Raw genomic sequence first — 57,215 nt, 5'->3', positions numbered from 1 at the left:
TTGGGAGAATTTGCGTGGCTACCTTGGCCGCCAGCCTGCGCTGCGTTCGCCGCAACAAGTGGCGCTGGATATCGACCAAGGGCGCCTCACTCAGCAGGCCAAGGTAACCGCCAGCCTGGACAAGCTGAAACGCGCCATCGCCGATCACACGGCCAGCTCGGCGGCGCCCATCACCCAATCCAGGGCAGTCCTCCAAGCCCAGCACGCCTATACGGAGCAGTTGCAAACCTTCGTCATCTTCCACGAGCAAAGCCTGGCGCGCCTGCGCAGCAGCCGGGCCCTGTGGGGCCAGATGCCGAGGCAATTCCGCGACGGCCTGGCGTTCAACCTGGTGCACCAGCACCCCAGCCTGATTCGCCAATACCAGTTCCAGATGCAAGGACATTTCGATGAGGTCAGGCGACTGCAGCATGCGCTGGACAGCAACCCCACCGACCCGCTTGCGCAGTTGAAGGCGCTACGCGCCGAGCAAGGCCGCATGGCGCACTCGCTGGAAAAGCTGGAAACAGAGTTCCGCCGCGCAGCTACCCTCAGGAATACCGTCCAGGGCCCACAGCTCACCACCTACCAGTTGGAACTCGACAAGCTGGGCATGCCGCTGGACCCGAACGGCTACCGGGTCGTGCGCCTTTCGATCCAGGCGGCCAATGTGATCAGGTTGCCAGCAACGGCCGGCTACGACTTCTTGCTCGCGTTGCGCCAGATAAACCGGGAGCTCACCCATCTGCGCAACATGCTGTTCAGCCATCAGGACATGACCTCCGCCGGGCTGAGTCGGGCGCAGGAGCACCGTTTCCTACAACAGGTGAAAGCACGCTATCAGCGCTTCGACAACCAGATGACCAGTTGGCAGGACACCTTCCCCGACTTCGTCACTGCGCAGAGCACCCAAGCGATGCGCGCGGAGTTGACCACGTTGATGGCCGAGGTCGACGCCGCCCTCTCTGCATCGGCACCGGTCAGGACGCCTGCTCGCATCAACCGAGGCGCGAGCAGGCCCCGCCTGTTCGAAACCGTCGACCAGCAACTGCTGATTGGCCGCGAGGTCACCATCGACGGGCAACCGCGGATGCAGATCGGCAACCATCTGGCTCCGGAGTCACAGACCACCTTCTCGCGCACACCCGAAAACCGCTGGCAATCGCCCCGAGCCACACCACCGGTGCCGACGGCGAGCCTGCAGTCCCTGATGGCGACAGCCAGGACACGCCTGGGCAATGTCGCCAACCAGCAGGCCAAGCTGCGCCGATACAAAAACCTGAACATGGCACCGGCCAGCCTGCAGGATCTGGCAGACGGCTATGCCACCACGCTCAAGGACCTGGCCCAGGACATCCTGCGCAAGGGCGGCGACACCCTGAGCGAGGCCCAGCGCGCCGTGGCGCGCAACCTCGAGCAAGCGGCCACGGGCCTACAAACGCTGGGCAAGCAACTGCGTATCGAGCAGACGAAAGCCACGCCGCAGCCGCTAGCCGGCCACTTGGAGTACCTGCACGCGCAAGAGGAGGTGGATATCAAGTGGTCCCGCCAGCTCGAGCCGGCGAAGAACAAACAGGGGCAGGCGATCGAATACCTGGAGGAATACCGCATCGATGACGCACGCACCGGCGAGCCGCTCTGGTACGCCCACTTCCACTTCAAGAAACGGCCCGGCAACGGCTTCGCCCGTCTGGAGGCCGGACACTTGAAGTTGGCCAGCGAGCGCAACCAGCGGGCCAACGCGTGGCGAGGCCCCCTCAACGAAAGCCAGGCCAGCGCGTTATTCGGCGGGTTGAGACCGACCGAGGGTTGAACCGCTACTGCGGGGCAAGCCTGCGATGGGCCGCACGGCGCCCTGCAGCCATCACAGCTTGGCGATGGACACTTCGGTGGATTTCACGAACGCGATCACTTCACTGCCCACCTGCAGCTCCAGCTCCTTCACGGAGCGGGTGGTGATCACCGAAGTGACGATACCGGAGGCGGTCTGCACGTCGATTTCCGACAGTACCGGGCCTTCGAGGATTTCCTTCACGGTGCCTTTGAATTGGTTGCGAACGTTGATGGCTTTGATGGTCATGGCGTCATTCCTTTTGGGGCTTCGAGGATTCAGTGGGCCCAACGCAACTGCGTGGGCAAGGGGGCTACAGGTTCCGGATCGGGCGGGGTGCCCGGGACGGACAGAACACGGTTGAGCACTTCGCTTTCCAGCGCCGCCAGGCGGTGCGAACCCCGCACCCGTGGCCGGGGCAGGTCGACGACCAGGTCCAGGCCGACGGCGCCGTCTTCGATCAGGATCACACGGTCGGCCACGGCGACGGCTTCGCTGACGTCGTGGGTGACCAGCAACACGGTGAAACCGTGCTGGCGCCACAGGCGCTCGATCAATTGCTGCATTTCAATGCGGGTCAGGGCATCCAGCGCACCCAATGGCTCGTCCAGCAGCAGCAGGCGCGGCTGGTGAATGAGCGCCCGGGCCAGGGCCACCCGCTGTTTCTGGCCGCCTGACAACGCCGCCGGCCAGTCGTTGGCGCGATCGACCAGGCCGACCGCCTCCAGTGCCTCCAGGGCACGGGGCCGCCAGTTGCCGGACAAGCCCAGGCCCACGTTGTCGATCACCTTCTTCCAGGGCAGCAGACGCGCGTCCTGGAACATCAGGCGGGTATCCTCGCGGGCCTCGGCCAGCGGTGCGGCCCCCGCCAGCAGTTGGCCGGCGCTGGGTTGGTCGAGCCCGGCCAGCAGGCGCAGCAAGGTGCTCTTGCCGCAGCCACTGCGACCGACGATGGCGAGGAACTGGCCGGCCGGAATGTGCAGGTCGATGCCGCGCAGCACTTCACGCTGGCCAAAGGTGCGACGCAGATCGCGGGCCGCCAGGGGGATGCCACGCAGCAGGCGTGGCGGCTGTTCCTTGAGCACGGTCATCATGCGCCCTCCTTCTTCGCCACCTGGTACGCCGGGTGCCAGCGCAGCCATACCCGCTCCAGGCCCCGGGCAGCCAGGTCGGCCAGCTTGCCGAGCACCGCGTACAGGACGATAGCCAGCACCACCACATCGGTCTGCAGGAACTCGCGGGCGTTCATCGCCAGGTAGCCGATGCCGGCGTTGGCCGAGATGGTCTCGGCGACGATCAGCGTCAGCCACATGAAGCCCAGGGCGAAGCGCACGCCGACCAAGATCGAGGGCAGCGCCCCCGGCAGGATCACCTGGCGGAACAGCGCGAAGCCCGACAGCCCGTAGCTGCGCGCCATCTCCACCAGTGCCGGATCGACGTTGCGGATCCCGTGGTAGGTGTTCAGGTAGATAGGGAACAACGTCCCCAGCGCCACCAGGAAGATCTTTGCCGACTCGTCGATGCCGAACCACAGGATCACCAGCGGGATCAGCGCCAGGTGCGGCACGTTGCGGATCATCTGCACCGAGCTGTCGAGCAGGCGCTCGCCCCAGTTCGACAGGCCAGTGATGAAGCCGAGCAACAGGCCGATGCTGCCGCCGATCACGAAGCCCAGGCCGGCACGCCAGCCGCTGATGGCCAGGTGGGTCCAGATCTGGCCGCTACGCACCAGCTCGACACCGGCACTGACCACCGCGCTCGGCGCCGGCAGGATGCGGGTCGACAGCCAGCCCGCGCTGACCGCCAGTTGCCATATCGCCAGCAGCAGGATCGGCAGGGCCCAGGGCGCCAGGCGCTTGGACCAGGTGGTGGTGGATGCACGACTCATGACCCCGGTCCTCAGCTCTGCGACACGGACTTGGGCAGGATGTCGTTGGCGACCATTTCACCGAACGGGCTCACGTAGCCACCGGTCTTCGGCTGCTCCGGGCGCTGCACGTCAAGGTGCGGGAACAGCAGCTCGGCGACTCGGTACGACTCCTCCAGGTGTGGATAACCGGAGAAGATGAACGTGTCGATGCCAAGATCGGCGTATTCCTTGACCCGCGCCGCAACGGTCGGGCCATCACCCACCAGCGCGGTGCCGGCACCGCCACGCACCAGGCCGACACCGGCCCACAGGTTCGGCGCCACTTCCAGCTTGTCGCGCTTGCCGCCGTGCAGCGCGGCCATGCGCTGCTGACCGACCGAGTCGAAGCGCGCCAGCGATGCCTGGGCGCGGGCGATGGTGTCGTCGTCCAGGTGCGATATCAGCCTGTCGGCGGCGGTCCAGGCCTCTTCATTGGTTTCCCGCACGATCACGTGCAAGCGGATGCCGAAGCGCACTTCACGGCCTTGGGCCGCGGCCTTCTCGCGCACCTGAGCGATTTTCTCGGCGACGGCCGCCGGCGGCTCGCCCCAGGTCAGGTACAGCTCGACCTGCTCGGCGGCCAGGTCCTGGGCGGCCTCGGAGGAACCACCGAAGTACAGCGGCGGACGCGGTTGCTGGATCGGCGGGTAAAGCAGCTTGGCGCCCTTCACCTGGATGTGCTTGCCGTCGTAGTCGACCGTTTCGCCTTCAAGCACCTTGCGCCAGATGCGGGTGAATTCCACCGACGCCTCGTAGCGTTCCTGGTGGTTCAGGTGCAGGCCATCGCCGGCCAGTTCGTCCGGATCACCGCCGGTCACCAGATTGAACAGCGCACGGCCGTTGGACAGACGATCCAGGGTGGCGGCCTGACGCGCGGCCACGGTCGGCGAAATGATCCCCGGGCGCAGGGCCACCAGGAACTTCAGGCGCTCTGTCAGCGGAATCAGAGACGCCGCCACCAGCCAGGAGTCCTCGCAGGAACGTCCGGTGGGGATCAGCACGCCGCCGAAGCCAAGGCGGTCGGCAGCCTGGGCGATCTGGCTCAGGTAGCCGTGATCGACGGCGCGGGCGCCCTCGCTGGTGCCCAGGTACTTGCCGTCACCGTGGGTGGGAAGGAACCAAAAGATGTTAAGGCTCATTGGAGTTGTCTCCTCAAGGGTGGCTCATGCCGGGGCGGCGCCCCGGCGCAGGCGAATCGTTCAAGGCGCGCTGGCGACCTTGGCCGGGGGTGTCCAGATCACGTCCTTGATGCTCAAGGGCTTGGGAATCAGCTTCAGGGCCTGGAAGGTGTCGGCGATCTTCTGCTGCGCGGCGATCACTTCCGGGGTCAGCGGCGCGGCGCCGTAGCCCTGGCGTTTCACCGAGGTCAGGGTGATGTCGGCGGGCAGGCCGAGCAGCGGCGCGACCTGGTCGGTGACCTGCTGCGGGTTGGCCTGGGACCATTCGCCCACGGCACGCACCTCCTCGACCAGGGTGTTGATCACCGCCGGGTGCTGGGTGGCATAGCTGCGGGTGGCCAGGTAGAACTGGTGGTTGTCGACCAGGTCCTTGCCGTCACGCAGGGTGCGTGCCTGCAGTTGCTGCTCGGCGGCGGCCTGGTACGGGTCCCAGATCACCCAGGCGTCGACGCTGCCGCGCTCGAAGGCGGCGCGGGCATCGGCCGGTGGCAGGTAGACGGGCTGGATATCGGTGTACTTGAGGCCGGCGTCTTCCAGGGCGCGCACCAGCAGGTAGTGCACGTTGGAGCCCTTGTTGAGGGCGACTTTCTTGCCCTTGAGTTCCTTCACCGACTGGATCGTCGATCCCTTCGGCACCAGGATCGCCTCGCTGTGCGGGGCTGGCGGCTCATAGGCGACGTACAGCAGGTCGGCACCCGCGGCCTGGGCGAACACTGGCGGTGTTTCGCCGGTCACGCCGAAGTCGATGGAACCGACGTTGAGGCCTTCGAGCAGTTGCGGGCCGCCGGGGAACTCGGTCCACTGCACGTCAATGCCCTGTTCCTTCAGGCGCTTTTCCAGCGAGCCCTTGGCCTTGAGCAGCACCAGGGTGCCGTACTTCTGGTAACCGATGCGCAGGCTTTCGGCCTGGGCTTGAGTGATGGCGCCGAAGGACACAGCCGCCGCAAACAGGGCGACCAGACCGCGACGCAAGAAGATTGTGCGCATGGCGCTCTCCTGTGCGAGTGGGTTCGGGTAGCACCTGCTTGCCTCGTTGACGGGCGAGTAAGGTGGGAACAACGGTCAATCGGTATAGCGAGGAATCAGATGCTCCAACGGGCACTGATCAGGCGTTCGTTGAGCTCGCCCGGCACCACCGGCCGAGGCCGGCGCGCCAGGGCGCTGTGGAACGTTTCCAGCGAATCCTGCAGGCGCTGTTCCAGGGCAGCGGCCAGTTGCGCGGGCCGGGTGCCTTCGCCGTAGGCGACCTGGCTGTCGTCGGCGAAGATCCCCTGCAGGGTCTCCTGCGCCTTGAGCGCCGACAGCACCGGCTTGAGGGCGTAGTCCACGGCCAGCATGTGGGCGATGCTGCCGCCGGTGGCGATCGGCAGGACCACCTTGTGTTCCAGGGCTCGCTCAGGCAGCAGGTCGAGCAAGGTCTTCAGGGCTCCGGCGAACGATGCCTTGTACACCGGCGTGGCGACCACCAGGCCATCGGCCTGTGCCACCAGTTCATTGAAGTGACGCACCTGCGGGCTGTCGAAGCGCGCGTGGAGCAGGTCCTCGGCGGGGAATTCCCGCACCTGGAAGGTCACCACCTCGACGCCGCGCTCCTGCAGCCAGTCGCGCGAGCGTTCTAGCAGCACGCCGGAGCGTGAACGAAGACTGGGGCTACCACCGACAGAAACAACCAGCATTGAAAGCGCTTCCTTCGATTCGATTGCAGGGCCGCGAGGGGTTGTCCCCGCTGGATGGAAGTGACATTAACAGTTCGTCATATATATCTATAAATCATATTTTTGCATTTGTTTATTCCATAAATAGATATTAATTCTTATCTCTGTAAGAGATCACCCAGCCCTTCGGGCTACGCTGTCGCGCAGGCAACTATCCCCCTGTGGGAGCGCGCAAGGCTCAATTTGGCAATACCTGCCTTTCTGCCAGACATAAAAAAGGGCCGTCGAAACGGCCCGAAGATCCCTGCTTGGCTAAGAGCAATGCAACGAGGAATACCTCATCGATTCGGTTGCGGGGTCAGTCGCAGATAGGGTTTCACCGCCCGGTACCCTTTCGGGAAGCGGCGTTTGATTTCGTCCTCGTCCTTGAGCGAAGGCACGATCACTACCTCGTCGCCGTCCTGCCAGTTGCCTGGGGTGGCGACCTTGTAGTTGTCGGTCAGTTGCAACGAGTCGATCACCCGCAGGATCTCGTTGAAGTTGCGCCCGGTACTGGCCGGATAGGTGATGGTCAGGCGCACCTTCTTGTTCGGGTCGATGACGAACAGCGAGCGCACCGTCAGGGTGTCGCTGGCGTTGGGGTGGATCAGGTCGTACAGGTCGGAGACCTTGCGGTCGGCGTCGGCGATGATCGGGAAGTTGACCACGGTGTTCTGGGTCTCGTTGATGTCATCGATCCACTTGTTGTGCGAGTCGACCGGATCCACCGACAGGGCGATGGCTTTCACGCCACGCTTGGCGAAGTCTTCCTTGAGCTTGGCGGTCAGGCCCAGCTCGGTGGTGCACACCGGGGTGAAGTCGGCCGGGTGGGAGAACAGCACGCCCCAGCTGTCGCCCAGCCATTCGTGGAAGCGGATCTTGCCGGCGCTGGAATCCTGTTCGAAATCGGGGGCGATATCGCCGAGTTTGAGGCTCATGGAAGCGGCTCCTGTGCTGTGTCTGGCCTTGTGGGTTCAATGTGCCTGCTTCCGAATAAAAACAAAAAGAATAAATATCGATTTATTTATAACCGTTAAGCATACGGATTCGCAGACACAAAAAAGCCTCGCACTAGACGAGGCTTTCTTGATGCCGCTACGACTTACATGAAGGCGTAAGTGTAGTTGACGATGAAGCGAGTCTGGTCCTGGTCTTTGGTGAACTCGCTGGTCGAACCACCGCTGCCACGGTACACACCCTGGCGCAGGCTGAAGCCCAGGCCTTTGAAGGTACCTTGCTGGATGGTGTAGTCGACGCGAGCGTCACGTTCCCACTCGTTGTAGGTGCCGTGGCCGCTCTTGTAACGAATATCATCACCGCGCAGGTAAGAAACAGACGCTTTCAGGCCCGGCACACCCAGACCGGCGAAGTCATAGGAGTACTGACCGAAGTTGGTGTTCTCGCCAGCACGGGCGAACTGGTTGATCATGCTGTCGGTGAACAGGTAGAAGCTGGAACCACCAGCACCTTCCGAAGTACCGCTGTCATTGACCAGGCTGCCCTGACCCATCCAGACGAAGCCACCGTCGTCACCGACCTGCTGACGGCCGAGCATCAGCGCATGGCCACCCAGGGTGTAGGTGAACATGGCAGACCAGGTCTTGTTGTCGACCTTGCCGGTGTTCTTGGCATAGCCGCCGTTGTTGCTGAAGTTGTAGCTGCTGTCGTGGCCGTTCTTGCCATCGCTGCTGCTGTCGAAATAGCGCAGGTCGGTCTTGAACGATTGATCGTCAGCGATCTTGAAGACGTGGGTCGCGCCCAGGAAGTGCTGCTTGTAGAAATCTTCCAGGTTCGAGTAGTAGTACTGCAGGGTCAGGTCTGGAGTGAGCTTGTAGTCCAGGCCACCGTAGCGGAACTTGTTGCTTTCGGCAGTGGCGCCAGCAACGGACAGACCGGTACGGTTGCTCGAAGCACGGCCCATGGCGTGAGTCAGCTGACCGGCATTGATGGTCAGGTTGTCGATTTCCTTCGACTGGATGGTGCCACCCTCGAAGGTCTGCGGCAGCAGACGACCATCGTTGGAGACCAGAATCGGCAGGTTCGGCGCGAGAGCGCTACCGAAGTGCGCTTCGGTCTTGGAGAAGCGAGCCTTGGCATTGGCGCCGAAACGGGCCCACTGGTCCGCAGCACCTTTGCCGTCATCCGGGAAGAAGCCACCTTTGTGATAACCCTTGCCGCCGTCCAGACGGATGCCCCACAGGGCCTGGGCGTCAACGCCGAAACCGACGGTGCCTTCGGTGAAGCCCGAGATGTAGTCGAGCTTGAAGCCCTGGCCGGACTCACGCTGATCCGGGCGAGGGTTGCCGTGGGCTTCACGGTTGTCGTTGTTGAAGTACATGGTGCGCGAGCTCAGGGACAGCTTGCTGTCCTCGATGAAACCGGCAGCGCCTGCTTGTTGGGCGAGAACCCCCAGTGCCACGGCCAGGGCCAGGCTGGACTTGTACATGTTTTGCTCCTCTACGTTCTAATTTTTGTGCGTCTCAAGCGGCGGGATCTGCTGCCCCACTCGCCCGGATTGGCGATTTAGCACCAATGCGTGACCGCCAAGTCAATCGCTAACGGTCGATCTGCGACTTTGGTCTAACCCGCTGACCTGCGCTACAGGATAATGACAATCCTATAAATCCAAAATGACCGTTTTATGAATCTGTAAGATTTTTACGGAATAACATCGGAACCATTCCTACAAAACGTTGTATCGACGCCGTCAATCATACCTTTAGGTTATGTGCAAACGTTTGCCGAGCTGTCGACCAGCAGTCACCCCGCAGAAATCGATAAAGACTAGCTGTCTTCAGCGATTGCGCCAGCTTCGCACCGTCCTGTCGAAACGAACCAAGCCAGGGATCACGACGAGCCTGCATCCCGCGCAGGTTCAGAGCGTTTGGCTTTTAAGCTAATTCTAAAAAGTTATTTATTTACTATTTCTTAGATCATCTAGTCTTCTCGCCATCCATCCCAGAATGCCTGACGAGAGGTTCAATCATGATCCCGCATGCTCCGCTGCGCCTGTTCGCCGCCCTGACCCTCGCCAGTGCCAGCTGGCTGGCCCAGGCCGCCGACCTGACCGTCGCCTACCAGACCACCGTCGACCCGGCCAAGGTGGCCCAGGTCGATGGCACCTATGAAAAGGACAGCAAGGCCAGCATCGACTGGCGCAAGTTCGACAATGGCGCCGACGTGATCACCGCCGTCGCCTCGGGCGACGTGCAGATCGGCTACCTCGGCTCCAGCCCGCTGGCCGCCGCCGCCACCCGCAAGCTGCCGGTCGAGACCTTCCTGATCGCCACCCAGATCGGTGCCGGCGAGGCCCTGGTCGCCCGCGACAGCATCAAGACCCCGCAGGACCTGGTGGGCAAGAAGGTCGCCGTGCCGTTCGTTTCCACCGGCCACTACAGCCTGCTGGCCGCACTGAAGAGCTGGAACATCGACCCATCGAAAGTAAAGATCCTCAACCTCGCCCCGCCAGCGATCATCGCCGCCTGGAAACGCGGCGACATCGATGCCACCTACGTCTGGGACCCGGCTCTGGGCGTGGCCAAGGAGAACGGCAAGGTGCTGATCACCTCGGGCGAGCTGGCCGAGAAAGGCGCGCCGACCTTCGATGCCTGGATCGTGCGCAAGGACTTCGCCGCCAAGCACCCGGAAATCGTCAAGTCGTTCGCCAAGGTCACCCTCGACGCCTACGCCGACTACCGCAAGGACCCGAAAGCCTGGCTGGCCGACCAGGACAACGTCGCCAAGCTGGTCAAGCTGTCCGGCGCCAAGCCGGCCGATATCCCGGTACTGCTGCAGGGTAACGTCTACCCGCTGGCTGCCGACCAGGCCAGCGCACTGGGCGCGCCGACCACCCAGGCGCTGACCGACACCGCCACCTTCCTCAAGCAACAAGGCAAGGTCGACGCCGTGCTGCCCGACTACTCGCCCTACGTCAGTGCCCAATACCTGCCCAACTGATCCGGAGCCCGTCATGGCCTTGCTCGAACTGGAGCGCATCAGCGCACAGTACCCCGGCGCCGCTACCCCGGTGCTGGCCGACATCAACCTGAGCCTGGGCCCGCGCCAGCTGCTGGTGGCCCTCGGGCCGTCCGGCAGCGGCAAGACCTCGTTGCTCAACCTGATCGCCGGCTTCGTCGCCCCCAGCGGCGGGCGCATCAGCCTCGACGGCGCGCCGGTGCAAGGTCCGGGCGCCGAACGTGGCGTGGTGTTCCAGGACGATGCCCTGCTGCCCTGGCAGGACGTGCTCGGCAACGTCGCCTTCGGCCTCGAGCTGGCCGGCGTGTCCCGTGCCCAGCGTGAAGCCAAGGCCCGCGAGATGCTGGCGCTGGTCGACCTGGCCGGCTTCGGCGAGCGGCGTATCTGGCAGTTGTCCGGCGGGCAGAAGCAGCGCGTGGGTCTGGCCCGGGCGCTGGCCGCCGACCCACGGGTGCTGTTGATGGACGAGCCGTTCGGTGCCCTCGATGCCTTTACCCGCGAACAGATGCAGGAGCTGCTGCTGCAAGTCTGGCAGCGCACCGCCAAGCCGGTGTTCCTGATCACCCACGACATCGAGGAAGCGGTGTTCCTCGCCACCGAACTGGTGCTGCTGGCGCCCAATCCGGGGCGCGTGGTCGAACGTCTGCAGCTGGACTTCGGCCAGCGCTACGCCGCTGGCGAGTCGGCCAGGGCGATCAAGTCCGATCCACGTTTCATCGAAACCCGCGAGCACGTGCTGGCGCGGGTATTCTCGCAACGTCAGGAGTCCGCATGAGCAGCATCGAATTGCCGGCCACCACCACCAAGCAGGCACAACGCACACCTCCTGTGGTGAAGCCCCGCAAGCCCTTGTCGACCCGCTGGATCAGCACCCTCACCCTGGCCACCCTGTTGCTGGCGTGGTGGCTAGTGACCGCGGTCGGCTGGATCGAACCGCTGTTCCTGCCCTCGCCCGCCGACATCCTGGCCAAGGGCTGGACACTGCTCACCCAGGGCTACATGGACGCCAGCCTGTGGCAGCACCTGGGCGCAAGCCTGGGCCGTATCGGCCTGGCGCTGGTGGCGGCGACCCTGACCGCCATCCCCGTCGGCCTGGCCATCGGCTACAACCGCGTGGCCCGCGGCATCCTCGACCCACTGATCGAGTTCTACCGGCCGATCCCGCCACTGGCCTACCTGCCGCTGATCGTCATCTGGTGCGGCATTGGCGAGCTGTCGAAGGTGCTGCTGATCTACCTGGCGATCTTCGCCCCGATCGCCATCGCCACCGCCACCGGCGTGCGCACCGTCGACCCGGCCAAGCTGCGCGCCGCGCAGTCGCTGGGGGCAACCCGGGCGCAACTGATCCGCCATGTGATCCTGCCCAGCGCCCTGCCCGACATCCTCACCGGCATTCGCATCGGCCTCGGCGTGGGCTGGTCGACCCTGGTCGCCGCCGAGCTGATCGCCGCCACCAGCGGCCTGGGCTTCATGGTGCAGTCAGCGGCGCAGTTCCTGGTCACCGACGTGGTGGTGCTGGGGATCCTGCTGATCGCCCTGATCGCCTTCGCCCTGGAGATGGGCCTGCGCGCCCTGCAGCGCAAGCTGGTGCCCTGGCATGGCCAGAGCCATTGACCAACGAATGACCACGCCGGCAACCCGGCACCTGGAACGAGAAAAGACATGAGCCTGACCGTTACCCCCTTGAGCCCGGCACTGGGCGCGCAGATCAGCGGCGTGGACATCAGCCACGACATCACCCTCGAACAGCGTGACGCCATTGAGCAGGCGCTGCTCGAACACCAGGTGCTGTTCTTCCGCGACCAGCCGCTCACCCCCGAACAGCAGGCCCGTTTCGCCGCCCGCTTCGGCGACCTGCACATCCACCCGATCTACCCCAATGTGCCGCAGACGCCGCAGGTGTTGATCCTCGACACCGCGGTCACCGATGTGCGCGACAACGCCGTCTGGCACACCGACGTGACCTTCCTGCCGACCCCGGCGCTGGGCGCGGTGCTCAGCGCCAAGCAACTGCCGGCCTTTGGCGGCGACACCCTGTGGGCCAGCGGCATCGCCGCGTTCGAGGCGCTGTCGGCGCCGCTGCGCACGATGCTCGACGGCCTGACCGCCACCCACGATTTCACCAAGTCGTTCCCGCTGGAGCGCTTCGGCACCACGCCCGAGGACCTGGCACGCTGGGAGGCGACCCGGCGCAACAACCCGCCGCTGTCGCACCCGGTCGTGCGCACCCATCCGGTCAGCGGGCGCAAGGCATTGTTCGTCAATGAAGGGTTCACCACGCGGATCAACGAGCTGAACGAGCAGGAGAGCGAGGCGCTGCTCAAGCTGCTGTTCGCCCATGCGACGCGGCCGGAGTTCAGCATTCGCTGGCGTTGGCAGGAAAACGACGTGGCGTTCTGGGACAACCGCGTCACGCAGCACTTTGCGGTGGATGACTACCGCCCCAGCCGGCGGGTGATGCATCGGGCGACCATCCTGGGGGATGCGCCTTTCTGAAAGATCCGGGGGAGGCCTTTGGCCTCCTTTCGCTGGCAAGCCAGCTCCCACAGGTTTTGCAACAACCCTGTGGAAGCCAGCGATCTACCTGACCAGATGCAGGTACTGCATATGCCGCTCGTACTGGTCGAGGATGTCGTTGATGATCTGCTCCTTGCTGTAGCCCACCAGGTCGTAGTTCTGGCTGCCTTCGCTCAAGTGCACCTCGGCCCTGTAGTAGCGGCGATTCTTCAACTCCTGCGTCCCCAGCCCACCCAACGCGAACGACGGCGTGAAGTACCCGCGCATCTGTACCTGGTAGATGAACGGCTGCTCCTCGCCATGACCGATCTTCAGGCTGACGTTGTCGTGGCTCGGGTCATCCTGGGTGATCAGCACCAATCCCTTCTGCTCGAACACCTCGCGCACCTCGGCGATCGCCGGACGCACCACGTCGTCCATGAAGCGATACACCTCGTCCCGCGACGGGAAGTGCACAGCCTGGCTAAGACGCTGGCGCCAGCCGCCACGCCCGCGCCGGGACTGGGCGAAGGGCGCCAACGAGTGCATCTGCGCGATCTGCCGCTGGCTTTCCAGGTAGAAGGCCTTGTGCAGCCCCCACATCATGCACAGCAGGATCAGCGAGAACGGCAGCGAGGTCAGCACCACCGCCGACTTCAGCGAATCGATGCTGCCGGCGAACAGCAGCCCGCTGGTGATCAGCGCGGTCATCGCGCCCCAGAAGATGCGCAGCCAGTTCGGACCGTCCTCATCGGCGCCGCCGCCCTTGGCCGACAGCGTCGACAGCACCACCGTGCCGGAGTCGGCCGAAGTGACGAAGAACACGAAGCTGATGAACACCGTCACGGCGATCACCGTCTTGCTCCACGGGTAGGTTTCCAGCAGCAGGTACAAGCTCATCGACGGGTTGTCGATGGCCGACTGGCCCAGCGCGGTCATGCCGTGGTTGATCACCTGGTCCAGGGCGCTGTTGCCGAAGATCGACATCCACGCCAGGGTGAAGCCCAGCGGGATCAGCAGCACGCCGAAGACAAACTCGCGAATGGTGCGTCCGCGCGAAATGCGCGCGATGAACAGGCCCACGAACGGCGCCCAGGCAATCCACCAGGCCCAGTAGAACACCGTCCAGCCGCCCAGCCAGTCGCGTTGCTCGCCGTAGGCGTAAACATCGAAGCTCTTGCGCGGCAAGGCGCCCAGGTAGTCGCCCAGGTTCTGGATCAAGGTGTTGAACAAGTGCTGGGTGGGCCCTGCGAACAGCACGAACATCAGCAGCGCGCAGGCCAGGAACAGATTGATGTCACTCATCACCCGCACGCCCTTCTCCACCCCGGCGACCGCCACGGCCACCGCCGCGCCCATCATCAGGGTGATGAGGAACACCTGCACCCACTGGCTGTGGCTGATACCGAACAGGTAGTCGAGGCCGGCGTTCAGGTGCAACACGCCGAAGCCCATGTCGGCGCCCAGGCCGAACACCGTGGCGATGATGCCGAAGCCGTCCACCGCATAGCCGATCGGACCGTTGATGCGCTTGCCGATCAGCGGGTACAGCGCCGAACGCAGGGCCAGCGGCAGGTTGTGCCGGTAGGCGAAGTAGGCCAGCGCCATGCCGACGAAAGCGAACACGCCCCAGCCGTGCAGGCCCCAGTGCAGGAACAGGATCTGCATCGCCTGACGCCCGGCCTCGGCCGTGCCGGCCTCGCCCTGCGGCGGCTGGAGCATGTGGGTCAGCGGCTCGGAAACGCAGAAGAAGAACAGGGTGATGCTGATGCCGGCAGCGAACAGCATGCCGGCCCAGGACAGGTAGCTGAACTCGGGTTCGTCGTGGTCGGCACCGAGCTTGATCTTGCCATAGCCGGACAAGGCGGTGACCACCACGAAGACCAGATACAAGGTCATGGCCAGCATGTAGTACCAGCCGACGGTGTTGGCCGCCCAGTTCTGCGCCGCCAGCAGCCAGTCGCCGGCCGCCTTGGGCTGGGCGATGACGATCAGGCCGAAGACAAGGATGAAGCTTGCCGCGAAGTAGAACACGGGGGGGTTCATGCGGATCTTGCCGTGGGCAAGGTCGGGGGTCGGTGCACTCATTGAACGGGCACCTCGTCGAAGGACGTGAGGTTCGGATTGAACGGGTTCAGCAAAGGCGATTCCTCCTTTTGAACACCGGCAATGGACCAGCGTTTTTCGTTGAACAAGCGTTCAAGTTAAACATGGATCGGATTTCAATGCGACCCGATGCCGCTTCAGGAACGGTCGAAGCAGGAGCGGACTTGCCCGCTCCCACGCGACTTAACCCTTGAGCTAGAGGGCTTTCTTGTCCTCGCAATCCAACTGCAGGTTAGCCTGGGTAATGTTGCTGTCAGCCGGCACGCTGCGGGTCAGCCACACGTTGCCGCCGATGGTCGAGCCCTTGCCGATGGTGATCCTTCCGAGAATGGTCGCACCCGCGTAGATCACCACATCGTCCTCGACGATGGGGTGGCGTGCCAGGCCCTTGTGCAGGGTGCCCGACTCGTCGCTGGGGAAACGCTTGGCGCCCAGGGTCACGGCCTGGTAGATCCGTACCCGCTCACCGATGATCGCGGTCTCGCCGATCACCACGCCGGTGCCGTGGTCGATGAAGAAGCTCGGGCCGATCTGCGCGCCGGGGTGGATGTCGATACCCGTGGCCGAGTGCGCCAGCTCCGAGCTGATCCGCGCCAGCAGCGGCAGGCCGGCCCGGTACAGGTGGTGGGCCAAGCGGTGGTGGATGATCGCCAGGATGCCTGGGTAGCACAGCAGCACCTCGTCGACGCTGCGCGCCGCCGGATCGCCGTGGTAGGCGGCGAGCACGTCGGTGTCCAGCAGCACGCGCAGGGCCGGCAGGGCCGCGGCGAAGTCCTGGATCAGGCGCAGGGCGTGACCATCGACATCGACCACATCGGTCTTGCCATGGCGCGCCGCGTAGCGCAACTCCAGGCGGGCCTGGGCCAGCAGCGCGGTGAGCGCGGCGTCCAGCGTGTGGCCGACATAGAAGTCTTCGCTTTCTTCACGCAGGTCCACCGGGCCAAGGCGCATGGGGAACAGCGCACCACACAGCTGCTCGAGAATCTGGCGTAGCGCCTCGCGCGACGGCAGCTCGCGCCCGCCCTGCTCGCCGCTGCTGCGGCCATTGTTGCTGCGCCACTGCTCACGGGCGCTGCGCAGGCCACTGACGATGGCCTGCAGTTGCCAGTGCCCGGTTGATGGTTGTTCGCTCACGGGTGTTTCTCCTGCCAGGCGGCGTTGTCGATATGCCCACGTCCCCTGGAACGGCCCTTTCGCGGCACAAGGCCGCTCCTACAGGGAGGGTGTAGGCCACGATACGTCAAATCTGCCTCTTGGAAAAAACAACGCTTTATTCCATCCTGAGCTAAGTCGGGCATAAGCGACTGCAAAATGCAGAAACGGGAATAACAACCTGATTTTTTATTATTTCCCGACCTATGAAGCCCACCTCTATAGTCGCCACCTCACTACTTCCACAACAAGCGCGGGGCCTGCCATGACCAAATTCGCCAAACCCCTTCTCAACGCCAGCCTGGCGCTCCTGCTGGGCGCCGGCATGCTCGGCCAAGCCTTCGCTGGCGAGCAGTTGAAGACCATCCAGGAGAAGGGCGTGATCAACGTCGGCCTGGAAGGCACCTACCCACCGTTCAGCTTCCAGGACGAGAACGGCAAGCTGACCGGCTTCGAAGTCGAGCTGTCCGAGCTGCTGGCCAAGGAACTGGGGGTCAAGGCCAAGGTCCAGCCGACCAAGTGGGACGGCATCCTCGCCGCCCTGGAGTCCAAGCGCCTGGACGTGGTGATCAACCAGGTGACCATCTCCGAAGAGCGCAAGAAAAAGTACGACTTCTCCGAGCCCTACACCGTTTCCGGCATCCAGGCCCTGGTGCTCAAGGGCAGCGACAACGAGAAAAACATCAAGACCGCCGCCGACCTCGCTGGCAAGAAGGTCGGTGTCGGCCTGGGCACCAACTACGAGCAGTGGGTGAAACAGGACGTGCCGACAGCCGATGTCCGTACCTATGAAGACGACCCGACCAAGTTCGCCGACCTGCGCAATGGCCGCATCGACGCCATCCTGATCGACCGCCTGGCCGCGCTGGAGTACGTGCAGAAAACCGCCAAGGACAAGAAACCCACCGCACTGGCTGGCGAGAAATTCTCCAAGCTGGAATCGGGCGTGGCCCTGCGCAAGGGCGAGCCTGAACTGCTCGATGCGCTGAACAAAGCCATCGACAAGCTCAAGGCCGACGGCACGCTGGCCAAGCTGTCCGAGAAATACTTCGGTGCCGATGTCACCAAATGATCGCTGAAAGCCTGCAACTCGTTGTCGATTCCGCGCCCTTCCTGCTAAAGGGCGCGGGCTATACCGTGCTGCTCAGTGTCGGCGGCATGTTCTTCGGCCTGGTGCTGGGCTTCGCCCTGGCACTGATGCGCCTGTCGAAGATCCTGCCGCTGGACTGGCTCGCCCGTATCTATGTGTCGTTCTTCCGCGGCACGCCGCTGCTGGTGCAGCTGTTCGTGATCTACTTCGGCCTGCCGCAGATCGGCATCGAGCTCGACCCGATCCCGGCGTCGCTGATCGGCCTGTCGCTGAACATGGCGGCGTACGTCTGCGAAATCCTCCGGGCGGCGATCTCTTCGATCGACCGTGGCCAGTGGGAAGCGGCGGCCAGCATCGGCATGACCCGCACCCAGGCCATGCGCCGGGCGATCCTGCCGCAAGCCTTGCGCACCGCGCTGCCGCCACTGGGCAACAGCTTCATCTCGCTGGTCAAGGACACTGCCCTGGCGGCGACCATCCAGGTGCCCGAGCTGTTCCGCCAGGCGCAGCTGATCACCGCCCGGACCTTCGAGGTCTTCACCATGTACCTGGCTGTCGCGGTGGTCTACTGGATCCTCTGCAGCATCCTGGCGCACTTCCAGAACCGCATGGAAGCGCGGGTCAACCAGCACGACCAGGAGCACTGAGATGATCGTAGTAGAAGGCCTGAGCAAGCAGTTCAAGGGCCAGACCGTGCTCAACGGCATCGACCTGACCGTGCAACCCGGCGAGGTGGTCGCCATTATCGGTCCCAGCGGCTCGGGCAAGACCACTTTCCTGCGTTGCCTGAACCTGCTGGAAACCCCCGATGCCGGGCGTATCCAGATCGGCGACATCAGCATCGACGCCAATCGCCCGCTGGGCGGCCAGCAGGGTGCGATCCGCCGCCTGCGCCAGCAGGCCGGATTCGTGTTCCAGAACTTCAACCTGTTTCCCCACCGCACCGCCCTGGAGAACGTCATCGAAGGGCCGGTGATCGTCAAGAAGACGCCCCGCGACAAGGCCATCGAGCTGGCCAGGCGCCTGCTGGCCAAGGTTGGCCTGGCGGGCAAGGAAGACGCCTACCCGCGCCGCCTGTCCGGCGGCCAGCAACAGCGGGTTGCCATCGCCCGCGCCCTGGCCATGGAGCCCGAAGTGATCCTGTTCGACGAGCCCACCTCGGCACTCGACCCGGAGCTGGTGGGCGAGGTGCTGGAGACCATCCGCGGCCTGGCCGAGGAAAAGCGCACCATGATCATCGTCACCCACGAAATGAGCTTTGCCCGCGATGTCGCCAACCGGGTAATCTTCTTCGACAAGGGCGTGATCGTCGAGCAGGGCGAGGCCAAGGCACTGTTCGCCAATCCCAAGGAAGAGCGCACCCGCCAGTTCCTGCGCAAGTTCCTCGGCACCGCCGCCGGCCAGGAATGAGCCCGATGCGCGGGGCTCACACCTCGCGCAGGTTGTGGCAACGCCTGAAGCGGGCTTCCAGGTTGCGATCGGGCATCTGGTGGCTGCGCAGGGCGTTGAGGGTCTGCTCCACGTAATCGCGCGTCGTGCCGTAACGTCCCTTGGCGCTGGCAAGTATCTGGCTGAGCAGGGTGTCCGGCAGGTTGCCCGCGTAGCACGGCAGGTGTCGTTCCAGCACGAAGCCCAGGGCCTGGACCTTGCTGCCATCGCCCAGGCGGCAGCTGAGCCAGTGCGGGCGATAGGCCGGGAACGGCATTTCCCGTTGCCACAGGGCCATCAGCGAATCATCGAGGTTGCTTTCATCCAGGCGGTAGGCGAAACCGCTGCAGGAACCGCCACGGTCCAGACCGAATACCAGGCCCGGGCGCTCCGGGGTGCCTCGGTGCTCGTGGGACCACAGGTACAAGCCACGATGGTAGCCATGTACCCGCGCCCGCTGGCGCTCGACCGAATTGCATTCAGGGCGCCAGATCAGCGAACCATAGGCGAACAGCCAGACCGGGCCGCCGTCGTGCTGAGACATGGTTTCCTGCATCGAGCGCTGCAGTTGTTCGCGGGTTAACTGTTGTCCGAAGTCGAGCGACGGCGGATAAGCTACTTGCCAGGATGAACTTTCAAGTGTCGACATAAGATGCCGCCATTAATTCCGGTGAACCACCAAAGTGCGGGTGCCGCGGTACCTGAGGGATGCTATCGCGGGCTACAAGCCCCCAAGATCGCGTGGGCGCGGGCTTGCCCTGCAATTTTCCATGCGCCTAACGTAAGGCAAATTGCACTTTGCACTCAACCCCGAAAACAGGATTTCATTTAACCATCCGCTGAACGGAAACTAATAGTCCGAGTATAGCGAAACTTATTACCCGCGCCGGTAACAATCCCCGCCATATAATCAAATGGAAAACACTTGGTTATTAAATCCGGCACGCCCTTGCAGCGTGCCGTTTAGTTTCACCCACGCGGCGCGTAGGCGAACACGTCGGCGCGCATGCGGTGGGCATCCATGCCGGCCTCGACCAACGCATCGAGGGTGGCATAGACCATGTTTGGCGAGCCGCTGGCATAGACATGCACCTGGTTCAGGTCGCCGATGTCCTCGCACACCGCCTCGTGCAGCAGGCCACAGCGCCCTTCCCAGCCGCACAGGTCGCTGACTACCTTGTGCAGGAACAGGTTGGGCAGGCGCTGCCACTCGTCCCAGTGCTCGATCTCGTAGAAGTCTTCAGGCCGACGCACGCCCCAGTACAGGTGCACCGGATGCTTGAAGCCCTGGGCGCGGCAATGCTCGACCAGGCTGTGCATCTGGCCCATGCCGGTACCGGCGGCGATCAGCACCAGCGGACCATCGGGCAACTCCGCCAGGTGGGCGTCGCCGAACGGCAGCTCGATCCGCGCCAGACCAGTGCGCTGCAACTGCTCGATCAACTGCACGGCACTGCTTTCCCGGGCCAGCACGTGCAGCTCCAGCTCACGGCCACCGTGGGGCGCCGAGGCGAGGGAGAATGCCGCCTTGTCCATGCCCTCGCGCTCGATCATCAGGTACTGCCCCGCGTGATAGCGCGGCGGCTTGCCGGCAGGCGCGCGCAGGCGCACGCGCCAGACGTCACCACCGACCTCGACGCATTCGCTCACGGTACAGGCCAGCTTGCGCACTGGCAGCTCGCCCAGGGCCAGTACACCATCCCACAGCAACACGCAGTCCTCCAGCGGCTCGGCGATGCAGGTGAACAGTTCACCGTGATCGCGGACTTGGCCTTCCTGGCGAACACGGCCTTCCACCAGCAGCGCGGCACACACATGGCAATTGCCGTTGCGGCAGCTGCTTGGGCAGTCGTAGCCCAGGCGCCGCGCGGCATCCAGAATCCTTTCACCCGGTTCGACCGCCAGCACCGCCCCGGAAGGCTGCAAGGTTACCTGCATCAATCTATTCCCAACTGGTCCCACAGCTCATCGATACGGCGGGTGACGGCCTCGTCCTTGACGATGACCCGGCCCCATTCGCGTGTAGTCTCGCCCGGCCATTTGTGCGTGGCGTCCAGGCCCATCTTCGACCCCAGGCCCGACACCGGCGACGCGAAGTCGAGGTAGTCGATCGGGGTGTTGTCGATCATCACCGTATCACGCTTGGGGTCCATGCGCGTGGTGATGGCCCAGATCACATCGTTCCAGTCGCGGGCGTTGATATCGTCGTCGGTGACAATAACGAACTTGGTATACATGAACTGTCGCAGGAACGACCAAACACCCAGCATGACGCGCTTGGCGTGGCCTGGATACTGCTTCTTCATGGTCACCACCGCCATGCGGTACGAGCAGCCTTCCGGCGGCAGGTAGAAGTCGGTGATCTCGGGGAACTGCTTCTGCAGGATCGGCACGAACACTTCGTTCAGCGCCACGCCTAGAATCGCCGGCTCATCCGGCGGCCGGCCTGTGTAGGTGCTGTGGTAGATCGGTTTCTGCCGGTGGGTGATGCGCTCGACGGTGAACACCGGGAAGCTGTCCACTTCGTTGTAGTAGCCGGTATGGTCGCCGTACGGGCCCTCCGGGGCCATCTCACCGGGGTGGATCACGCCTTCGAGGATGATCTCGGCGGTGGCCGGCACCTGCAGGTCGTTGCCACGACACTTGACCAGCTCGGTACGGTTGCCGCGTAACAGGCCGGCGAAGGCGTATTCGGAAAGGGTATCCGGAACCGGCGTCACGGCGCCGAGGATGGTCGCCGGGTCCGCGCCCAGGGCCACGGCCACCGGGAACGGCTGGCCGGGATGCTTCTGGCACCATTCGCGGTAGTCCAGCGCGCCGCCGCGGTGGCTCAGCCAGCGCATGATCACCTTGTTGCGGCCGATCACCTGCTGGCGGTAGATCCCGAGGTTCTGGCGGTCCTTGTTCGGCCCGCGGGTGACGGTCAGGCCCCAGGTGATCAACGGCGCCACGTCGCCCGGCCAGCAGTGCTGGATCGGCAACTGGCCCAGGTCGACGTCGTCGCCCTCGACCACGATTTCGTGGCATACCGCGTCCTTGACCACCTTCGGCGCCATGGACACGACCTTCTTGAAGATCGGCAGTTTCGACCAGGCGTCCTTCAGGCCCTTCGGTGGCTCGGGTTCCTTGAGGAACGCCAGCAGCTTGCCGATCTCGCGCAGTTCCTCGGTCGATTCGGCGCCCATGCCCATGGCCACCCGCTCGGGGGTGCCGAACAGGTTGCCCAGCACCGGGATGTCGAAGCCGGTGGGCTTTTCGAACAGCAACGCCGGGCCCTTGGCGCGCAGGGTGCGGTCGCAGACTTCGGTCATTTCCAGTACAGGGGAGATGGGAACCTGGATGCGCTTGAGTTCACCGCGCTGTTCCAGACCACGGATGAAGTCGCGCAGATCGCGATACTGCATGCAAGGGCCTCGTATGGGCATGTCGGTCGGGGTGCAGAGTGTAGCGCCGTTCACGCCTTGTTTGGGGGCAAAAATGAACTGGGGCCGCTTCGCGCCCCATCGCGACACAAGGCCGCTCCTACAGGCGAATGAGTAATCCTGTAGGAGCGGCCTTGTGTCGCGATGGGCTGCGGAGCAGCCCCAATCAGTTCCAGCCTGAAACGCTTACTTGCGCTTCATCGACAGGAAGAACTCATCGTTGGTCTTGGTCTGCTTGAGCTTGTCGACCAGGAACTCGATGGCGGCGATCTCGTCCATCGGGTGCAGCAACTTGCGCAGGATCCACATGCGCTGCAGTTCGTCGTCGGCGGTCAGCAGCTCTTCGCGACGGGTACCGGACTTGTTGATGTTGATGGCCGGGAACACACGCTTCTCGGCAATACGACGGTCCAGGGGCAGCTCCATGTTGCCGGTACCCTTGAACTCTTCGTAGATCACTTCGTCCATCTTCGAGCCGGTCTCGACCAGCGCGGTGGCGATGATGGTCAGCGAACCGCCTTCCTCGATGTTACGCGCGGCACCGAAGAAACGCTTCGGCTTCTCCAGGGCGTGGGCGTCGACACCACCGGTCAGCACCTTGCCGGAGCTCGGGATCACGGTGTTGTAGGCACGGGCCAGACGGGTGATCGAATCGAGCAGGATGACCACGTCCTTCTTGTGCTCGACCAGGCGCTTGGCCTTCTCGATGACCATTTCGGCGACCTGCACGTGGCGGGTCGGCGGCTCGTCGAAGGTCGAGGCGACCACTTCGCCGCGCACGGTGCGCTGCATCTCGGTCACTTCTTCCGGGCGCTCGTCGATCAGCAGGACGATCAGGTGGCACTCGGGGTTGTTACGGGTGATGTTGGCCGCGATGTTCTGCAGCATGATGGTCTTGCCCGCTTTCGGCGGGGCGACGATCAGGCCGCGCTGGCCTTTGCCGATCGGGGCGCACAGGTCGATGACGCGACCGGTGAGGTCTTCGGTGGAACCGTTGCCGGCTTCCATCTTCAGGCGCTTGTTGGGGAACAGCGGCGTCAGGTTTTCGAAAAGAATCTTGTTCTTCGCGTTTTCCGGACGGTCGAAGTTGATGGTATCGACCTTCAGCAGCGCGAAGTAACGCTCGCCTTCCTTCGGTGGACGGATCTTGCCGACGATGGTGTCGCCGGTGCGCAGGTTGAAGCGACGGATCTGGCTGGGCGAAACGTAGATGTCGTCAGGGCCGGCCAGGTAAGAGGCATCCGCCGAACGCAGGAAACCGAAACCATCCTGGAGAATCTCCAGCACGCCGTCACCCGAGATCTCTTCGCCGCTTTTCGCATGCTTTTTCAGCAGGGCGAAAATCACGTCCTGTTTGCGCGAACGGGCCATGTTTTCGATGCCCATCTGTTCGGCCATTTCCAAAAGATCGGTAATCGGCTTTTGCTTGAGTTCTGTCAGGTTCATAAGGGGAGTGACGTAATCATGTAAGGAAGGGAGAAATTAAGCGTTGGCTTAATGAGGCCGCGCCGCTAGATGGCGACAGGATCGCGTACTGATTCGAATTAGGGATGCTTCGGCGACGGCGTGCAGAGGGCACTGGAGAAGCAGTGCGAGGCCGAATGTAACACTTGCTTTTTTCGACGTCTAGTGGTTTTGGCCACCGATTTCCGGGGCTATCCGCCTGGATGGGCGCAATAGCGAGGCTCGCCGGCCCTCACGGAAAATGCCTACAGCAGATAAAGAAAAGCCCCGCATTTGCGGGGCTTCATCACATCACAGGCTGGCGTCGAGGAACGCCTTGAGCTGCGATTTGGACAGCGCGCCGACCTTGGTCGCCTCGACGTTGCCATTCTTGAACAGCATCAGCGTCGGGATGCCACGCACGCCGTGCTTGGCCGGGGTATCGGCGTTTTCGTCGATGTTCAGCTTGGCGATGGTCACCTTGCCCTTGTATTCAGTGGCGATGTCGTCCAGTACCGGAGCGATCATCTTGCATGGGCCGCACCATTCAGCCCAGTAGTCGACCAGCACCGCGCCTTCAGCCTTGAGTACGTCGGCTTCGAAGCTGGCGTCGGTGACATGTTTGATAAGATCGCTGCTCATGGATATCTCCAGGTCGTAAGCACAAAAAACGTTGCCCATCATAGCCGCACCCAGGCGCGACAGGAAGCCACGGACGATTGAGTCTAACTATAGTTGTGCAAGACGCCACGAATCCAAACTGTCATGTCACGGTCATAACATTGCTATGACATTGCCATGCATCAAGCCTTGCCGTGCCGCTCGTTGGCGTATGCCCGCGATCGTGGCACGATTGCCGGGTTAACGACCGAGAACCTCCAGACCATGCCGCAAACCACCGCGAAGAACCTGTCTCTGATTGCCGCCATCGACCTGGGCTCCAACAGCTTCCACATGGTCGTGGCCAAGGCCCATCACACGGAAATCCGCATCCTCGAAAGGCTTGGAGAAAAGGTTCAGCTCGCCGCCGGCATCGACGATGAGCGCAAGCTCAGCGAAGAAGCCATGCAACGCGGCCTGGAATGCCTCAAGCGCTTCGCCCAGCTGATCAACGGCATGCCCCAGGGCTCGGTGCGCATCGTCGGCACCAACGCCCTGCGCGAAGCGCGCAACCGCAACGAATTCATCCTGCGTGCCGAAGCCATCCTCGGCCACCCGGTCGAGGTCATCTCCGGCCGCGAAGAGGCGCGCCTGATCTACCTGGGCGTGTCCCACACCCTGGCCGATACCCCCGGCAAGCGCCTGGTCGCCGACATCGGCGGCGGCAGCACCGAGTTCATCATCGGCCAGCGTTTCGAGCCGCTGCTACGCGAAAGCCTGCAGATGGGCTGCGTGAGCTTCACCCAGCGCTACTTCCGCGACGGCAAGATCACCCCGGCGCGCTACGCCCAGGCCTACACCGCCGCGCGCCTGGAGCTGATGAGCATCGAGAACGCCCTGCACCGCCTGACGTGGGACGAGGCCATCGGCTCGTCCGGGACCATCCGCGCCATCGCCGCGGCGATCAAGGCCATCGGCCAGGGCAGCGGCGAGGTCAACGCCGAGGGGCTGGCGGCGGTCAAACGCAAGTTGTTCAAGCTCGGCGAGACCGACAAGATCGACTTCGAAGGGGTCAAGCCCGATCGGCGGACCATCTTCCCGGCGGGCCTGGCCATCCTCGAGGCGATCTTCGACGCCCTCGAGCTGCAGCGCATGGACCACTGCGACGGCGCCTTGCGCGAAGGCGTGCTGTTCGACCTGCTGGGCCGCCATCACCACGAGGACGTGCGTGAACGCACCCTGAACTCGCTGATGGAGCGCTACCACGTCGACCAGGGCCAGGCCGCGCGCGTGGAGCGCAAGGCGCTGCACGCCTTCGACCAAGTGGCCGCAGCGTGGGGCCTGGAGGAGGGCAACTGGCGCGATCTGCTGGGATGGGCGGCGAAAATCCATGAAATCGGGCTGGATATTGCCCACTATCACTACCACAAGCACGGTGCCTACCTGATCGAGCACTCGGACCTGTCGGGCTTTTCTCGCGAAGACCAGCAGATGATGGCCCTGCTGGTGCGTGGCCACCGTCGCAACATTCCCAAGGACAAGTTTGCCGAGTTCGGCGACGAAGGCGTCAAGCTGATCCGCCTGTGCGTACTGCTGCGCTTCGCCATTCTGTTCCACCATATCCGCGGCACCCAGCAGATGCCCAAAGTGGAGCTGCAAGCCGGCGACAACAGCCTGGAGGTGGTCTTCCCGGGCGGCTGGCTGGAGCAGAACCAGCTGACCCAGGCCGATTTCGCCAACGAGGCGGAGTGGCTGGCGCGGGTCAATTTCGTGCTTAGCGTGCGCTGAACGTCCATGGGGGCGCGTTGCGCCCCTTTCGCGACACAAGGCCGTCCCCACAGGGAAATGCGATCACCTGTGGGAGCGGCCTTGTGTCGCGAAAGGGCCGCAAAGCGGCCCTAGCAATCCAACTAGCGTACGTTGAGCACCGGATTGCTCAGCCGCTCCAGCAGCGTCGACTGGGCACTGCGCGGGTTCTGGTTGCCGGTCGGCGTGCTGCGCACGTAGCGCCCGTCCGGCTGCAGGGTCCAGGCCTGGGTGTTGTCGGTCAGGTACCCCTCCAGCTCCTTCTTCACCCGCAGCAGCAGCTTCTTGCCCTCCACCGGGAAGCAGGTCTCGACGCGCTTGTCGAGGTTGCGCTCCATCCAGTCGGCACTGGACAGGTAGATCTGCTCCTCGCCGCCATTGAGGAAGTAGAACACCCGGGTGTGCTCGAGGAAGCGGCCGATGATCGAGCGCACATGGATGTTATGCGATACCCCCGGAATACCCGGACGCAAGCAGCACATGCCGCGCACCACCAGGTCGATGCGCACGCCCGACTGACTGGCCTTGTACAGCGCCTTGATGATCTTCGCGTCGGTCAACGAGTTGAACTTGGCGATGATGTGCGCCGGCTTGCCTTCCAGGGCGAACTGGGTCTCCCGCGCGATCATGTCGAGCATGCCCTTCTTCAGGGTGAAGGGCGCGTGCAACAGCTTCTTCATGCGCAGGGTCTTGCCCATGCCGATCAGCTGGCTGAACAGCTTGCCGACGTCCTCGGTGAGGGCGTCGTCAGAGGTCAGCAGGCTGTAGTCGGTGTACAGGCGGGCGTTGCCGGCGTGGTAGTTGCCGGTGCCCAGGTGCGCGTAACGAACGATCTCGCCTTGCTCGCGGCGCAGGATCAGCATCATCTTGGCGTGGGTCTTGAAACCGACCACGCCGTAGATCACCACCGCGCCGGCGGCCTGCAGGCGGCTGGCCATCTGCAGGTTGGACTCTTCGTCGAAGCGCGCGCGCAGTTCGATCACCGCGGTGACTTCCTTGCCGTTACGCGCCGCGTCCACCAAGGCGTCGACGATTTCCGAGTTGGCGCCCGAGCGGTACAGGGTCTGGCGCACGGCGAGTACGTGCGGGTCCTTGGCGGCCTGGCGCAGCAGGTCGATCACCGGGGTGAACGACTCGAACGGGTGCATCAGCAGCACGTCCTGCTTGCCGATCACGCTGAAGATGTTGTCGGCGTTCTGCAGCAGCTTGGGGATCGCCGGGGTGAACGGCGTGTACTGCAGCTCCGGGTGGCTGTCGAGGCCAGTGATGCTGAAGAGGCGGGTCAGGTTGACCGGACCGTTGACCTGGTACAGCTCGCTCTCGCTCAGGCTGAACTGCTTGAGCAGGTAGTCGGAAAGGTGTTTCGGGCAGGTGTCGGCCACCTCGAGGCGCACGGCATCGCCGTAGCGGCGCGAGAACAGTTCGCCGCGCAGGGCGCGGGCCAGGTCGTCGACCTCTTCCGAATCCAGCGCCAGGTCGGCGTTACGGGTCAGGCGGAACTGGTAGCAGCCCTTGACCTTCATGCCCTGGAACAGGTCATCGGCGTGGGCGTGAATCATCGACGACAGGAACACATAGTTGTCGCCCGGGCCACCGACCTCTTCCGGCACACGGATGACCCGCGGCAGCAGGCGCGGCGCCGGAATGATCGCCAGGCCCGAGTCGCGACCGAAGGCATCGACCCCCTCGAGCTCGACGATGAAGTTCAGGCTCTTGTTCACCAGCAGCGGGAACGGGTGGGTCGGGTCGAGGCCGATCGGGGTGATGATCGGTGCGATCTCGTCGCGGAAGTAACGGCGCACCCAGGTCTTGAGCTTGGGCGTCCAGTAGCGGCGGCGGATGAAGCGGATGGCGTGCTTCTCCAGCTCCGGCAGCAGCACGTCGTTGAGGATCGCGTACTGGCGATCCACCTCCAGGTGCACCAGCTCGCTGATGCGCGCCAGCGCCTGGTGCGGCTGCAGGCCGTCGGCGCCGGCCTGTTCGCGGGCGAAGTTGATCTGCTTCTTCAGGCCCGCCACGCGGATCTCGAAGAACTCGTCGAGGTTGCTGGAGAAGATCAGCAGGAACTTCAGGCGCTCAAGCAGCGGGTACGATTCGTCCAGCGCCTGCTCCAGCACGCGGATGTTGAACTGCAGTTGCGAGAGCTCGCGATGAATGTACAGGCTGCTGTCGTCCAGGCTCGGCACGGCGATCGCAGGGGCCGGCGCAGGCGCGGGTGCCGGGGCGGCTTCGACAACCGCTTCCGGCTCCGCTACCGCTGGCAAATCGGGCGGGGTCTGCACCATCTCTTCGGGCACGGCCTGGGCATCCTTGATCTCGACAGGGGTTAGCACTTCGTTATTCATCTGACGTTCCTGGAGGGCGTTACTGCCCTCTCATCAATTGAGCGGCACGCACGGCGAAATAGGTCAGGATGCCATCAGCGCCTGCCCGTTTGAAAGCGGTGAGGGATTCGAGGATCACGGCCTCGCTCAGCCAGCCGTTCTGGATGGCGGCCATGTGCATGGCGTACTCGCCGCTGACCTGGTAGGCAAAGGTCGGCACCTTGAACTCGGCTTTCACTCGGTGAACGATATCCAGGTACGGCATGCCCGGCTTGACCATGACCATGTCGGCGCCTTCGGCGAGGTCGGTGGCCACTTCGTGCAGGGCTTCGTCGCTGTTGGCCGGGTCCATCTGGTAGGAAGCCTTGTTGGCCTTGCCCAGGTTCAGCGCCGAGCCGACCGCGTCGCGGAACGGGCCGTAGTAGGCGCTGGCGTACTTGGCCGAGTAGGCCATGATGCGCACGTTTACGTAGCCGGCTTCTTCCAGGGCCTGGCGGATCGCGCCGAGACGACCGTCCATCATGTCCGACGGGGCCACCACCTGGGCGCCGGCCTCGGCGTGAGACAGCGCCTGGCGGACCAGGGCCTCGACGGTGATGTCGTTCTGCACGTAACCCTCTTCATCGAGGATGCCGTCCTGACCGTGGGTGGTGAACGGGTCCAGGGCCACGTCGGTGATCACCCCCAGCTCCGGGAAGCGGGCACGCAGGGCGCGGGTGGCGCGCTGGGCGATGCCGTCCGGGTTCCAGGCTTCGGCGCCGTCGAGGGACTTTTTCTCGGTCGGGGTCACCGGGAACAGCGCCAGCGCCGGAATACCCAGCTCCACCCAGCCCTGTGCGGCTTCCAGCAGCAGGTCGATCGACAGGCGCTCGACGCCCGGCATGGACGGTACTTCTTCCCGACGGCCCTCGCCGTCCAGCACGAATACCGGAAGAATCAGGTCATCGACGGTCAGGGTGTTTTCGCGAACCAGGCGACGGGAGAACGCGTCCCGGCGGTTGCGACGCAGGCGGGTAGCAGGAAACAGACGGTTGGCGGGGGTAAAGCTCACGGCAGACTCCTGAGCCCGCGCGGGCGGGCAGCGCGACAGTTATAAGCGGCCATTATGACGCCTGTGTTACATCCTTGGGCAACCCTGCGACTTGTGGCCGCAGCCATTGTCGTTGCAGGGAATCTTCACGTCGAGACACATTTGGACACTTTCCCCAACGCGCCCGAAGGGGTAGGCTGCGCGTTCATTTCGCCAGCACGCCAGAAAATGCTTCAACAATTCCTGAACGATTTCGGCTACTTTGCCCTTTTTCTCGGCACGTTCTTCGAGGGCGAGACCATACTGGTGCTCGCGGGCTTTCTTGCGTTCCGCGAATACATGGACATCAAGCTGGTGGTCTTGGTGGCCTTCTGCGGCAGCTACGCCGGTGACCAGCTGTGGTACTTCATGGGCCGCCGCCACGGGCGCAAGATCCTCGCCCGCAAGCCGCGCTGGCAGGCCATGGGTGACCGAGCACTGGAGCACATCCGCCGCCATCCGGATATCTGGGTGCTGAGTTTCCGTTTCGTCTACGGCCTGCGCACGGTAATGCCGGTGGCCATCGGCCTGTCCGGCTACCCGCCGCGCCGCTACCTGCTGCTAAACGGTATCGGTGCCGCGGTGTGGGCCCTGGCCCTGGGCCTGGCCGCCTACCACTTCGGCGCCATTCTCGAAGGCATGCTCGGCAGCATCAAGAAATACGAGCTATGGGTGCTCGGCGGCCTGCTGGTGCTGGGCCTGCTGCTCTGGCTGCGCCGGCGTTTTCGCAACCTCCGCGCCGAGCGCCGCGCGGCGGCAGAGGGCCAGGCCGCCGAGGCTGAGCAGGCTGTAAACCAGGAGCAGCAACCAGAACATGGGCGTGACCAGCACTAAGCCAAGCGCGCCGGCCAGATACAGCGCCGGCGCATTCGACAGCAGCCGCACGATCTCCAGGCGCCCCGCCCACGGCCGGTCCTCCAGCGCCACGCCCAACACGAACAGCCCGAACGCCATCACCGTCCAGCCCAGCACCAGGGCCGCGGACGCCACGTGCTCCGCCACCTCCATCAGATAACTGCCCAGCGCCACGTAGACCGCGAACTGCACGGTGACGTAAAGCTGCTGCGCGCCGCCCAGAGGGATCGCGAACTTGCGAAACGCCGCCAGGTCCTGCTTGGGCTGTGGATCAGCGGCGGCCACATCCGCCGGGCGCCAGCCAGTGGGCATGAACCAGATGCGCAACTTGTCCCACCAACTGCCGGCGCGACGAGCGTCGTGCCAGAGCTGGGCGTAGAACTGCACGTTGGCCCACAGCGGGTTCCAGCTGGCCAGCGGCGTGGTTACTCCGAAGATCACAGGCTCGCGTTCGTCCTCCTCCTGGAAGGTGCCGAACAACCGGTCCCAGATTATGAACACGCCGCCGTAGTTGCGATCCAAGTACAAAGGATTCTGCGCATGGTGGACGCGATGGTTGGACGGCGTGATGAAGATCCACTCCAGCCAGCCCAGCTTGGGCACATGGCGGGTGTGCACCCAGAACTGGTACAGCAGGTTCAGCGACGCCACGGTGATGAACACCAGGGGCGGCACGCCCAGCAGCGCCAGCGGCAGGTAGAAGAGCCAGGAGAACAGGAAGCCGCTGCTGGTCTGGCGCAGGGCGGTGGTCAGGTTGTACTCCTCGCTCTGGTGATGCACCGAGTGCGCGGCCCACAAGACGTTGCGCTCATGGCCCATGCGGTGCAGCCAGTAGTAGCAGAGGTCGTAGAGCACGAAGGCGACCACCCACACCCACCAGGCATCGGCCGGCAGCCGCAGCCAAGCCAGGTGTTCCCAGGCAAGGGCATAGGTGACCAGCCCCACCCCTTTGGTCAGCAACCCGGTGCTGGTGGACAGCGCGCCGGTGCTCAGGCTGTTGATCGAGTCGGCGAGCTGGTAGTTGCGCCGGCCGCGCACGCGGTCGGCGATCAGCTCCACCGCGATCAGTACGAAGAAGAACGGCACGGCCAGCAGAATCAGGTCCATGAACGGCCACCTCCAAGGTTGTCCACGAAGATTAGGCCCGCCGAAGGGCAAATCCCATGGCTACATCTGCCAAACTAGAGGACATTTAGCGCCTCGACACTGGAGTATTGAGCATGACAAAAAAAGTTGCGGTGATTCTGTCCGGTTGCGGCGTGTATGACGGCGCCGAGATCCACGAAAGCGTGATCACCCTGCTGCGCCTGGACCAGCGTGGCGCCCAGGTGCAGTGCTTCGCGCCGAACATCGCGCAGATGCATGTGATCGACCACCTGACCGGGGAAGAGATGCCCGAATCGCGCAATGTGCTGGTGGAGTCGGCGCGCATTGCCCGTGGCGAGGTGAAGGACATTCGCGAAGCCAAAGCCGAAGACTTCGACGCCCTGATCGTTCCAGGCGGCTTCGGCGCGGCCAAGAATCTCTCCAACTTTGCCGTCGAAGGCGACAAGTGCAGCGTGCAGCCAGATGTGCTGGCCCTGGCCGAGGCCTTCGCCGAGGCGGGCAAGCCCGTTGGCCTGATCTGCATCTCGCCGGCCCTGGCAGCGAAGATCTACGGGCCGGGCGTGGTCTGCACCATCGGCAACGACGCCGGCACCAGCGCGGCGGTGGTGAAGATGGGCGGCACCCATGAGGAGTGCGATGTGCACGACATTGTCGAGGATACCCAGCGCAAGCTGGTGACCACGCCGGCGTACATGCTGGCCAAGTCGATCAGCGAGGCGGCGGGTGGCATCTACAAGCTGGTGGATCGGGTGCTGGAACTGACCCACGAGAACGACTGACAGACGCTGGTGCAGGGACAACTGTCTTGTGCTACCCGTACCGGCCTCATCGTCGGCTACAGGTAAAGCACAAGCCCATAGCCGCTGCGGTCCCTGTGGGAGCGGCCTTGTGTCGCGATGGGCTGCGTAGCCGCCCCGGCGATTTTGCATGATGCCAAGATCCTGGGGCCGCTACGCGCCCCATCGCGACACAAGGCCGCTCCTACAGGCTTGGCGGATGCTTCCGGGATAACGTCAGGCTTTGGACAGGCGAGTGAGAATGCGGTCCAGCGCATTGGCGAACGCCTGCTTCTCGCGCTCGCCATAGGGCGCCTGGCCACCGCCAACCTGACCTTGCTCGCGCAGCTCGGTGAACAGGTTGCGTACCGCCAGGCGCTCGCCCATGTTGCGCTCGTCGAACTCGCGACCGCGCGGATCCAGCGCCGCCACGCCCTTCTTGATCAGGCGATCGGCCAGCGGCACGTCGCTGCAGATCACCAGCTCGCCGGGCTCGGCGTTCTCCACCAGGTAGTCATCGGCCGCGTCCATGCCGCTGGGCACCACGATCAGCCGCACGCAGGCGAAGGCCGGCTTGATCTGCGGCTGGCCGGCCACCATCACCACTTCGAGCTTGCGCTTGAGGGCGAACTTGACGATCAGGTCCTTGGCCGCCTTGGGGCAGGCGTCGGCATCGATCCATACACGCATTGCTTTCGTTTCCTCGCATAGCTGGGAGGGCCGCGCCCTCCTTTCGCGACACAAGGCCGCTCCCACAGAGCTGCCAGTATGCCTGTGGAGCGGCCTTACGTCGCGAGGGGCCGCATGACGGCCCTGAAGTATCTCAGCTGGCCGCTGTCCGGCGCTTCTCGGCCAGCCGGCTGCGCCCGTAGAGGAACACGATTGCCAGCAACGCCACGACCTGCGCGCCCAGCGAATAGGCATCGGCATGAATCCCCAGCCAGTCGAACTCGAAGAACGCCACCGGCCGCGTTCCCAACACCCCGGCTTCCTGCAGGGCCTTGACGCCATGCCCGGCGAACACCACCGACAGCGCGCACAACAGCGCCGCGTTGATGCTGAAGAACAACGACAGCGGCAGCTTGGCCGAGCCGCGCAGGATCACCCAGGCCAGGCCCACCAGCAGCACCAACGCCGTGGCGCCACCGGCCAGCACCGCCTGATGGCCAGCCGGGCCGGCCTGCAGCCACAGGGTCTCGTAGAACAGGATCACCTCGAACAGCTCGCGGTACACCGAGAAGAACGCCAGCAAGGCAAAGCCGAAGCGCCCGCCGCCAGTGACCAGGCTGCGCTTGATGTAGTCCTGCCAGGCGGCGGCGTGACGTCGATCGTGCATCCACACCCCGAGCCACAGCACCATCACCGCGGCGAACAGCGCCGTACAACCTTCGAGCAGTTCCCGCTGCGCACCGCCGACGTCGATCACATAGGCCGCCAGGGCCCAGGTGGCGAAGCCGGCGACCAGCGCCAGGCCCCAGCCGATATTGACGCTGCGCACCGCCGACTGCTGACCGGTGTTGCGCAGGAAGGCCAGGATCGCCGACAGCACCAGGATCGCCTCCAGGCCCTCGCGCAGCAGGATCAGCAGGCCGGAGACGTAGCTCAACGACCAGCTCAGGCCATCGCTGCCCAGCAGCTTGGAGGCCTGCTCCAGCCTGGCCTTGGCCTCGGCCAGACGCTTTTCGGCCTGGGCCACCGGCAGGCCGTCCTGCAACGACTGACGGTAGGCCATCAGTGACTTTTCCGTGTCCTTGCGGGCCTGGGCGTCGATGTTGTCGAGCGAGCTTTCCACCAGCTCGAAGCCTTCCAGGTAGGCCGCCACCGACAAATCGTAGGCTTGATCGTGGTCGCCGGCGCGGTAGGCCGCCAGGCTCTTGTCCAGGGTACTGGAGGTGTATTCGAGCAACTGCGCCGGGCCGCGCTTGACCTGCGGCGGCTGCGCGCGCTGGGCGCGGAACGCGGCCACGGCATCCGCGCCTTCGCTGGCGGCGACTTCGGCCGGAGTCTGCCGGGCCAGGTCGGCGATGTTCCAGGTCTTGTCGCCCTTGGCCGCCTGCGGGTCGGCGGTGAAGCTGGCGATGTAGGCCGCCACGTCCCAGCGCTGGCGCTCGTCGAGTTGTTCGGCGAACGACGGCATCTCGGTGCCTTCAATGCCCAGCCCGAGTGTGTTGTACAGGTCGAACAGGCTCAACTGGTCAAGGCGCCTGGTATCGCGCAGGTCGGCCGGCGCAGGCTCCAGGCCGATGCCGGCCGGGCCGTCGCCCAGGCCGGTGTCACCGTGGCAGATCGCGCAGTTCTGCGCATACAGCGCCGCGCCGCGGGCTGGGTCCGGGGTGATCACCGGGGCCTGGCTGACCTCGTAAGCCACTGCCAGACGCGCCCCCAGTTGGCGGGCCTGGCGGGCAACAGCGGCGCCGTCCTGACGCTGGTCGATGGCCTCGCGCAGGCTCTGCACACCCTGCTCGAGGGCACCGTGCTCGGCATGCGCGGGCAGGCCCTTGACCAGCTCGGCCAGCACGCCGCTGAACTCCTGCTGCTCGCGGTATTCCCCGTCGTCCACCACCTTGCCGTCGCGTACGGTCGGCGGATAGTCGGCACCGATGTAATCCAGCAGGTGCAGCGCCTTGGTCGCCTCGGCGGTTGCTTCGGCCAGCGTCGGGGTGCTGCACAGGGCCAGCACCGGGCCAAACAGCAGGGCAGGCAGCCAGGCAAGCAGACGGGAACGGGAAGTCATGGCCAATCTCGACGGAAATACGAAAGAGAACATTGTTCACTTCCACTCTCCCCTGCTCAAGGCTCATGGGCAGATTTCATGAAAAATCTTGAGACAAATTGACGGAATGCACCGACCGGGAATGCATTTTTCCAACTGATGGCATCGGCGCCAAAAATGCGAAGCAATTCGCCATCACCGTACTACTACTTTGGGTATAATCCCGCGCCGCCGTAATAGCCATTAGCAATCAAGGCGCCTCCATCAAGAGGTTCTGGCGATAAAACAGAGGGATCTGCCGCCCCCGCCCACGCGGCCAACCGTTTCAGGGAAAGAAGAAGTCCGATGGTATCCCGCGCCCTCACCCTGGCGACCCTGGTCGCCGCCGTGCAGCTCACCGGCTGCTCGGTGTTCCGCAGCTACGACAGCGAACTGCAGGAGACCAACAAGCAGTTGGCCGCCGGCAACGTCGACGCCGCCCTCGCCCTGCTCGAGAGCAACAACAAGGGCGAGCAGAAAGACCTGCTCTACTACTTCGAAAAAGGCGAGCTGCTGCGCTCCAAGGGTGACCTCAAGGGCAGCCAGGACGCCTGGCGCTCGGCCGACAGCGTGGTGTTCCAATGGGAAGAGTCGGTCAAGCTCGACACCGACAAGTACCTGAGCCAGTTCGGCAGCTACCTGGTCAACGACAAGGTTCGCCGCTACGAAGGCTATGACTACGAAAAAGTCATGCTGACCACGCAGATGGCCCTGAACCTGCTGGTACAGAACGATTTCGACGGTGCCCGCACCGAGATCAAGAAGACCCACGAGCGTGAGGCGATCATCGCCGAGCTGCGCGACAAGGAATACCTCAAGCGCGAGGAAGAGGCCGAGAAGGAAGGCATCAAGACCGAGTACAAGGACCTGCAGGGTTACCCGGTCGCCAGCCTCGACGCCCCAGAGGTGGTCGGCCTGAAGAACAGCTACCAGAGCGCCTTCAGCCATTACCTGTCCGGCTATGTCTACGAGGCCCTCGGCGAGAAGGGCCTGGCCGCGCCGGGCTACCGCAAGGCCGCCGAGCTGCGCCCGAACACGCCGCTGCTCGACCAGGCGCTGCTCGACCTGGACAAGAACAGCGCCAAGGCCGGTGAAAGCGATGTGCTGATCGTGGTGCAGACCGGCCTGGCCCCGGCCCGTGACTCGATCCGCATTCCCCTGCCGCTGCCGATCCAGGACAACCTGGTGATCACCCCGCTGTCCTTCCCGATCATCAAGGAAGACACCTCGACCGCGCACCTGGGCGAGATCCAGCTCAACGACAAGGCCCTGGCCCTGACCGCGCTCAACAGCACCACGGCCATGTCGCGCCGCGCCCTGCGCGACGACATGCCGGGCATCATCCTGCGCACCAGCGTGCGCGCCATCAGCCGCGGCGTGGCGCAGAAGAACCTGAACAAGACCAACCCGATGGCCGGGCTGGTGGTGGGCATCGCCTCCACCGTGCTGGAAGGCGCCGATACCCGCACCTGGCGCACCCTGCCCGACGAAACCCAGGTGGCCCGCGTACGCCTCAAGCCAGGCGAACACCACCTGAGCCTGCCGTCGAGCCTAGGCGGCACCCAGGTCACCGTGAAGGTCGATCGCCCCTACCAGGTGGTCACCCTGCGCGTGGTCGGCAATCGCGTATTCGCTGGCGGCCCGGCCGTCGTCGTCGCCCCGCAGGCCGCAGCCACCGCTGTCGCCAGCCTCAAGTAACCCAAGGATCGAACATGCGCAGAACATGCCTCGTACTGGCCGCCGTCGCCCTCCTGGCCGGCTGCGCCACCCCGCCCCCAGCCCCTGGCAGCGCCGCCAGCAAGGTGGTGACCATGGGCCAGCTGGATGACATCGAAGTCGGCCAGATGCGCGTCGCCCGCGAGAACGGCTACCTCACCGTCAACGTGGCGCTGACCAACACCAGCCGCAGCAACCAGACACTCTTCTACCGCTTCGCCTGGCTGGGCAGCGACGGTTTCCCGGTGGCCGACGAGGAGAGCTGGAAAGCCCTGCCGTTGTACGGCAAGCAGGCCAAGTTCCTGCCCGCCATCGCCCCGAGCCCCGCTGCCCGCGACTTCCGCCTCGAAGTCCACACCCGGTAATCCCTTTCAGGAGCACGTTCCATGTTTGCACGCCTTTCCCTCGCCGCCATCGCCATTGCCCTGGTCAGCGGTTGCAGCACCCCGTCGCCGGTACTCGGCGGCAAGAACATCAGCTACGGCGACAGCAAGGCCGTCGAGCTGGTGACCAACGAGTTCGGCTCCACCGACCTGCAGATGATCGCCGAGAGCATGACCCGCTCCCTGGCCCAGTCCGGCGTGCTGCACGGCCGCCCGGTGGTGCAGGTGTACGACGTCAAGAACAAGACCAGCGAGTACATCGATACCCGCGAGATCACCACCTCCATCAAGACCCAGCTGATGAAGTCCGGCGCCGCCCGCTTCGCCAGCGACAACACCGACATGCAGAGCCAGGTCGACCAGCTCAAGCTGCAGAACCAGAGCGGTCTGTACAAGAAGAAGACCGTGGCCAAGACCGGCAACATGATCGCCGCCAAGTACCGTCTGGAAGGCTCGATCAGCTCGATCGTCAAGCGCAGCAGCGACTACAAGGACGTGTTCTACAAGTTCAGCCTGCAGCTGATCGACGTGGAAAGCGGCCTGGCCGAGTGGATGGACGAAAAAGAAATCCGCAAGACCACGGAGCGCTGATCGATGCGTGCATGGATGGCAATCATCGGCCTGGCCTGCGCCTTCGGCGCGCAGGCGGCCCCCAAGGTGGCGGTGACCGACCTGGCCTACCAGGCGCAGGTGGAGGAATACATCCACACCATCAACGCCCAGAGCAGCGGCCAGGCCGGCATGTATCACGCCAGCGGCCAGTCGAGCTACAGCGAGTACGAGAGCCTTAACAGCTACATCGAGCAGACCGAGCTGCGCAAGTTCGGTGGCGACATCAAAGGTGAGATCCTCAAGACCGGCATGTTCCAGCTGGTCCAGGGCCGTCCTTATACCGCCGACTCGAAGGAAGACGTCTACGACGTGATCCGCCGCATCAAGAATGGCGCGTTCAAGGGTGCCGACTACGTGCTGTTCGGCACCCTGTCGGACATCGACTTCCAGCAGGACATCAACTCGCTGGACCACACCGACAGCTACTCGGCGGTGCTGGGCCTGACCGTGGTCGCCGACTTCAGCCTGATCAACACCCGCACCTACGAGATCACCTCGGCGTTCACCGCCATGGGTGAGGGGCAGGACACCAAGCTGGTGAAGGGCCAGGACCGCCGCGTGACGCTGAACCGTCCGCGGGTGGTGCGTGATGTGTCGAAGGCGCTGGGCGAGGATGTGGCGCAGCAGCTGGCCGAGCAGTTGGGCGGTTCGGTGCCTGGGCAGACGAAGCAGCCGCGTGGGCGGGACAACCTGCCGCCGGATGAGCCGGCGCGGGTGCTGAACTAACCCACACAATCCCTGGAGCGGCCTTGTGCCGCTCCTACAGGTGAATCATCAAGGCCTGGCACTGTCCTTCCAGCCGCCACCCAAGGCCAGAAACACCCCTATCTGCCCCATCGCCACCTGGCTGTTGGCCGCCGCCAGCTGCGCCCTTACGTCTGTATAGGTCCGCGTCGCCTGCAGGTCCGCCAGGAACGACTCACGCCCCACCTGGTAACGCAGATGCGTCTGGTCCGCCGACTCCTTGGCCGAACGCTCTGCCTCGGCCAGGGCATCGCGCCGATCCAGCAGCGCGCTGTACTGCGCCAGGCGGGTCTGGGTTTCGCGAATGGCGTTGAGCACCACCCCGTCGAAATGCGCCAATGCCGCCTGGGTCGAGGCTTCGGCCATGCGAATGCGCGCGCGGGTGCCGTTGGTGGGGATGTTCCAGCTTATCTGCGGACCGAAGCCCCAACGGTTGGTGGCCGGCTCGCCGAGGTTCTCGAGGATGCCGATGGTGCCCACCTGGGCGCCGATGCTGATATCCGGGTACAGCGCGCCGGTGGCCACGCCGATGCTGGCGGTGGCCGCCGCCAGCTGGCGCTCGGCCTGACGCACGTCCGGGCGGCGCTTGAGCAGGGCCGCGCCGTCACCGACCGGCACCAGCTGCGACAGGTGGGGCAGTTCGGCGCAATCGGCGGTGCCGGCGGGCAACTGCTCGACCGGCTTGGCCAGTAACGCAGCAAGGGTGTAGAGGCCCGCCTCACGCTCGGCCTTGAAGCGCGGCAGTTCGGCGCGCAGGGACTTGAACTGGGTCTGCGAACGGGTGACCTGGGTCTCGTCGCCACGCCCGGCGTCGCGCAGGCGCTGGGTCAGTTGCACGCTCTGCTGCTGCAGGTCCAGCGACTCTCGGGCGATGTGGTATTCCTCGTTGGCCGAGCACACCTGGGTATAGGCCTTGACCACATCGGCCACCAGGGTGATGCGCGCGGTGTCGGCGGCAGCCTGCACCGCGTCGGCGTTGGCCTTGGCGGCCTCGGTGCCGCGCTTGAAGGTACCCCACAGGTCGAACTGGTAGCTGGCGCTGATGATCGCTTCGCCGATATTGGCCACCGGCACTTTCTCCGGCAGCAGGAACGCTTCGCCGGACTCCTGCAGGCGCTGGGCGCCCAGCTTGACTCCACCGTTGAAGCCCCCCTGGGATTCGGCCACCTCCACCTGGGCGCGGGCCTTGGCGATGTTGGCGGCGGCCACGCGCAGTTCGGTGTTGGCGCTCAGGGCTTGGCGCACCAGCTCGTTGAGCCGTTGATCCTGGTACAACTGCCACCAGTCCTCGGGCACCGGCGCCGAGACCACGCTGTCGGCGTCCTGGCGCAGCGGGCCATTGAGGTCGTCGCGCTGCACGGCGGCGTCCTTGGGCAGCTCGTAGTCAGGGCCGACCATCATGCAGGCCCCCAGGGACAGGCACAGCCCGGCCAGGATCAGCTGTTTCATGGATGCTGGCCCTCGATGATCGACACCGTGGCGGTGCGTCCGGCGATCATGCGGAAGTCTTCCGGCACTTCATCGAAGGCGATGCGCACCGGAATCCGCTGGGCCAGGCGCACCCAGCTGAACGCCGGGTTGACGTTGGGCAGCAGGTTGGCACCGCTGCTGCGGTCGCGGTCTTCGATGCCGGCGGCCAGGCTCTGTACCCGGCCACGCAGTCGGGTGTTGTCGCCCATCACGCGGATCTCCACGGCATCGCCGATATGGATACCGCCCAGCTTGGTCTCTTCGAAGTAACCATCGACATGGTACGAGGCGCTGTCGACCACCGACAGCACCGGACGCCCGGCGCTGACGAACTCGTGGGCACGCGGGGCGCGGTCGTTGAGGTAACCGTCCACCGGGCTGCGCACCACCGAGCGGTCGAGGTTGAGCTGGGCCACATCCACCTGCACCTGGGCCTCGTTCACCGCCGAGCGGGCGCGGGCCTCGCGGGACTGGCTCTCTTCAAGCTGCTCGGCCGCCACCAGGTTGCCCAGCTTGCGGTTGCGCTGCGCCTCGCGGGAGGCCTGGGCCAGGGTTTCCTGGCGCTCGGCCAGGGTCGCCTTGGCCTGGCGCAGGGCCAGGGTGAAGCGGTCCTGGTCGATGGTAAACAGCACGTCACCGCGCTTGATGGTCTGGTTGTCACGCACCTCGACCTTCTGGATCAGCCCGGACACATCCGGGGCGATCTGGATCACGTCGGCACGGATATGCCCATCTCGGGTCCAGGGGGCGAACATGTAGTACACCACCATCTGCCACACGAGCACGGCGGCGAAGGTCACTACCAGCAAGGTCAGGACCACGCGGCCCAGGGTCAGCAAAGGTTTTTTCATGGCAGCATCAGGCTTCGGCAAAAGTGGTCCACCGCGCCAAGCAGCACGGCATAGAGGGCAACGTTGAACAGCGCCCGGTGCCAGACCAGGCGGTAGAAATGCAGGCGCACCAGCACCGCGTGCACCCCGAGGAACAGCAGGTAGGTGCCAAACATCATCACCAGCAGCGTGGGCAGGAACACCCCGCTGATATCCAGTTCACCGATCACAGGGGCGCTCCGTCGAGTCCGGGGGGCAGTTGCGTTTGCTCGGCAGGCTCGAGCATCACTTCCACGCCCGGCAGCAGCGCCAGGCGCAGGCCGCTCAAGGCGTGCAGCAGGTGGGTGCGGGCGTCGCCGCGTTCGTACAATTCGTCCAGGTTCAGCGCCAGGCGCGCACGCTCCATGTTGCGCAGCAGCGCCGCCGGGGCATGCAGGCGCTCGCCGGCACGCAGGCAGGCGGCGTAGTGACTGCCGACCTCCTCGATCACCGTGCGCAGGCGTTCGCGGGCCTCGGCGCCGGCGCGCGGCAGGTAGGCCAGCAGGTCGAGCAGGTTCAGGCCCACGCGCAGGTCGCGCAGGGCCACGCCGCTGTCCTGGCCGGTCTGCGACAGGCGCGGCAGGTGCTGCATCAGGCGGTCGAGCATCTGCACGCCGACCTGGCGGTGCTCGGCCAGGGTGGCCGGCGCGGTCATCTCGACGATGTCGCGCCAGGTGAAGCGGGTCATGCGCTTGGCCGCCAGCTCCACGCCGAACGGGCGCACCACCAGGGTCCAGATGAAGGCGAACAGCAGGCCCACGGGACCGGCCAGGTTGGCGTTGATGAAGGTGAAGAAGTCGGCGTCGTAGGCGCCCTGGATACTGATGAAGGTCGAAGTGTTGACGATGGTCAGCAGGGTACCGAGGTAAAAACGCGGCTGCACGGTCAGGGTGCCGACGCAGATGAACGGCACCGCGAAGGCCAGCACCAGCATCGGAAAGTCGTGCAGGTTGGGCAGTACCAGGAACAGGTACAGGCTGGAGAAGATCACCGACATCAAGGTCCAGAAGAAGAACCGGTAGATCTGCGGCGCCGGGTCGTCCATGGCGGCGAAGAAACTGCACGACACGGCGGCGAGGATCACCGCGCTGGCGCCGTCGTTCCAGCCCAGACCGATCCACAGGCCGCAGGCGACGATGATGGCGGTGACAGTGGAGAACACCGAATAGAGCATCAGGCCACGGTCGAAGAACGGCGTCAGACGGCCCAGGCGCCAGTGACGGTAGACCGCGCGCCAGGGCGTGGCGTCGTCCTTGCGCAGGGCGTGCTGCAAGCTGCAGCAGTCCTGCCAGAGATCGGCCCATTCGGTCAGCCGGTAGAGGGCGTTGGACAACAGCAGTTCGGCGCGCTGGTCGATGGCGGCGGCGCCGGGCTGCAGGCGGTCGATCCGCTCGTGAAGGGCGGTCCAGCGCGCCACCGAGGCGCTGTCGGCAGTGCCCTTGAGCCATTCACGAGCAGCATCGAGTACCGGTTTCAACTGGGCGAACTGGGCCGGGGCGCGGCCCTCGAGGGCGATCAGGGCGTCGTCCAGGGCATCGATCACCGGCAACAGGTGGATCATCCGGCCACGCAGCTCACGGGCATTTTTCAGGGTATGCGGGCCGGCGCCTTCGTGGCCGAGCTGGCCGATCATCAATTCCAGCGAGTTGAAGGTGGCAACCATCGCGCCACGCATGCCGCCGACCTTGTCGGCGCTGGCCTCGCGGGCCAGGTAGGTATCGCTGTAGCGGATCGCCTCGGCGAACCAGTTACCGGTCGCGCCCACCACCACCGGCGCCAGCCGGCGCGGCCAGAAAATCGCGCCGACCACCGCCGCGCAGACGATGCCCAGGCAGATCTCCTGGGCGCGGGACGAGGCAACGTCGAACACCGCCAGCGGGTTGTCGACCACCGCCAGGGCGATCATCGGCAGGGTATAGCCGGCCAGCATCAGCACGTAGTTGTTGGCCGTGCGCAGGTTCAACGAAAGGAACAGCAAGGTGCCGGTCCACAGGGCGATGGCAATGCTCAGCAGCAGCGGAGACTGCACCAGCGGCGGCACCAGTAGGATCGCTCCGCCGGCGCCCAGCAACGTACCCAGGGCCCGGTAAAGCGCCTTGGAGGTGGTGGGGCCGAGGAACGGGCTGGAGACGATGTACACCGTGGCCATGGCCCAGTAGGGACGCGGCAACTGCATGAGCAAGGCGATGTACAGGGCGATCATCGACGCGGCGAAGGTGCGCACGCCGTAGAACCAGTCGCGGGCCGGGGGCACGGAGCTGAAGAAGCCACTCATGGCATCACGCCCGCGGCTTCGAACGCCTGGATCACCCGCAAGGTGGCGTCCAGGTCGGCCTGGTCGATACCGCCGAGCACCTCACGACGCAGGCGCACCAGTTCGCCTTCGATGGACTCCGCCAGGGCGCGCCCCTCGACGGTCAGGCTCAGGGCCTTGGCGCGGCGGTCCAGCGGATCCTCGCTGCGGCAGACCAGCCCGGCCTTGCACAGCTGGTCGAGCAGGCGCACCAGCGACGGGCTTTCCAGCCCGGCCGCCTGCGCCACTGCCACCTGATGCACACCGTCGCCCAGGCGCACGATCATCAGCAGCGGCACGGCGCAGGCTTCGGAAATGCCGTAGCCGGTCAGGGCGCCCTGGCAAAGGCGCCGCCAATGACGGGCAGCGACGACCATGCCGCTGCTGATTTTCAGGTGCAGTGCGTCGAGGGACATATGGGAACCGAGGATATTCATAGTTTGCTAACTATCAATATACGCCCTGCCCTACCCCTGTCGTCAACCGGGGGTGACGGAGGGAAACGATGAAAGGTTGTTCATCTACCCGCGATCTGGCCGGATAACACGATCCCTGGAGCGGCCTTGCCGAGGCGTCCGACCGGTCCGACGCCTCGGCAAGGCCGCTCCAGGGATCGCGCTGAACATTGCCTCACGGCTGGATCTGGTCTTCCAGCTTCATGGTCAGCGCCAGGGTGCTGCCCATCTGGATGGCCTGGTCGCGCCAGCCGAGGTAGCGCGCCGCATCGCGGCTGCTGAAATGCACCGCCAACTCCTCGGCCGCCTGCATCACGCCAGTCGCCGCCGCCAGCTCCAGCCAATACAGCCCGGCCTTGGTGTCCGCCTCGACATACACCCCATGCAACAAGCGGTAGCCCACCTCGAAGCGGCAGCGCGTCTCCCCGCGCTGGGCGCCACGCAGGAACCACTGGTACGCCTCGAGCGGGTCGACCTGCCACACCTGGTCGCCCTCGCACACCTCTTCTTCGTACAAATCTCCCAGCGCCGCAGCGGCATGCACCATGCCCCGCTCGAAGGCATGCCGGTAGTAATCGGCCGCGTTGGCGTAGGAGACATCCACACCCTTGCCGAAATAATGCTGCTGGCCAAGGTTGAACCAGGCCGCGGCATTGCCCTGCAGCGCGGCCATGCGCAGCAGGTGGCCGGCCAGCACGGTGTCGCCGCGCCAGTACTTGCCGTTGAGCCAGATCCAGCCCAGGTCATTGAGCGCCGCGACATTGCCCAGCAAAGCCTGGCGGCACAGGTCGTGGTAGACCGCCTGCAGGTCGACCGCCTCGTCCAGCCGATCGGACAGGCCGAAACGCTCGCCGCTCAAGGCCTGCTGGCTGGGCATGCCGACCCCGGCGAACAGCCTGTGGCGCTGTCCGGGGCGTGCCGGGGCCGGGACGATCCGCTCGGGGAGAAGCCGGGCGAGCAGCGAATGGATATTGCTGGCGGCAGACATGTTCATCCTCATTGAACGACCCACAGCTCCAACCTCCACTGTGGTGAGGCGTGATTCTGCGCGATGCCACGACAAAACCTGTCGCGAACGAATTGATCCCAGGCAACCAATTGCATCTTCCTTGATCTGAGCACGCTGTGGCCAATTGCCATGCCCTACCCGTGCCGCCATCCTATGCCGGCAAGCCTAGACAAGGACGTTTCCTTTTGCCGTTCGCCACCACCCGCGCCACCCTCAGCCGCCAATGGGCCTTGCTCCGTCAATTGCCCAGCCGCTCCCCCGGGATCACCAGTGCCGAACTGGTGTGGCGCCTGCGTGACGTGGGCTTCACCGTCAGCAAGCGCACGGTCGAGCGCGACCTCAACGAGCTGTCGCTGATCTTCCCGCTGGAGCGCAACGACAAGAGCATCCCGTTCGGCTGGCACTGGTCGGCCAATGCCGGTGGCGAGCTGCGTGGGAATTTCGACCTGCAGGGGTACCTGCGCGGCGATACGCTGCAGCCAGGGCAAGGGGAAGGGGTCGAGTTGCAGGCATGGATCAGCGACCTGCTGGCCCGCCGACTGCGCGAAGCGCCGTTGACTGCCGACATGCAACTGACTGCCCTGGAACAGGGGCACCGGCTGCGGGCGACGGTGGCGGACGGCTGGCCCCTGCGCTGGTGGTTGCTGAGCCAGGGGGATGGGCTGGTGGTGGAAGCGCCGCAGGCGCTGCGCGAGGAGATTGCGCGGACGCTGGACAGCGCTGCGGCGCGGTATCGGAATTGAGCTCCGCGAGCCCTAGCGCTGCATCCCCCACCGCCGCACGGTCAGCCGCTCCAGGGTGTTGAACACCAGCCCCTCCACCAGCAGGCCGATAAGAATTACCACCGCCAATCCGGCGAACACCTTGTCGGTATACAGCTCGTTGCGGTTCTGGAAGATGTACCAACCCAGCCCGCCCTTGCCGCTGCTGGCGCCGAACACCAGCTCGGCGGCGATCAGCGTACGCCAGGCGAAGGCCCAGCCGATCTTCAGCCCCGACAGGATCGACGGCAGCGCCGCCGGCACCAGGATATGCAGCACCAGGCGCAGGCCGCGCAGCCCGTAGTTGCGCCCGGCCATGCGCAGGGTCTCGGACACGCCCAGGAAGCCCGCGTAGGTGTTCAGCGCCAGCGCCCACAGCACCGAGTGCACCAGCACGAAGATCAGGCTGTTGTCGCCCAGGCCGAACCAGAGCAAGGCCAACGGCAGCAGGGCGATGGCCGGCAGCGGGTTGAACATCGAGGTCAGCGTGCCCAGCAGATCGCGCCCCACTTGCGTCGAGACGGCGAGGCTGGTCAGGCCGAAGGCCAGGACGATGCCCAGCACATAGCCTTTGAGCAGCACCACCAGCGATACGCCGACCTTGGCCGGCAGCTCGCCGCTGAGCAGCCCGTCCCACAACGCGCTGGCGGTCTGCAGGAAGCTCGGCAGCAGCAGGTCGTTGCCGGTATAGCGGGCAACGGCCTCCCAGACCAACGCAAGCAGTACCAGGATCACGGCCTTGCGCAGCCAGCCCTGTTGCCACAAGCGTTGCACCAGCGGCAGCTCGCGCTCCAGCGGCACACCCGGCAGGGGTTGCAGCTGCACTTCGTATTCCTGGCGTACAGGTGTCGTCGTCATGCCCTGGCTCCCGTCAGTAGGCGATACGGATATCGTTGAAGCCCAGATCGTCCGCTGGCGTCGAGGCATCGGCCTCGTCGAACAACAGCCGGTGGATACGCCGGGCACTGGCCTGGAAATCGCTGGCGCCGAGGCTACCGAGGTCATACTGGTGGCTGTGCACCTCGGCCCGCACCCGCCCGGGATGCGGCGACAGCAGCAGGATGCGATTGCCCACCACCAGCGCCTCTTCGATGGAGTGGGTGACGAACAGCAGGGTGAAGCGCACCTCCTCCCACAGCAGCAGCAGCTCTTCCTGCATCTTGCGCCGGGTCAGGGCGTCGAGGGCGGCGAACGGCTCGTCCATCAGCAGGATCTTCGGCTGCGTGGCCAGTGCCCGGGCGATGGCCACGCGGGCCTTCATGCCACCGGACAGGGTGTGCGGGTAGGCGTCGGCGAAGGCGGCCAGGCCGACTTTCTCGAGGTAATGCAGCGCCCGCTCCTCGGCCTCGGCGCGCTTGAGCTGGCCGGACACCAGCAGCGGGAACATCACGTTCTGCTTCACCGTCTTCCACGGCGGCAACTGGTCGAACTCCTGGAACACCACGATGCGGTCCGGCCCCGGGCCGCGCACCGGCTGGCCCTGGAGCAGGATCTGCCCTTCCCGTGGCGCGATGAAGCCGGCCACAGCCTTGAGCAAGGTGGACTTGCCGCAGCCGGACGGGCCGAGCAAGACGAAACGGTCGGCGCGGTCGACCTCGAAACTGACCTGGTGGGTGGCCCGCACCACGCGCTGGGCGGTGCGGTATTCAAGACTCAGGTTGTCCACCGCCAGCAGCGGTGGGGTGGCGACACGGCTCAGGTTGCTGGCCGTGTGGCCTGGCAATGGGGCGGTCATCGGCGCTCAGCTCCCCTGCAACGGGCGTTCATCCTGGAAGAAGTAGTCCTTCCACGATTCAGGCTTGTTCTTGATCGCGCCGACCCGGTAGAGGAACTCGGCCAACTTGTAGGTGTTCTTCGGCGTGACGGTGAATTCGTACTGCGGGTTGTCGATCAGCTTGATCAGCGCCTCGCGGTCGATCTTGGCCTTGGTCACGCGGATGTAGGTGTCGGCGGCGCCGGCCTTGTCCTTCTGGGCATAGTCGGCGGCCTCGGCCAGGGCGTCGACGAAGGCCTTGTAGGTCTTGGGGTTGTCCTTGCGGAATTTCTCGGTGGCGAACAGTAGGGTCGGTGAGTTGGGGCCGAGCAGGTCGTAGCTGTCGAGCACCACGTGCACGTTCTTGTTGGCCAGCACCTGGTCCTGGAACGGAGGGTTGGAGAAGTGCCCGTTGAGCTCGGTGCCGCCGGCCAGCAAAGCCGCGGTGGCGTCCGGGTGCGGCACGGCCAGGGTGTACTTGTCGAGGCGGTTGTACTCCTTGTCGCCCCACTGCCGGGCGGCGGCATACTGCAGGAAGCGCGACTGCACCGAAACGCCCACCGCCGGGACGGCGATACGGTCCTTGTCGGAGATATCGGCGATGGTCTTCACATTGGGGTTGCTGCTGACCAGGTAGTACGGGAAGTTGCCCAGCGAGGCCACGGCCTTGACGTTCTGCCGGCCGCGGGTTCTATCCCACACCGTGAGCAGCGGCCCGACACCGGCGCCGGCGATGTCCACCGAGCCGGACAGCAAGGCGTCGTTGATCGCCGCGCCACCGGACAGCTGGGCCCAGTCGACCTTGATGTCGAGGCCCTGCTCCTTGCCGTGCTTCTCGATCAGTTGCTGGTCGCGCACCACATTGAGCAGCAGGTAGACGATACCGAACTGTTCGGCGATGCGGATCTGCCCTTCGGCATGGGCCACGGTCGGCGCCGCCAGGCTGCCCAGACCCAAGCTGGCGCCCAGGCCGATACTTGCCGCCAGGCGGCTGATGGATTTGCGCATGATGTGTTTCCTCAGTCGTCAGAACGGGGCATCGCCCTGGATGGTGGTGCGGTACAGCTTGCGGCGCAGGTGCGCGGGGCAACCGGTGGCCAGGTGGATCAGCGAGCGGTTGTCCCAGAACACCAGGTCGTGGGGCTGCCATTGGTGGCGATAGATGTTCTGCTCCAACACGCTCAAGGCGTACAGCTGTTGCAGCACGTCGCGGCTTTCGTCATCCGGCAGGCCGACGATGCGGGTGGTGAAGCCTTCGCTGACGAACAGCGCCTTGCGGCCGTTTTCCGGGTGGGTACGCACCACCGGATGGATAACCTCCTGGACCTGGGCCAGTTGCTCGGCGGTCAGCGTCGGGCGCCAGTTGCCTTCAAACTTGGTCTCGGCGTAACGGGCGGTGTAGGAGTGGGCGGCGCTGCGGCCCTCGACGACCCGACGCAGGGCCTCGGGCAGCGCGTCCCAGGCCTTGTGCATGTCGGCGAACAAGGTGTCACCGCCTTCGCTGGGCAGCTCCTGGGCGTGCAGCATCGAGCCCAGGCTCGGCAGCTCCTTGTACGACAGGTCCGAATGCCAGAACTTGCCGGCATCGCCCAGGCCGACGTTGCGGCCGTCCTCGACGATATTGGAAACGATCAGGATCTCGGGATGGCCGGCGAGCAGGAACTGCTTGAGCACATGGATCTGCAGCTCGCCGAAACGGCGGCTGAAGGCGATCTGCTGTTCGGGGGAAATGCGCTGGTCGCGAAACACCAGGACGTGATGGTCCAGGTGGGCGCGGTGAATACGGGTGAAATCCTCGGCATTGACCGCACGGGCCAGGTCGAGGCCGATGATCTCGGCACCAACGGCGCCGGGGAACGGACGGATGTCGAAGGTTTGCGGCAGGGCGCTGTCGATGGTCGACAAGGCGTTCGAGGCGGCTGGCATTGTTCACTCCCACGCAGTGCGCGACTTCAGGGCGCGCAACGATCGGAAACGCACGGGGATTGCCCGTGTGGGTTCGAGTCGTGCGGCGCGCCGATTGGTCGGCGGGTACGCAGTGGGGTGACTATAAAGTCATAAGAACAGGATTTTAAATACCGTTACGACATATCCATATGAAGGAGCGGCCTTACCGAGGCCGCTCCCACAAGATCGATCAGCGCTCGCGAAGCGCCTCGCTGCGGGCCTTGATGATCGGCTTGAGCAGATAGCTCATGATGGTCTTCTTGCCGGTCATGATATCCACCGTCGCCACCATCCCCGGAATAATCAGCAGCGGCTTCTCGTCCGTGCCCAGGTGGCTCTTGTCGGTACGCAGCTTGATCAGGTAGTAGGTGGTCTTCTTGTCTTCGTCGGTGATGGTGTCGGCGCCGATCTGCTCGAGCTTGGCCTTCATGCCGCCGTAGATGGTGTAGTCATAGGCGGTGAACTTGACCGTGGCTTCCTGGCCCGGGTGCAGGAAGGCGATGTCCTTGGGCAGGATCTTCGCCTCTACCACCAGGGTGTCGTCCAGCGGCACGATCTCGATGATGTCGCTGCCCGGCTGGATCACCCCGCCGATGGTGTTGACCAGCAGTTGCTTGACGATGCCGCGCACCGGCGAGGTGACCATGGTGCGGTGCACGCGGTCGTCCAGCGCCTTGCTGGTGGCGGTGGCCTTGTTCAGCTCGGTGCGGGCCTCGTTGAGCTGGGTCAGCGCCTCGCTGCGGAATTTGCCGCGGGTCTCCTCGATCTTGCTCTCGACTTCCTTGATCGCCGCCTCGGCACGGGGGATGGCCAGGGCGGTGGAGTCCATCTGGCCACGGTTCTCGACCTCGGCGCGACGCAGGCGCAGCACCTCGACCTGGGAGATCGCGCCCTGGGCCACCAGCGGCTCGGACATCGCGATTTCCTGGCGCAGCAACTGCAGGCTGTTGGCGTACTGGGCGCGCTTGGAGTTGAACTCGCGCAGCTCCTGCTGCTTCTGCACCAGTTGCTGCTGCAGGCCGCCAAGCTCGTCCTGCAGTTGCTGGCGACGGCTCTGGTACAGCGACTGTTCGTTGGCGGCCTGGCTTGGCGCGGCCTTGCGCAGTTCTTCGTCGATCTGCAGCGGCTTGTCCTCGACCTCGGCCGTCAGGCGCTGCACGCGCAAGGCCATGGCCAGGCGCGAAGCCTCGGTCTCGTCGACGTTGGAGGCGAAGCGGGTTTCGTCCAGGCGCAGCAGCGGCTGGCCGACCTCGACGATCTCCCCTTCCTTGGCGAAGATTTCGGCGACGATGCCGCCCTCGAGGTTCTGGATTTTCTGCACCTTGGACGACGGGATGGCCTTGCCCTCCCCGCGCGTCACCTCGTCGATGGGCGCGACACTGGCCCAGATGATCAGGAACAGGAAGAACGCGATCACGCCCCAGATGGTCAGGCGCACCACCCGTGGCGCGTCCTCGATCAACGCCTTGTTGACCTCGGGTAGCGGCTGGCCGGCCAGCGACTCGGAGCCCTTGAAGTAGCGGCGCAGGTTGTCCTTGAAACGCCCGATATCCAGCTTATGCAACACTGATCTGCCCCTTCTTCAGCGCATCCATGACGGCGGCTTTCGGGCCATCCGCGACAATCTGTCCACGATCGATGACGATCAACCGGTCCACCAGCGACAGCAACGAAGCCCGGTGGGTGACCAGCAGCACGGTCTTGTTCTCGATCACCGCGGCCAGGCGCTGCTTGAGACGCTCCTCGCCGGTGTTGTCCATGGCGCTGGTGGGCTCGTCGAGCAGCAGGATCTGCGGGTTGAGTAGCAGCGCGCGGCCCAGGGCGACATTCTGCCGCTGACCGCCGGAGAGGTTCTGGCCACGCTCGCCGACCTGCAGCTCGTAGCCGTCGGGGTGCAGCCGGGCGAACTCATGCACGCCGGCCAGTTCCGCAGCCTGGAGAATCAGTTCGTCCTCGATGTAGCGGGCACCGCTCACCAGGTTGTCGCGCAGGGTGCCGGCCAGCAGCTGGATGTCCTGGGGCACGTAGCCGATGTTGTGGCGCAGTTCGCTGACGTCGATCTGGCGGATGTCCACGCCATCGACCAGCAGCGAGCCGTTGTCCGGTTCGTACAGGCCCACGATCAGCTTGGCCAGGGAACTCTTGCCCGACCCGCTGCGGCCGATGATGCCGATCTTCTCGCCCGGGCGAATGTTCAGGTTGATGCCCTTGAGCGCCTGGTTCTGCTGATTCGGGTAGGTGAACTCGACCCCACGGAACTCGATGGCGCCCTGCAGCACCTGGCGGCTCAGTGGGCGCTCTTCGAAGTTGCGCTCCTGGGGCAGTTCCATCATCTGGTCGGTGGCGACCATGGTCACCTTGGCTTGCTGGTAGCGGGCCAGCAGGCCGTTCAGCGAGCCCAGCGGGCCAAGGGCGCGACCGCTGAGCATGTAGCAGGCCACCAGGCCGCCCATGCTGAGGTTGCCGTCGATGATCAGGTACACACCCACGCAGATCATCGCCACGCCGGCCAGTTGCTGGATCAGCGCGGTGATGTTCATGGCCAGGCCCGACAGTACCTTCACCCGCAGCTCCAGGCGGCTCAGGGTGCCGAGGGTCTGCTCCCACATGTACTGGCGCTCGCTCTCGGCGTTGTTGACCTTGACCGCATCCAGCCCGGCGAGGGTCTCGATCAGGCTCGACTGGCGCTCGGAGGCAAGGGCCATGGTGCGCTCCATGGTTGCCATCAACGGCTTCTGCAGGGCATAGCCGATGCCCAGCGCCAACGGGAAGGCCAGGATCGGAATCCACACCAGGTGCCCACCAATGATGGCGATGACCATGAGGATCAGGAAGGTGAACGGCAGGTCGATCAGACTGGTCAGGGTCAGCGAGGCGAGGAAGTCGCGCAGGCCCTGGAACTCGTGGATGTTCTGGGCGAAGCTGCCGACCCGTGCCGGGCGGTACTTCATCGACATCCCGACGATGCGCTCGAACAGCGTCGCCGAGATGATCAGGTCGGTCTTCTTGCCGGCCAGGTCCAGGCACAGGCTGCGCAAGCCTTTGAGAATCAGGTCGAAGACATAGGCACCGGCAATGCCGATGGCCAGCACCCACAAGGTCGAGGTGGCCTGGTTGGGCACCACGCGGTCGTACACGTTCATCACGAACAACGGCGCGGCCAGGGCAATCAGGTTGATCACCAGACTGGCGGCGATGGCATCGATGTACAGCCACTTGCTACGCAGCAGGGTGTCGCGGAACCACGAGCGCGCGCGCGGGATCAGGTTGCCGTGGTTGACGTCGAACTTGTGCTGCGGCTGGGCGAAGAACACCTTGCCGCTGTAGTCGCCCTGCAGCGCCTCACGGGTGACATGCACCTCGCCGCCGTCGCTCTCGCTGAGCAGCAGGCGCGCGGTGTCTTCGTTCTCCCAGCCGAGCAGGACGGCGCAACGGCCTTCCTTGAGCAGCAGCATCGCCGGCATGGCGATGCTGGGTATCTGCTCGAGCTTGCGCTGCAGCAGGCGCCCCTGCAGCCCGGCACGGGCGGCTGCACGGGGCAGCAGCTCGGGGGTCAGGCGCTGCGAGGGCAAGGGCAGCCCGGTGGTCAGCATGGCCCGGCTGGCGGGCTTCTGGTGCAGGACACACAGGGTCAGCAGGCTGTCCAGCAGCGGGTCGTCATGCTGACTGCGTGGATCGTGGCTGAGTTGGACTCGACTGACTTCGGATTCCACGCGGCGCTCTCTTCATCCTTGCGGGTTAGGTTCAAGGCGCCTTTCAGTTCATGCCTGGCAGGTTCACCTTGGGTTTCAGGTCGTTCTGCACAACGGACGCCATCGGTGCTACGACACCCTGGCTCTTGAGCAGCTGACCAATGGTCGCCTTGATTCGATACTGAGTAAACATTTGCGTGTTTTTCACCTCTACCAGACGGCGCTGGGCGGTGAAGGTTTCATTCTCGCTGTCGAGCAGGTCGAGCAGGGTTCGCTCGCCCAGGCCGAACTGCTGCTGGTAAGCGCTGCGCACACGGTTGCTGTGATCGACGTACTGCTGGGCGATCGGCACCTGGGCGTTGGCGTTCTCCAGAGCATTCCATGCCAAGCCTAACTCCTCATTGAGCTGGCGCAAGGCGTTGTTGCGAATGTCCAGTGCCTGGTTGGCCAGGTACGACTTCGATTCCAGGTCGGCCTTGTTGCTGCCACCGGCGTACAAATTGAAGTTCATGCGCAGCATGGCCTGCCATTCGTTGTTGTGGCCGACGGCGCCGTCGAGGTTGTTGTCGGCCGTTCGTCCGAGTTCGGCATCGAAACGAGGATAGAACGTAGACTTTGCCGCTTCGTATTGCTTCTCGGCGGCGGCGATGTCCGACTCGGCCGAGCGCAGGATCGGACTTTGCTCGACCAGCTGGTGGCGGGCCTCGTCGAGGGTGGCCGGCAGCAGGTCGACAAATGGCGCGGGCGTGCTTAACTCGTCGGGCATTTGTCCGACGACGCTCAGGTAGTTGGTGTTGGCATCGGCCAGGTTGGTCTGCTCGGTGATCAGGTTGTTGCGGGCTTGGGCCAGGCGCGCCTCGGCCTGGTCGAGGTCGGCCAGGCGGCCGACGCCGCGGCTGGTGCGCAGCTTGATCTGGTCGAGGATGCGCTCGTGGTTGCGCAGGTTGTCTTCGGCCAGGCGCACCATCTCGCGGCGCGACAGCACGTCCAGGTAGACCTGGGCGACGGTCAGCGCGGTGCGCTCGGAGGTCCCCAGCAGGGAGTAGGCGCGGGCGTTGACGGTGGCCTGTTGACGGCCGACCTCGCTGGAGGTGGCGAAGCCGTCGAAGACCATCTGCCGCAGGCGGATGGCCGACTCGCCACGGTTCAGGGTCTCCCAGCGGTTGCGGGTGCTTGGGCTGTCGGTGCCCTCGCGACCGTAACCGGCGGTCACGTCGACCCGCGGCAAATAGCCGCCCTGGGCAGCACGCAGCTGATAGTCCGCAGCCGTGCGGGCGTTCACGCCGGCCTGGATTTCCGGATGGACCTCAAGGGCCTTCTGCATGGCTTCGGGCAAGGTTTGTGCTTGAACGAATGTGGCGGCGAGAGCGAAAGGAAGAGCGGTGAACAGTGACGCACGCATTTTTACTGGTTCCCGAGAGAGCTGTTGTCCCAAATCACAGCCGAAGCCGTGCCTGCCTTGGAAAATGGCAAACCCTGATCTTGTATGTAGGAAGCTTCCGAATAGGCAGTGCGATTAATACGAAAGAAAGGGCTTTGCTGGCCAAATATCAATGTGACATTACCTTGGCGATTGTTTAGGATGGCAGCCAGAAGGTCAATAGTTTGGCATAAACTTAATAGCCAGAAATTATAGACGTAAAATTGACGCAAATCAGCGTCAAAAACATATTTGAAACATTCCATCAGTCGCCGCCTCGAACGCCGGCCAGGCATGGAAGCCAACTGAACAGGTAGCCCGGAGAGTCCAATGAGCACTGTTGTCGCCATCGTCAAAAGCATTGTTGGCCAAGTCATCGCAGTTTCCCCAGAAGGCATCCGGCGCGTACTGATCGAAGGCGATCGCCTGCTGGCGGGCGAACAGGTAGACACCGGCGCGGGCGGCGCGGTCACCCTGGAACTGGCCGACGGCCGTGTGCTCGACCTGGGCCGCGACACCCAGTGGAGCGCCGATGCGCCCGACAGCAGCATCGACCTGAACCAGGCCACCGCCCAGGCAGCGCCCTCGGTCGAAGAGTTGCAACAGGCCATCGCCGCCGGTGCCGACCCGACCACCGAGCTGGAAGCCACCGCAGCTGGTCCGGCCGCGGCAGGCGGCGGTTCGGTCGGCGGCGGACACAGCTTCGTCCTGCTCGAAGAGACCGCCGGGGTGGTCGACCCGACCATTGGCTTCCCCACCGGCCCTATCGGCTTCGCCACCGGCCTGGCGAACGAGGAACTGGGCGGACTGGACGGCAACGCTGCCGGCACCAACACGACCAACGTCCCGCTCACCACAGGGCTGACCCTGAGCGCCACCCCCACGATCACCGAGGCGGGTGGCGTCATCGTCTATACCGCCACCGTCGGCCAGCCACCGCTGACCAACCTGACCGTGACTCTGTCCAACGGCGCCGTCATCGTGATCCCGGCCGGCCAGACCACCGGCACCGTCAACGTCAACATCCCGGCCAACGACACGCCCTACATCGATGGCGGCCAGATTTCCGCGACCATTACCGGCACGACTGGCGGTAACGGCCTGATCGTCACGCCGAGCACCACCCCGGCGGTTACCCAGGTCACCGACACCATCGACACCACCACCGCCACGCTCACCGCCACCCCGAGCGTCACCGAAGGCGGCGTGATCACCTATACCGTGACCCTGACCAACCCGGCCCAGACCCCGGTCACCGTCACCCTATCCAATGGCCAGACCGTCACCATCGAGGCTGGCAAGTCGTCCGGTAGCGTCGACTTCCAGACTCCGGCCAACGACGTCTACAACAATGGCAGCACCGTCAGCACCACGATCACGGGGGCAACGGGTGGCAACTTCGAGAAACTGGAGCCGAACCCGACGCCAGCTGAAACCAAGATCAACGACTCGATCGACACCACCACCGCCACCCTGACCGCCACCCCGAGCGTCACCGAAGGCGGCGTGATCACCTACACCGTGACCTTGAACAACCCGGCCCAGACCCCGGTCACCGTCACCCTGTCCAATGGCCAGACCATCACTGTCAAAGCCGGCGAAAGCACCGGCAGCGTTGATTTCCAGACTCCGGCCAACGATGTCTACAACAATGGCAGCACCGTCAGCACCACGATCACGGGGGCAACGGGTGGCAACTTCGAGAAACTGGAGCCGAACCCGGCACCTGCTGAAACCAAGATCAACGACTCGATCGACACCACCACCGCCACCCTGACCGCGACCCCGAGCGTGACCGAAGGCGGCGTGATCACCTACACCGTGACCCTGACCAACCCGGCCCAGACCCCGGTCACCGTCACTCTCTCCAATGGCCAGACCGTCACCATCGAGGCCGGCAAGTCGTCCGGCAGTGTCGACTTCCAGACCCCGGCCAATGACGTCTACAACAACGGCAGCACCGTCAGCACCACGATCACGGGGGCAACGGGCGGCAACTTCGAGAAACTGGAGCCGAACCCGACGCCAGCTGAAACGAAGATCAACGACTCGATCGACACCACCACCGCCACCCTGACCGCCACCCCGAGCGTCACCGAAGGCGGCGTGATCACCTATACTGTGACCCTTACCAATCCGGCGCAGACTCCGGTCACCGTCACCCTGTCCAACGGCCAGACCATCACCGTCAAGGCCGGCGAAAGCACCGGCAGCGTTGACTTCCAGACCCCGGCCAACGATGTGTTCGTCAATGGCAGCACGGTCAGCACCAGCATCACCGGTGCCACCGGTGGCAATTTCGAGAAGCTGGAACCCGACACCACGCCGACCCAGACCGTGATCAGCGACAGCATCGACACGGTAACCGTCAGCATCGCCAGCAATGGCAACGTGACCGAGGCCGAGCAGCCGACCTTCACCGTGTCGGTCAGCCAGAAGCTCGACCATGACCTGACCGTGACCCTGTCCAATGGCGCCACCGTGGTCATCAGCGCCGGCCAGACCCAGGCCACCTACAGCCTGCCGGCTCAGGGCGACGACGTGTTCAAGGACGCCAGCTCGGTGACTCTTGGCGTGACTGACGCCAGCGTGGCGGGCAAGACCTTCGAGAACCTGGAACTGGGTGGCGATGCCACCGTGCAGATCACCGACACCGTCAGCGAAGTCGTTGCGACCCTCACTGCCGACAAGACCACTGTGTCCGAAGGTGGCCAGATCACTTACACCGTGACGCTGACCAATGCCCAGGGTCTGTCGGTCACCGGCCACAACGGCCTGACCTTCACCCTGACTGACGGCACCAAGGTCACCATTCCAGCCGGCAGCGCCAGCGGTACCTTCACCATCACTGCACCGGACGACGTGTTCGTCGGTGGCCAGCCGAGCATCGTCAACAAGATCGAATCGGTTGCCGGTGGCGACAACTTCGAGAAGCTGACCCTCGGCGACAACACCGTCACCACGACCGTGACCGATGAACCTGGTACTGGTACTCCTGGTACCGACAACCAGGGCGACAAGGTCACCGTCACCATCGTCGGCAAAGGCGATGTGACCGAAGACCAGCAGCCGGCCTTCACCGTCAAGGTCAGCCAGAAA

Annotated in this window: 50 protein-coding genes and 1 pseudogene (1 of these 51 running past the window's edge); 17 read left to right on the top strand and 34 right to left on the bottom strand. The window is 64.6% G+C overall.

The genetic code is table 11. The features are described 5' to 3' along the window. Positions 1-1,792, top strand: the end of a protein-coding gene (locus tag AC25ND_RS14205) for a dermonecrotic toxin domain-containing protein (RefSeq protein WP_197866072.1). 3,335 nt of this gene lie to the left of the window's left edge; 1,792 of the gene's 5,127 nt are visible here — the last part of the coding sequence; the start codon falls outside the window, past its left edge; its stop codon occupies positions 1,790-1,792. Between the two features lie 51 nt (positions 1,793-1,843). On the opposite strand, the gene AC25ND_RS14200 is transcribed toward AC25ND_RS14205, so the two are convergent. The 8 genes from AC25ND_RS14200 to AC25ND_RS14165 form a co-directional block, all read right to left on the bottom strand. Beyond that, positions 1,844-2,059 (bottom strand): TOBE domain-containing protein, encoded by a 216-nt coding sequence (locus AC25ND_RS14200; RefSeq protein ID WP_008095172.1) that lies wholly within the window; start codon positions 2,057-2,059, stop codon positions 1,844-1,846. Positions 2,060-2,088: 29 nt separating this feature from the next. Beyond that, positions 2,089-2,901 (bottom strand): aliphatic sulfonates ABC transporter ATP-binding protein, encoded by an 813-nt coding sequence (gene ssuB / locus AC25ND_RS14195; protein WP_197866076.1) that lies wholly within the window; start codon positions 2,899-2,901, stop codon positions 2,089-2,091. Beyond that, positions 2,901-3,698, bottom strand: coding sequence for an aliphatic sulfonate ABC transporter permease SsuC (gene ssuC / locus AC25ND_RS14190; RefSeq protein ID WP_028689215.1), 798 nt, complete (start codon positions 3,696-3,698; stop codon positions 2,901-2,903). The genes ssuB and ssuC overlap by 1 nt, the downstream gene beginning before the upstream one ends. Before the next feature lie 11 nt (positions 3,699-3,709). Further along, positions 3,710-4,858 carry an FMNH2-dependent alkanesulfonate monooxygenase gene (gene ssuD / locus AC25ND_RS14185; RefSeq protein WP_028689216.1) on the bottom strand — a complete coding sequence of 383 codons (1,149 nt, stop codon included), beginning with the start codon at positions 4,856-4,858 and terminating at the stop codon, positions 3,710-3,712. Positions 4,859-4,918: 60 nt separating this feature from the next. After that, positions 4,919-5,884 (bottom strand): sulfonate ABC transporter substrate-binding protein, encoded by a 966-nt coding sequence (locus tag AC25ND_RS14180; protein WP_028689217.1) that lies wholly within the window; start codon positions 5,882-5,884, stop codon positions 4,919-4,921. Positions 5,885-5,979: 95 nt separating this feature from the next. Continuing rightward, positions 5,980-6,573 (bottom strand): NADPH-dependent FMN reductase, encoded by a 594-nt coding sequence (gene ssuE, locus AC25ND_RS14175; RefSeq protein ID WP_028689218.1) that lies wholly within the window; start codon positions 6,571-6,573, stop codon positions 5,980-5,982. A 317-nt stretch (positions 6,574-6,890) separates the two neighbouring features. After that, positions 6,891-7,529 (bottom strand): peroxiredoxin, encoded by a 639-nt coding sequence (locus AC25ND_RS14170; RefSeq protein ID WP_197866071.1) that lies wholly within the window; start codon positions 7,527-7,529, stop codon positions 6,891-6,893. 164 nt (positions 7,530-7,693) lie between these two features. Beyond that, positions 7,694-9,037, bottom strand: coding sequence for an OprD family porin (locus tag AC25ND_RS14165; RefSeq protein WP_028689220.1), 1,344 nt, complete (start codon positions 9,035-9,037; stop codon positions 7,694-7,696). A 539-nt stretch (positions 9,038-9,576) separates the two neighbouring features. Between AC25ND_RS14165 and tauA the strand changes: the two genes are divergently transcribed. Genes tauA through tauD form a run of 4 tightly spaced genes read left to right on the top strand, consistent with a single transcriptional unit; the run spans position 9,577 to position 13,062 of the window. Further along, complete coding sequence (tauA, locus tag AC25ND_RS14160; RefSeq protein ID WP_197866070.1) at positions 9,577-10,548, top strand: taurine ABC transporter substrate-binding protein; 972 nt, start codon at positions 9,577-9,579, stop codon at positions 10,546-10,548. A 13-nt stretch (positions 10,549-10,561) separates the two neighbouring features. Beyond that, positions 10,562-11,341 (top strand): taurine ABC transporter ATP-binding subunit, encoded by a 780-nt coding sequence (gene tauB / locus AC25ND_RS14155; protein ID WP_028689222.1) that lies wholly within the window; start codon positions 10,562-10,564, stop codon positions 11,339-11,341. Then, on the top strand, positions 11,338-12,180 hold the full coding sequence (tauC, locus tag AC25ND_RS14150; protein WP_197866069.1) for a taurine ABC transporter permease TauC: 843 nt from the start codon (positions 11,338-11,340) through the stop codon (positions 12,178-12,180). The genes tauB and tauC overlap by 4 nt, the downstream gene beginning before the upstream one ends. A gap of 48 nt (positions 12,181-12,228) precedes the next feature. Then, positions 12,229-13,062: a taurine dioxygenase gene (tauD, locus tag AC25ND_RS14145; RefSeq protein ID WP_028689224.1), complete on the top strand. Its 834-nt coding sequence runs from the start codon at positions 12,229-12,231 to the stop codon at positions 13,060-13,062. 84 nt (positions 13,063-13,146) lie between these two features. Here tauD and betT read toward each other — a convergent pair whose 3' ends face one another. Beyond that, positions 13,147-15,108 carry a choline transporter BetT gene (gene betT / locus AC25ND_RS14140; protein ID WP_486976420.1) on the bottom strand — a complete coding sequence of 654 codons (1,962 nt, stop codon included), beginning with the start codon at positions 15,106-15,108 and terminating at the stop codon, positions 13,147-13,149. 255 nt (positions 15,109-15,363) lie between these two features. Then, positions 15,364-16,302 (bottom strand): serine O-acetyltransferase EpsC, encoded by a 939-nt coding sequence (gene epsC, locus AC25ND_RS14135; protein ID WP_062362680.1) that lies wholly within the window; start codon positions 16,300-16,302, stop codon positions 15,364-15,366. A 283-nt stretch (positions 16,303-16,585) separates the two neighbouring features. Here epsC and tcyJ point away from each other — a divergent pair, with 283 nt between their 5' ends. From tcyJ to tcyN, 3 genes are read left to right on the top strand one after another with little or no spacing between them, the layout of a single operon-like run. Then, entirely contained in the window at positions 16,586-17,392 is an 807-nt protein-coding gene (tcyJ, locus tag AC25ND_RS14130) for a cystine ABC transporter substrate-binding protein (protein WP_197866068.1), read from the top strand. Then, positions 17,389-18,057 carry a cystine ABC transporter permease gene (gene tcyL, locus AC25ND_RS14125; protein ID WP_028689228.1) on the top strand — a complete coding sequence of 223 codons (669 nt, stop codon included), beginning with the start codon at positions 17,389-17,391 and terminating at the stop codon, positions 18,055-18,057. Before tcyJ ends, tcyL begins: the two co-directional genes overlap by 4 nt. Before the next feature lies 1 nt (position 18,058). After that, complete coding sequence (gene tcyN / locus AC25ND_RS14120; protein WP_028689229.1) at positions 18,059-18,820, top strand: L-cystine ABC transporter ATP-binding protein TcyN; 762 nt, start codon at positions 18,059-18,061, stop codon at positions 18,818-18,820. A gap of 16 nt (positions 18,821-18,836) precedes the next feature. Here tcyN and AC25ND_RS14115 read toward each other — a convergent pair whose 3' ends face one another. From AC25ND_RS14115 to trxA, 5 genes are all read right to left on the bottom strand, one after another. Beyond that, on the bottom strand, positions 18,837-19,487 hold the full coding sequence (locus AC25ND_RS14115; protein WP_486976393.1) for a gamma-glutamylcyclotransferase: 651 nt from the start codon (positions 19,485-19,487) through the stop codon (positions 18,837-18,839). A gap of 320 nt (positions 19,488-19,807) precedes the next feature. Next, on the bottom strand, positions 19,808-20,776 hold the full coding sequence (locus AC25ND_RS14110; RefSeq protein ID WP_028689231.1) for a CDP-6-deoxy-delta-3,4-glucoseen reductase: 969 nt from the start codon (positions 20,774-20,776) through the stop codon (positions 19,808-19,810). Beyond that, positions 20,776-22,242: a 4-hydroxy-3-polyprenylbenzoate decarboxylase gene (ubiD, locus tag AC25ND_RS14105; RefSeq protein ID WP_213882783.1), complete on the bottom strand. Its 1,467-nt coding sequence runs from the start codon at positions 22,240-22,242 to the stop codon at positions 20,776-20,778. Before ubiD ends, AC25ND_RS14110 begins: the two co-directional genes overlap by 1 nt. A 204-nt stretch (positions 22,243-22,446) precedes the next feature. Next, positions 22,447-23,706, bottom strand: coding sequence for a transcription termination factor Rho (gene rho / locus AC25ND_RS14100; protein WP_011536308.1), 1,260 nt, complete (start codon positions 23,704-23,706; stop codon positions 22,447-22,449). Between the two features lie 309 nt (positions 23,707-24,015). Beyond that, positions 24,016-24,345, bottom strand: a complete 330-nt coding sequence (gene trxA, locus AC25ND_RS14095) for a thioredoxin TrxA (protein WP_028689233.1) — start codon at positions 24,343-24,345, stop codon at positions 24,016-24,018. 243 nt (positions 24,346-24,588) lie between these two features. On the opposite strand from trxA, the gene ppx reads away from it, so the two are divergent. Next, positions 24,589-26,091 (top strand): exopolyphosphatase, encoded by a 1,503-nt coding sequence (gene ppx, locus AC25ND_RS14090; RefSeq protein WP_062362672.1) that lies wholly within the window; start codon positions 24,589-24,591, stop codon positions 26,089-26,091. 122 nt (positions 26,092-26,213) lie between these two features. Here the strand turns inward: ppx and ppk1 are convergent, their stop codons facing one another. Continuing rightward, a complete protein-coding gene (gene ppk1 / locus AC25ND_RS14085) occupies positions 26,214-28,454 on the bottom strand; it encodes a polyphosphate kinase 1 (RefSeq protein WP_028689235.1) in 2,241 nt (746 codons plus the stop codon). A gap of 19 nt (positions 28,455-28,473) precedes the next feature. After that, the gene (gene hemB, locus AC25ND_RS14080; RefSeq protein WP_028689236.1) at positions 28,474-29,484 is read right to left on the bottom strand and encodes a porphobilinogen synthase; all 1,011 of its coding nucleotides are present in this window, start codon (positions 29,482-29,484) and stop codon (positions 28,474-28,476) included. Between the two features lie 207 nt (positions 29,485-29,691). Between hemB and AC25ND_RS14075 the strand changes: the two genes are divergently transcribed. Then, on the top strand, positions 29,692-30,336 hold the full coding sequence (locus AC25ND_RS14075; RefSeq protein WP_186594834.1) for a DedA family protein: 645 nt from the start codon (positions 29,692-29,694) through the stop codon (positions 30,334-30,336). A 501-nt stretch (positions 30,337-30,837) separates the two neighbouring features. On the opposite strand, the pseudogene AC25ND_RS14070 reads toward AC25ND_RS14075, so the two are convergent. Beyond that, positions 30,838-31,464 (bottom strand): annotated as a pseudogene (locus AC25ND_RS14070) (sterol desaturase family protein); the annotation flags it as partial. 113 nt (positions 31,465-31,577) lie between these two features. On the opposite strand from AC25ND_RS14070, the gene elbB reads away from it, so the two are divergent. Beyond that, complete coding sequence (gene elbB, locus AC25ND_RS14065) at positions 31,578-32,243, top strand: isoprenoid biosynthesis glyoxalase ElbB (RefSeq protein ID WP_062362666.1); 666 nt, start codon at positions 31,578-31,580, stop codon at positions 32,241-32,243. Between the two features lie 234 nt (positions 32,244-32,477). On the opposite strand, the gene AC25ND_RS14060 is transcribed toward elbB, so the two are convergent. Beyond that, complete coding sequence (locus AC25ND_RS14060) at positions 32,478-32,930, bottom strand: YaiI/YqxD family protein (protein ID WP_028689239.1); 453 nt, start codon at positions 32,928-32,930, stop codon at positions 32,478-32,480. Between the two features lie 133 nt (positions 32,931-33,063). After that, positions 33,064-35,007: a cytochrome c/FTR1 family iron permease gene (locus AC25ND_RS14055; RefSeq protein ID WP_213882784.1), complete on the bottom strand. Its 1,944-nt coding sequence runs from the start codon at positions 35,005-35,007 to the stop codon at positions 33,064-33,066. Positions 35,008-35,298: 291 nt separating this feature from the next. On the opposite strand from AC25ND_RS14055, the gene AC25ND_RS14050 reads away from it, so the two are divergent. The 4 genes from AC25ND_RS14050 to AC25ND_RS14035 are packed head-to-tail and all read left to right on the top strand — an operon-like array spanning position 35,299 to position 38,429. Beyond that, positions 35,299-36,690 carry a COG3014 family protein gene (locus AC25ND_RS14050; RefSeq protein WP_236248043.1) on the top strand — a complete coding sequence of 464 codons (1,392 nt, stop codon included), beginning with the start codon at positions 35,299-35,301 and terminating at the stop codon, positions 36,688-36,690. Between the two features lie 14 nt (positions 36,691-36,704). Beyond that, positions 36,705-37,073, top strand: coding sequence for a YcfL family putative periplasmic lipoprotein (locus AC25ND_RS14045; protein ID WP_236248042.1), 369 nt, complete (start codon positions 36,705-36,707; stop codon positions 37,071-37,073). 21 nt (positions 37,074-37,094) lie between these two features. Then, positions 37,095-37,682 carry a penicillin-binding protein activator LpoB gene (lpoB, locus tag AC25ND_RS14040; RefSeq protein WP_028689243.1) on the top strand — a complete coding sequence of 196 codons (588 nt, stop codon included), beginning with the start codon at positions 37,095-37,097 and terminating at the stop codon, positions 37,680-37,682. A gap of 3 nt (positions 37,683-37,685) precedes the next feature. Continuing rightward, the gene (locus AC25ND_RS14035; protein ID WP_028689244.1) at positions 37,686-38,429 is read left to right on the top strand and encodes a hypothetical protein; all 744 of its coding nucleotides are present in this window, start codon (positions 37,686-37,688) and stop codon (positions 38,427-38,429) included. Positions 38,430-38,477: 48 nt separating this feature from the next. On the opposite strand, the gene AC25ND_RS14030 is transcribed toward AC25ND_RS14035, so the two are convergent. The 6 genes from AC25ND_RS14030 to AC25ND_RS14005 form a co-directional block, all read right to left on the bottom strand. Next, a complete protein-coding gene (locus AC25ND_RS14030; protein WP_028689245.1) occupies positions 38,478-39,896 on the bottom strand; it encodes an efflux transporter outer membrane subunit in 1,419 nt (472 codons plus the stop codon). Continuing rightward, a complete protein-coding gene (locus AC25ND_RS14025) occupies positions 39,893-40,768 on the bottom strand; it encodes an efflux RND transporter periplasmic adaptor subunit (RefSeq protein WP_028689246.1) in 876 nt (291 codons plus the stop codon). The genes AC25ND_RS14030 and AC25ND_RS14025 overlap by 4 nt, the downstream gene beginning before the upstream one ends. Next, entirely contained in the window at positions 40,765-40,977 is a 213-nt protein-coding gene (locus AC25ND_RS14020) for a DUF1656 domain-containing protein (protein ID WP_016392395.1), read from the bottom strand. The genes AC25ND_RS14025 and AC25ND_RS14020 overlap by 4 nt, the downstream gene beginning before the upstream one ends. Continuing rightward, positions 40,974-43,061, bottom strand: coding sequence for an FUSC family protein (locus tag AC25ND_RS14015; RefSeq protein ID WP_062362655.1), 2,088 nt, complete (start codon positions 43,059-43,061; stop codon positions 40,974-40,976). The genes AC25ND_RS14020 and AC25ND_RS14015 overlap by 4 nt, the downstream gene beginning before the upstream one ends. Continuing rightward, the gene (locus AC25ND_RS14010) at positions 43,058-43,495 is read right to left on the bottom strand and encodes a MarR family winged helix-turn-helix transcriptional regulator (protein ID WP_028689248.1); all 438 of its coding nucleotides are present in this window, start codon (positions 43,493-43,495) and stop codon (positions 43,058-43,060) included. The genes AC25ND_RS14015 and AC25ND_RS14010 overlap by 4 nt, the downstream gene beginning before the upstream one ends. Positions 43,496-43,709: 214 nt before the next feature. Further along, the gene (locus tag AC25ND_RS14005; protein WP_247283792.1) at positions 43,710-44,522 is read right to left on the bottom strand and encodes a tetratricopeptide repeat protein; all 813 of its coding nucleotides are present in this window, start codon (positions 44,520-44,522) and stop codon (positions 43,710-43,712) included. A 206-nt stretch (positions 44,523-44,728) separates the two neighbouring features. Here AC25ND_RS14005 and AC25ND_RS14000 point away from each other — a divergent pair, with 206 nt between their 5' ends. Continuing rightward, entirely contained in the window at positions 44,729-45,286 is a 558-nt protein-coding gene (locus AC25ND_RS14000) for a WYL domain-containing protein (RefSeq protein ID WP_028689250.1), read from the top strand. A gap of 12 nt (positions 45,287-45,298) precedes the next feature. On the opposite strand, the gene AC25ND_RS13995 is transcribed toward AC25ND_RS14000, so the two are convergent. The 8 genes from AC25ND_RS13995 to AC25ND_RS13960 all read right to left on the bottom strand — a co-directional run bounded on the left by AC25ND_RS13995 (position 45,299) and on the right by AC25ND_RS13960 (position 54,382). Continuing rightward, entirely contained in the window at positions 45,299-46,162 is an 864-nt protein-coding gene (locus tag AC25ND_RS13995; protein WP_062362650.1) for an ABC transporter permease, read from the bottom strand. Positions 46,163-46,175: 13 nt separating this feature from the next. After that, positions 46,176-47,039, bottom strand: a complete 864-nt coding sequence (locus tag AC25ND_RS13990) for an ABC transporter ATP-binding protein (protein ID WP_062362647.1) — start codon at positions 47,037-47,039, stop codon at positions 46,176-46,178. 6 nt (positions 47,040-47,045) lie between these two features. After that, a complete protein-coding gene (locus tag AC25ND_RS13985) occupies positions 47,046-48,065 on the bottom strand; it encodes an ABC transporter substrate-binding protein (RefSeq protein WP_062362644.1) in 1,020 nt (339 codons plus the stop codon). A gap of 18 nt (positions 48,066-48,083) precedes the next feature. Further along, positions 48,084-48,983: a TauD/TfdA dioxygenase family protein gene (locus tag AC25ND_RS13980; protein ID WP_062362642.1), complete on the bottom strand. Its 900-nt coding sequence runs from the start codon at positions 48,981-48,983 to the stop codon at positions 48,084-48,086. A 211-nt stretch (positions 48,984-49,194) separates the two neighbouring features. Next, the gene (locus AC25ND_RS13975; RefSeq protein WP_028689255.1) at positions 49,195-50,571 is read right to left on the bottom strand and encodes an HlyD family type I secretion periplasmic adaptor subunit; all 1,377 of its coding nucleotides are present in this window, start codon (positions 50,569-50,571) and stop codon (positions 49,195-49,197) included. After that, positions 50,561-52,717, bottom strand: a complete 2,157-nt coding sequence (locus AC25ND_RS13970; protein WP_028689256.1) for a type I secretion system permease/ATPase — start codon at positions 52,715-52,717, stop codon at positions 50,561-50,563. The genes AC25ND_RS13975 and AC25ND_RS13970 overlap by 11 nt, the downstream gene beginning before the upstream one ends. A gap of 43 nt (positions 52,718-52,760) precedes the next feature. Next, complete coding sequence (locus tag AC25ND_RS13965) at positions 52,761-54,098, bottom strand: TolC family outer membrane protein (protein WP_028689257.1); 1,338 nt, start codon at positions 54,096-54,098, stop codon at positions 52,761-52,763. Between the two features lie 2 nt (positions 54,099-54,100). After that, positions 54,101-54,382 (bottom strand): hypothetical protein, encoded by a 282-nt coding sequence (locus AC25ND_RS13960; RefSeq protein WP_139121047.1) that lies wholly within the window; start codon positions 54,380-54,382, stop codon positions 54,101-54,103. 64 nt (positions 54,383-54,446) lie between these two features. Between AC25ND_RS13960 and AC25ND_RS13955 the strand changes: the two genes are divergently transcribed. Then, a partial coding sequence (locus AC25ND_RS13955; protein WP_486976392.1) for a retention module-containing protein occupies positions 54,447-57,215 on the top strand: 2,769 nt, incomplete at its 3' end.

Source organism: Pseudomonas sp. P110(2024) (genome assembly GCF_057480795.1).
The sequence above is the reverse complement of the archived record's forward strand: the minus strand, read 5'-3'. Positions and strand labels throughout refer to the sequence as shown.

Bases quoted from the DNA above. Each gene is read 5' to 3' on its own strand.
- AC25ND_RS14200 (WP_008095172.1), bottom strand. From the start codon at position 2,059: ATGACCATCAAAGCCATCAACGTTCGCAACCAATTCAAAGGCACCGTG.
- ssuB (WP_197866076.1), bottom strand. From the start codon at position 2,901: ATGACCGTGCTCAAGGAACAGCCGCCACGCCTGCTGCGTGGCATCCCC.
- ssuC (WP_028689215.1), bottom strand. From the start codon at position 3,698: ATGAGTCGTGCATCCACCACCACCTGGTCCAAGCGCCTGGCGCCCTGG.
- ssuD (WP_028689216.1), bottom strand. From the start codon at position 4,858: ATGAGCCTTAACATCTTTTGGTTCCTTCCCACCCACGGTGACGGCAAG.
- AC25ND_RS14180 (WP_028689217.1), bottom strand. From the start codon at position 5,884: ATGCGCACAATCTTCTTGCGTCGCGGTCTGGTCGCCCTGTTTGCGGCG.
- ssuE (WP_028689218.1), bottom strand. From the start codon at position 6,573: ATGCTGGTTGTTTCTGTCGGTGGTAGCCCCAGTCTTCGTTCACGCTCC.
- AC25ND_RS14170 (WP_197866071.1), bottom strand. From the start codon at position 7,529: ATGAGCCTCAAACTCGGCGATATCGCCCCCGATTTCGAACAGGATTCC.
- AC25ND_RS14165 (WP_028689220.1), bottom strand. From the start codon at position 9,037: ATGTACAAGTCCAGCCTGGCCCTGGCCGTGGCACTGGGGGTTCTCGCC.
- tauA (WP_197866070.1), top strand. From the start codon at position 9,577: ATGATCCCGCATGCTCCGCTGCGCCTGTTCGCCGCCCTGACCCTCGCC.
- tauB (WP_028689222.1), top strand. From the start codon at position 10,562: ATGGCCTTGCTCGAACTGGAGCGCATCAGCGCACAGTACCCCGGCGCC.
- tauC (WP_197866069.1), top strand. From the start codon at position 11,338: ATGAGCAGCATCGAATTGCCGGCCACCACCACCAAGCAGGCACAACGC.
- tauD (WP_028689224.1), top strand. From the start codon at position 12,229: ATGAGCCTGACCGTTACCCCCTTGAGCCCGGCACTGGGCGCGCAGATC.
- betT (WP_486976420.1), bottom strand. From the start codon at position 15,108: ATGAACCCCCCCGTGTTCTACTTCGCGGCAAGCTTCATCCTTGTCTTC.
- tcyJ (WP_197866068.1), top strand. From the start codon at position 16,586: ATGACCAAATTCGCCAAACCCCTTCTCAACGCCAGCCTGGCGCTCCTG.
- tcyL (WP_028689228.1), top strand. From the start codon at position 17,389: ATGATCGCTGAAAGCCTGCAACTCGTTGTCGATTCCGCGCCCTTCCTG.
- tcyN (WP_028689229.1), top strand. From the start codon at position 18,059: ATGATCGTAGTAGAAGGCCTGAGCAAGCAGTTCAAGGGCCAGACCGTG.
- AC25ND_RS14115 (WP_486976393.1), bottom strand. From the start codon at position 19,487: ATGTCGACACTTGAAAGTTCATCCTGGCAAGTAGCTTATCCGCCGTCG.
- AC25ND_RS14110 (WP_028689231.1), bottom strand. From the start codon at position 20,776: ATGCAGGTAACCTTGCAGCCTTCCGGGGCGGTGCTGGCGGTCGAACCG.
- ubiD (WP_213882783.1), bottom strand. From the start codon at position 22,242: ATGCAGTATCGCGATCTGCGCGACTTCATCCGTGGTCTGGAACAGCGC.
- rho (WP_011536308.1), bottom strand. From the start codon at position 23,706: ATGAACCTGACAGAACTCAAGCAAAAGCCGATTACCGATCTTTTGGAA.
- trxA (WP_028689233.1), bottom strand. From the start codon at position 24,345: ATGAGCAGCGATCTTATCAAACATGTCACCGACGCCAGCTTCGAAGCC.
- ppx (WP_062362672.1), top strand. From the start codon at position 24,589: ATGCCGCAAACCACCGCGAAGAACCTGTCTCTGATTGCCGCCATCGAC.
- ppk1 (WP_028689235.1), bottom strand. From the start codon at position 28,454: ATGAATAACGAAGTGCTAACCCCTGTCGAGATCAAGGATGCCCAGGCC.
- AC25ND_RS14075 (WP_186594834.1), top strand. From the start codon at position 29,692: ATGCTTCAACAATTCCTGAACGATTTCGGCTACTTTGCCCTTTTTCTC.
- elbB (WP_062362666.1), top strand. From the start codon at position 31,578: ATGACAAAAAAAGTTGCGGTGATTCTGTCCGGTTGCGGCGTGTATGAC.
- AC25ND_RS14060 (WP_028689239.1), bottom strand. From the start codon at position 32,930: ATGCGTGTATGGATCGATGCCGACGCCTGCCCCAAGGCGGCCAAGGAC.
- AC25ND_RS14055 (WP_213882784.1), bottom strand. From the start codon at position 35,007: ATGTTCTCTTTCGTATTTCCGTCGAGATTGGCCATGACTTCCCGTTCC.
- AC25ND_RS14050 (WP_236248043.1), top strand. From the start codon at position 35,299: ATGGTATCCCGCGCCCTCACCCTGGCGACCCTGGTCGCCGCCGTGCAG.
- AC25ND_RS14045 (WP_236248042.1), top strand. From the start codon at position 36,705: ATGCGCAGAACATGCCTCGTACTGGCCGCCGTCGCCCTCCTGGCCGGC.
- lpoB (WP_028689243.1), top strand. From the start codon at position 37,095: ATGTTTGCACGCCTTTCCCTCGCCGCCATCGCCATTGCCCTGGTCAGC.
- AC25ND_RS14035 (WP_028689244.1), top strand. From the start codon at position 37,686: ATGCGTGCATGGATGGCAATCATCGGCCTGGCCTGCGCCTTCGGCGCG.
- AC25ND_RS14030 (WP_028689245.1), bottom strand. From the start codon at position 39,896: ATGAAACAGCTGATCCTGGCCGGGCTGTGCCTGTCCCTGGGGGCCTGC.
- AC25ND_RS14025 (WP_028689246.1), bottom strand. From the start codon at position 40,768: ATGAAAAAACCTTTGCTGACCCTGGGCCGCGTGGTCCTGACCTTGCTG.
- AC25ND_RS14015 (WP_062362655.1), bottom strand. From the start codon at position 43,061: ATGAGTGGCTTCTTCAGCTCCGTGCCCCCGGCCCGCGACTGGTTCTAC.
- AC25ND_RS14010 (WP_028689248.1), bottom strand. From the start codon at position 43,495: ATGTCCCTCGACGCACTGCACCTGAAAATCAGCAGCGGCATGGTCGTC.
- AC25ND_RS14005 (WP_247283792.1), bottom strand. From the start codon at position 44,522: ATGTCTGCCGCCAGCAATATCCATTCGCTGCTCGCCCGGCTTCTCCCC.
- AC25ND_RS13995 (WP_062362650.1), bottom strand. From the start codon at position 46,162: ATGACGACGACACCTGTACGCCAGGAATACGAAGTGCAGCTGCAACCC.
- AC25ND_RS13990 (WP_062362647.1), bottom strand. From the start codon at position 47,039: ATGACCGCCCCATTGCCAGGCCACACGGCCAGCAACCTGAGCCGTGTC.
- AC25ND_RS13985 (WP_062362644.1), bottom strand. From the start codon at position 48,065: ATGCGCAAATCCATCAGCCGCCTGGCGGCAAGTATCGGCCTGGGCGCC.
- AC25ND_RS13980 (WP_062362642.1), bottom strand. From the start codon at position 48,983: ATGCCAGCCGCCTCGAACGCCTTGTCGACCATCGACAGCGCCCTGCCG.
- AC25ND_RS13965 (WP_028689257.1), bottom strand. From the start codon at position 54,098: ATGCGTGCGTCACTGTTCACCGCTCTTCCTTTCGCTCTCGCCGCCACA.
- AC25ND_RS13960 (WP_139121047.1), bottom strand. From the start codon at position 54,382: ATGGAATGTTTCAAATATGTTTTTGACGCTGATTTGCGTCAATTTTAC.